Here is a 57,671-nt window from a genome sequence, read left to right on the forward strand (position 1 = left end):
GTAAAGCGATGGCTTCTTTTAGAGTTGCAGTCTCGTTTGGCTTTTTCATATTAACTTTTTTTAAGCATTTTAACAATAATAAAATTACTGATTGGCATTTTTAGCCATTGATCTTTGAAGAAGTAAAGAACAATTGCAACGATGAGATAAAGACTGGATACGATAAAAAAACCATAATATACTTTTCCAAGTAATTCACCAAGCCATAAAGATAAACCAATGTTTGCAAGGAAGGCAAACAGTACAAAAACAATAGAAACGGTTAATCGAGATAATAAAGATGACAGCACATCAGCAGTTTTGTCTACTGCATTTAGTTTAGCCAATTCTACTGTTGTTCTGGTATAATCTTCAGCTCTTTCAAAAAGCATTTCTATTGTTGATGCGTTGTTTTCCATAATGAAATTTTTAGTGTACTAAATAGTGAAATTTTAATATCTGATTAGATATTTGTATTTTTAATTTCATTTTTTGCATCTTGAAATTTTGATTTTCCTTCAGCAATTAAAGATTCACCATCATGTTTAGCATCATAATATTTTGATTTTCCTTCCGATACTAAAGCTTCTCCTTCTTGCCAGATTTTCTCATATTTATTAGTAATTGTACCTAATAATGTATCTAGTTTGTCCTTTAATTCGTCAGCATAATCATTGCTTTTGTCCATGATTTTTCTTCTTGTTTTGTCTCCTTTTTCAGGGGCAAACAATACTCCTAATAATGCTCCTACAGCTACTCCGCCTAAAACTCCTAATATTATTTTATCTGCTTTCATAATTACTTATTTTATTATTATTTTAAATTTGATTTGATTAAATACTTCTACCTGATATCAGTCTGAAAAGTATTGCGATTACGGCAATGACAAGAAGTACGTGAATAATAGATCCTAGACTGAATGCGAAAAAGCCAATTGCCCAAAAGATTACTAAAATTACTGCTATTGTATAAAGAAGATTTCCCATGTTTTTTTATTTTAATGATTAGATAATGATTTGCTACGCTACGTTAGACTTTTCTGCCTGATATTAGTCTAAATAGTATTGCAATTACTGCAATAACAAGAAGAATGTGAATAATAGATCCTGCGCTATAAGCAAAGAATCCTATTGCCCAGAATATTATTAAAATTACCGCGATGGTGTAAAGAAGGTTACTCATGATTTCTAGTTTTTAGTGATTAGTATCTATTTATTAGTTAAGTCTCAATCCTACATAAACGTTTAATACGCTGTTTTTTGCATCAGATGAAATAAAGTTACTTGAGGAATCATCTTTTCCTATTTTTGTAAGTCCATAGTTGTAACGAACTCCAAAGTTTACTGCGTCCAAATCAATTCCAACACCTCCAGAAATACCAGCATCAAACTTGTTAAAATCATTCGTGTCTAATTCTCTTTGAGAAGAAGAAAAATTGGAATCATTGGTTGTTTTTCCGCTAACCATGTAAGCAGCATAAGGACCAACATGTACATTAAAATTTTCAGTGATATTAGCTACTAATAATACAGGTACTTCAATATAATTCACATTGAATTTCGCTGTACCTTGAATAATAGCATTGTTATAAACTAATTCAGCACCTTTTGTAGTATAATTAATTTCCGGCTGAATAGCAATGCTGTTTGTAATAGGGAATTTGGCATAAAGTCCAGCGTTAAAACCAGTAAGTACATTGTTATCGTCTACAGTATCTGTATAAAGATTGGAAAAGTTAAGTCCACCTTTGAAACCATAAGAAGCTATTTTTTCCTGTGCTTGCATCCCTGTGAAAGACATTAGACCTAAAACTAATGAAGTAAAAATTAAATTTTTTGAATTTTTCATTGTATTTATTTTTATTGTTTTTGTATACTACAAATATCCGCATCTTGTGTAGGTAAGTTGTTACATTACTTTTAAATAAATTTACATTATTCACACTTTACGGACTATAAATTCAAATTCTTTTTTTTAAAAATTGCTATCAATCAGGTGATTGCATAAAAAAAGGCAAGTAACTACACTTGCCTTTTTACTTTTCTATTTATTGTCAACAGTCAAGTTTTTGAATGCTCTGCCTAATTCATCCATATCGCGGTTGTACTCATCTTTAAATGATTCCCAGTCACTGCTAGTATCATTTTTGTACATTTCGACTTTGCTTTTAATTTCTCTGTTTTTTTCTTCTAAATCCTCAATTTTTTTTGCATAGGCTTCATCTATCGATTTGCCTCTTTTTTTCAAATCTGCTTTCATTTCAGCAATGCGGATTTCATTTTGTGCAATGGTAGCATTCGTGCTGTCTTTAAAGGCTTGCCATTCTTGCTCCGTTGCTGCTCTTCTCGCATCTGATAATTCTTCTTTAGCATCGTCAAGATCTTCTCTTGCATTTTCTACATTATCTTGTGCTGCAGCTTCTTTTTTTGTAGAGTCCTGACACCCAACTAATACAGTTGTGGCAATAAATGTGGTAAGGGCTAGATTTACAATTGTTTTTTTCATGATCTTAGTTTTTATATTGTTTTTGAAGTGTTTGTGTTTGTTTTGTTGTTCTATTTAAAAATGTTAAGTACTTACTGTGAGTGGTTTAACAATATTAAAGATACTAAAATTATTTTTGTCAAACAAAATTTTTTATTTTGGAGTAAAGAGATGTATGGTAATTAATACGAATAATTTTGTTTAAAGACTTTCAAAGATCTTAAGTAGTTCTTCTCTAGTTTTTCCCAATTTCGATTGGTATTTGTTTAACATTTCCTCCTTTTTCTCCTCTGAAAAAAGAGATTTATTATTGGTTAAAGCGGCAAATTTCTCTTTCAGTTTCTCTTTTTGTTCTTCCCAATTTCCCTCTTGTTCTATTGAATCCATCTTTTTTATATTACATGCAAAATAATTTTTACAATACAAAGTTGGCACTTTTAGAGAATGGTTCAGTTACATAAATTTAGATATTAGTTGTTTTATTCACAGATTATAAAAAAAGTGACTATTCACGGCTAACACAAAAACGGTGCTAGTAGCGAACAGTCAAGTCAATTTTATCTCGAAGAACACTGGAAGAATTTAAATAAGGTACTGTTCCCTTGATTTTCAATTGAACATATTTTGAATTAAAGGAATAGTTACTGTTGGCTTTCTAAATATTTTTTAAGAATGTTTTCTAATGACTCATAATAATCATGAAGTACTTTAGTATTAATTTCTGGATTATTTACATCGGGTATGGTCGCTGGTAACTCTGACAAATATTTATTTAATTCTGGGTATTGATTTTGTATTTTCAAGGTAATTTCTAGAATTGCTTGATTAAGCTCTTTTTCTGTTTTCATAATATAGTGTTGGGATAAGTAAGGGTACTGTTAGTTTAAACAAAATAAAGGTAAAGACTACTTGTAATGTATTTTTTCATTTCAAATTTCGCCTTGTAGCAACCCTTTTAAATTTGCAAATATTGCATAGGATTTATTTTAGAGAATCATTTTCAGTTCCAATTTTTAATTCTTTTTTCATTTCAGCTTCTTCCAAGTCTGAAATCTCATCTTGCTTTTTTTCTTCTTCCTTTTTCTTTTTGTTGAAGTAGCCTCTTAATAAGAAATTATGTTTTGCAGCTTCGATAACTTCATTTAATCCTTTGGTAGCTGTTTTAACATTAGTGAGGGAGGAATCAATAACTTTTCCCATTCTTTCATCACTTACCAGTTTTGATAATGCGCCTTTTCCGTTATTCATATTTACCGTAAATCGCTTAAATTCGGTAGAACTGTTCTCCAGATTAGACACCATATTTTTTATACTGTTTCCAAATTGCTCATCAGAAACCAATCTAGATAAGGCACCATTTCCATTATTCATACTTGAACTGAATTGAGCAAGCTCAGCAGTAATTAAACCAGCATTATCAACACTTTTTTTAACGCTGACCATCAAGTCATCCATTTCTATCGCTTGTTTAGAAGCTATGATATCATTATTCTCAACAATTACATTGGAATTTTTACCGGAGGAAATGATCAGTACTTTATCGCCCATCAAACCATCAGAGCTAATACTTGCAATAGCATCTTTTTTTATGTATTTACGGACCTCCTCTTTTATGATTAGTTTAATAACCACAGAGGTATCGGTTAGAAACTCAATTTCTTCAACCGTTCCAATATTAATTCCTGATAAACGGACATTATTTCCAACCTCGAGCCCATTAACAGAATTAAATTTTGAATTTAATTCAAATGTAGATCCAAATAAATTTTTTTGTTTTCCAACAAAATAAATGGTCCCTACAAAAAGGACTAATCCTATAACTACAAACATTCCCAATTTCCATTGGTATCCAGATTCTTTATTCATTTTTATATTTTTATTGGTTATATGAAAAAAGAACGAACCCATTCATCGTCACTTTTTTCTAATTCATCGTAAGTTCCTTCGGCATGTATGATACCGTCTTTTAAAATCATCAGTCGGTCGCTGGTGTGTTTTGCACAGGCCATATCATGGGTTATGATGATAGATGAAGTTTTATATTTTTTCTGAATTTCTAGCACCAATTCACTAATTTCTCTCGAAGTGATTGTGTCGAGTCCTGTTGTAGGCTCATCGTACAATATAATTTCAGGTTTTAAAATTAGTGTTCTTGCCAGACCAATTCTTTTACGCATACCTCCAGATAATTCTGAGGGCATTTTATCAATAGCTTCACTCAAACCGACACTTTCTAGAATTTCCTTAATTTGATTTTCAACTTCTTCTGCTGTTAAATCTTTAGCATGTCGCTTTAAAGTAAATCCAAGATTCTCACGAACACTCATAGAATCATATAAGGCAGCGTTTTGAAATAAAAATCCAATTCGAACTCTTATTTTGTTAAGCTCCGAATTATCCATCTTCGTAATGTCAGATCCAAACACTTTGATTTCTCCTTTGTCAATACCCATCAATCCAACGATACATTTTATCGTAATTGATTTTCCAGAGCCAGATTTTCCTAAAATAACAAGGTTTTCACCTTTCTTTACGGTAAGATTAACACCTTTTAAAACCTCATTTGTACCAAAGGATTTATACAATTCTTTTATTTCTATTACTGGCTCGTTCACCGTTGAAATAGGGTTAAGTTCCACGTTTGTTTTTTCTTGTGTCATTTTAGAAAAATAAATCGGTTATTTGAACGGCCAACATGTCTATAATGAAGATGGTCAATGAAGCAGTCACCACCGCAGAGTTAGCAGCTTTACCAACGCTCTCTGTTCCATTAGCGGCATTAAAACCTTTATAACATCCTATCATACCAATAAAAAAACCAAAGAAAAAAGTTTTTATCGTTGCCGGAAAAATATCTAAAAAGGTAATTGATTCTAATACTTGAGCTAAATACCGATGAAAATTCACGTCGCTATGAATGTTAATTCCAATATATCCACCGATAACACCTATACCATCTGCATAAATTACTAGTAAGGGAATCATCAAGGTCGTAGCCAAAATTCTGGTAACAACTAAATATTTATAAGGGTTGATAGCTGAAACCTCCATGGCATCAATTTGTTCAGTTACTTTCATGGATCCTAATTCGGCACCAATACCAGAGGAAACTTTACCTGCACAAATCAAAGCAGTTATTACTGGCGCTATTTCTCTAATTAGTGATAGTGCTACCATACTCGGTAACCAAGATTCTGCACCAAACTTCGCTAGAGTTGGTCTTGATTGTAATGTAAGCACTAATCCCATTATGAAACCGGTGATGGTTACTAAAGGCAATGATTTATAGCCTATCACATAACACTGTTTGATGAATTCCTTCATCTCATAAGGAGGCTTAAATACTTCTTTAAAAAAACGCAAAGCAAATAATGTAACAGTACCTACATTATTAAATGTTTCTTTTAAATAGCTAATTATACTTTCTTTTTTTGCTATTAGTGTATTACTCATGTATCGTTACTGTTTTTTTTTGGATTTTTGGGAATATTAGAATTTATGCAAGTTGTTTGGTAGGGTAGTGGATAAAAAATGACACAATTCTTTACTACTTGTTTCTTACTACTTGTACTGCAGCCTATTTTGAGAATACGGGGACTTGTAGTCTTTGTACGTATAGAATCAATAATTTTAAGTTCTTCTTTAGAAAGAGTAGGGGATTTAATAAAAAAACTTGAAAAAAAACAGATCTGCTTACAAAGGTTCATATTAAATCTCGCTGTCTAACGGCCTTAAATCATGCAATAGTTTCCTATTCAATGCAGTAAAGAATAGGAAAAAAACTGCTAGTTTTAATTATTAACGCCCAAAAAGAGGTCGATTAACCGAAAATGATTATTCAATTTTCATTTTATGACAACATTAAATCACCTAATTTTTTGACTTTATCATGGTGCTTTGTCAGCATAATTTGTTGTGATTTAAGCCTAATGTGCAATTCTGCAGTAAGATAATCTAGATTGTTAGACAGCGTGTCTTTGTAACTTTTTATGGCGACAAATTCATTGTATTCTAAAGTGTTTAAAATATCTTCTCTGTTTTTTCCAGCAAGAGTTAATTTAAAATTATTCCAAAATCTTGAAAATAGGCTATTCCGTTTTACAACATTTACTGGAACGCCGCCCATTTTTTGAACTTCTTCTACAAGTTCTAATTTGAAAACGGCACTAGTTTCTTGGAATTCAGCGAACAAATCTTTTAAATCATGCTCCTCTGTTACTTTTTTGGCTGTTTTGTAAATCTCAATTCTTTCCGTATTGATTTCAATAAGGTTATTTAATACTACAATTGATTTTTCTTTATTCATGACCTTAACTATTATAAATTAAACGAACATAGATAGTATCTTAACTAAGAACTACTGGTAATAAAAAGGAGTACTACTCTTTTTGCTTTTTTGATAGGTCAAAAACACATCCTTGATTAAAAAGAGTAGTAACCCTTAAGTTATAAAATCCTAGATCAAACTAAAATCTGTTTGTGGACAGAATAAGTTGCATTCCAGGATATTGTACATCTGGCTGATCCTCAGCGGTAATAAATATTTTTGAAGGCTCAAATGAAGTAACAGTTTCAAAACTAGCTTTGAGTTTTGAGGACATAAACCCACTATCACTTTTTATTTGCCCAATGTTTTTAACAAGCGCTTCTTCTGTTTCCATCCAAACTACGTACACACTTTTTGAAGGCTGTAATCTAGTTACTTCTGCTAAATTTGTTATTTTTACTTTAATAGAATAATTTTTATTACTATCCTTTTTGACGCTTACATTTCCTTTTGCTGCAGGAACTATAGATGAGTTTTGAAAAGCCACATTTTTTCCACAAGAAGAAAATGAAACTATCAAGAGTAAAGCAGCTACCGCTAAGAACAATTTTTTAATATTTGATTTTAATTGAATTGGCATGGGTAATATTTTTAAGTTATTTTATCCTCCAAAATTAATTGAACAGAAAGCAAAATAGGTTATATAAATATTTTTAAATGTTATATTATTCACACGTAATCATGCGATAACTTCTTTTAATTTTATGCTTTTTTGGTAGTGCCAGTCACTAATAAAACAACGCCTCCTACGGCGAGCACAATGCCAATTATTGGTGACCAGGCCATGGGATGATTTACTTCTTTATTAATTTCTATTGGACCTATATCCACTAATTTTTCAGTGGTTGTGAAATTGAAGCTATTGTACAATACCATTATTATTCCTATGATAATCAGGATGATTCCGATACTTTTTGTTTTCATATTGAGTACGATTTATTTTATTTTTTTTTCAAGTGATTGCTGTGTTAAACGCCAGAAAAATATTGTTTGACAAAATTGTGCTGCTGATTCACAGTCATCTTATCTGTGTGTTTAATTTCAAATTTAATTTTTAGAAAACGCTCATCTTCACTTAAGAGATCGAAGAGTTCAATTTTTGCATCAGTTGGACCAAAGAGAATGACCCTTTTGTAATCTTTTATGGTTTCTCCAATTTTTTTATAATAGTCGTATAGTTGTTTTTTTTCTTTGTCCTTCATTAATTTTACGGGCTTTAGCAAATGGCTAGTACTGTCTTTTAATGCAAATTCTGATTCAATAGTTTCAATTTCAAAATGTTTGGAAGTAAATTCCATTAAATGAGCAAAAGAATGATCCATCCAAATACCCAATTTTTTTTTAGTTGTCATCATGATCAGTTTCTTGGATTATTCAATGCTACGTGGTTTAACATTAAATGATAATTAATAAATTATAATTATCTAAAGTTCAGCTATTTGATAGCATTATTTATTATATAAATTTATGCAAAAATTATATAATTCACAGGTTTATTAGAAACCAAAAGTAAATAAAATCTAAAATTTATTAGAAATAGGCGAAAAATAAGGTGGTCGGAGCTGAATTTTAAAGCCTAAGTATAGCTTTCAACTGTAGGAATAGAGTGCAAAATGCTTTTTTATTTTCGAATTATAGTTCAAAGGATCTAAAAATAAAACAAAAAAAGAGGGCTATTGTTTCCAACAGCCCTCAACTAACCAAACCAAAACCCAACCTAGTCTTCTTATTTTTCGTAAGTCATTTTCAACTCTACTCTTCTATTTTTTGCACGTCCAATAGCCGTTGCATTTGTTGCAATAGGTTTGCTTTCTCCGTATCCAACTGCTGTTACTCTTGATCCAGAGATTCCTTTCTCCATCAAATAATTTTTAACAGATTCAGTACGTCTTTGAGATAATTCTAAATTAAAAGCATCACCACCATTACTATCTGCATGTCCTTCAATAACTAAGTTTGAAGCACCGTATTTATTAATTAGACCTACTAATTCATCTAATTGTACTAATGAACCAACTTTTAATTTGTCGCTATTGTTTTCAAAGAATATTTTACTTCCTAAATAAGTAATTCTTTCAACATCTTGTTTTGTAATTTCTGGACACCCTTTGTTTTCCATTGTTCCTTTAACAGTAGGACAACGGTCATCCATATCAGCTACACCGTCTCCATCAGTATCAGGACAACCATTTAAACTTGCTGGACCAGCTGTATCAGGACAACGATCTAAGTCATTTGGTATTCCATCTTTGTCATTATCCATTGGACAACCTGTAGTGTCAACTTTAGTTCCTGGTTTAGTATCAGGACATTTGTCATTAATGTCAGCTACTCCATCATTATCTGAATCAGGACAACCATTTAACATTGCAGTTCCTGCAACATCAGGACAAGTGTCTAAATAATCAGCTACGCCATCTTTATCTCTGTCTAATGGACAACCATTTTCATCCACAACTACACCTGCTGGAGTATCAGGACACATATCTTTACGATCAGCAACACCATCATTGTCAGCATCTTTTTTCTCTCCCAAATTGAAAGTCAAACCAGCCATGTGAGAAAGGTAAGCATCTTTTTTACCATTGTCATCAACACCGTCTCTTCTATCTTTATTAGAAAAGCTGAACGTTTCTTGTAAATTAAGTGTAATTACATCGCTCAATCTAAAATTTAATCCACCACCAGCAGTAGGTAATGCATAATCAATTCTATCTTGATCAAAGTTTACATCATTATCAAATAAAATAGCACCAACTCCTGCAAAAGCATAAGGTCTAATTAGAGATTCTGGACCTGTCATGTTAAATCTTAAATTTAATGCTACAGAATTGAAGTCGCTTTTGAAACTTCTTACTGTACCATCGTTGTAACCAATTGTTCCTTTTGAAGCTAAAAAGTTCAAATCAAAATAACGACCTAAATATCGAGAAACAGAAATACCCCCAAAACCGTAAAATGCTTTATCAGTTTTATAAAAATTATTTCCTAAATCACCTTGATACTGTGTCACACCACTATGAAGACCAATGTTCCATTTCTTGTCCTCAGTTTGCGCTTTTGCGATAAATGTAAATGCTAAGCAGGTACATACTAATAGGATTTTTTTCATTTTATTTATGTTAAATTATTCCCTACAAAGGTCATCAACATTGCGATACTATTTGTTACAGAACTATTGTAATAATTTGTATATTTCCCACATTTATGCTGGATTACCTAGGGTTAAATAGCTATTGATTTTCTTTCTTTTTAGACTTATTTGAATAAAATAAAACCATTTGAAAACATAATTTTCATTTAACAGCTCAGGGAGACAGTTTAGAAAAATGTTTTTAAATGGTTTTAATTGTTTAAAAAAACGAGGTACTTAATTTTGGAAAATAGTAAAACAATAAGAAATCATAAATGTTTTTACTCCTTTTAAGATGTTACTGTTGAGAGTCCGTTTCTGCGATTGTTTTAATTTCTTCAACATCTTTTTTAGCGGTAATTTTACCTACCTTGCAATTACTTCTTGAAACTAAATAAACTTCTGATGCTCTATTTTCCATTTTATTCGTATTTTATCGTTAATAAATTATTCTAAATACCTACGTAATGCCCATGCCATGGTTTCATGATCTTGCATCAAACCCGTAAGGAAATCAGCTGTTCCTGCATCTTTATTTTCATCTGCACATACATCCACATCTTTTCGCAATTGGACGATCACTGTTTCATGATCTTCTAATAATTCTTTAAGCATCTCCTTTTGCGCAGGGTATTGATTTGGAGATTCCTTGATTATCGTTAATTCCGAAAACTCTTTCATTGTTCCAATAGTCTTTCCGCCTAATTTGCTAATTCGCTCAGCAGTTTCGTCAATTGACACTTCGAGCTGTGTATACTGACCTTCAAATAACTTATGGAGTTCCATGAAACTTTGACCGGATACGTTCCAATGAAATTTTCTTAATTTTATGTATAAAGTCATCTCATTTGCTAAAATGGCGGATAAGATTGAAATGCTATTTTTTAAATGTGCTTCTGTAATTCCAATTTGAAGTTTCATATTTTTAAGATTGTGTTGAATAATAAATGTGATTTATAAAATAATTAGCTTTTATTTCTTGTAAGAACGCTGTAACTAAGTTCTTTTTTAGGATATAAACTAGTATACAAAGATGATCGTATTCGCTTCATAAAGTATTATAAAATTACAATAATATGTTACATATTTCACACTTTATTAAATGTAAAATATTGTTTGTCAGTACTATGAAAATTTTTTACCATATTCAATTGCGTACAAATAAATTGTAAACAGATGTTTTACCGTCCGTTACTTTTATCTTAATGTAAAAGGAGTTTAAAAGAAATAGGGGAGAAAATAGTTAGCGGTGGTTAAGGCAATACAGGCTTAATTTGCTAAATAGATTTCTTGTACAGCATGTAGGAGTTCGACACTTTTACCAAAAGGACTTTGAAACGCTTTTTTTCCATAATCATTTCTGCGCCTTCAGCTCGCTTGTTTATTACCGCCGTCTTTATCGCTTCTGAAAAATCCGGTGCTCCTAGTGATTCACCACTAAAATTAATCATGCTGATCCGTCCTGAATAACAATTGAGGACTTGATAACAACAGAGGTCAATGGGATGATCACTGGCTAATTTAGTGTACATTGCTGGATTTCTGTTGACAAATTTTATCGCAATATAACCATTACTAATTGTGGGTATCTTTTGTTTTATGATGTCTGCTTGAATAGTAACTTCTACATGGTTTGCTGAATCTGTACTATCGGCAGCTGTATTGTAATAGAATACTGTCTTTTATAAATGCATCATTTCTGGAATAGCACCAGAGAATGATTGCCATGCCTGCATTATGAGCTTCTTCAAAGGCTTTTGCCACTTCAACAATTTGCCTATCGGATTCTTTTGAGCCAAAATAGACCGTTGCATCAACTGCCACCGCTCCCATATTCCAGGCATCTCGTGCACATCCAAAAAATATTTGATCGTATTTATTGGGATAGGTTAGGAGCTCCTAATGATTAATTTTTACCACAAATGGTCTTTTATGAGCCTATTTTTCTGCATAGCATGGCTAATCCGCCCATGGTTGAGGCGATAGCGTTACAGCCTCCTTCAATAGCTAATTTTACACTGTTTTCAAATTCAAAATAAATAAGATTGGGAGCAAATGAACTTCGTCCTCTATGCTCAATTCCTTGATCTATAGGTAAAATTGAAACATAAATAGTGCCAGAAAGACGGCCATGGTTGTAGCGATGGGCTAAACTTCAAATCGTTTGCCAATTTTGATCACTATATAAAAAATTAGCATCAATATGAAACTGGTTCGATTCATGAAGTTGCTCTTTTTGGTGTTTTTTTTTCAAATATGATTTAATAAAGATCGTTTTAATCACCTACTAAAACAAGTTGCTGCGATATATTTCTCATCGTGATTTTTGTTTAGAGGGAGTTCCTTGAAAATAATATTTTATTGGCCACAATAATCCTAAAATCAAATTTTATAGGATGGATAATCAGTATATCCTTTTGCATCAGCAGTATAAAACAAATCCATATCAAGATTTTGTGATAAAGGCCAATTGTTCTGAAATCTTTCTACTAAATCTGGATTATTGATAAAAGGTCTTCCAAAAGCAACCAGATCGGTAAGTCCGCTTTCTAAGGCTGATTCTGCGCTTTCTTTATCATAACCTCCGCAGTTAATCAAGATATTTTTAAAATTATGGCGAATTAATTTTTTAATTTCAAATGGTACTGCAGGAGCGCCCATAGCAGAATGATCGACAAGATGAATGTAAGCAATATCTAATTTATTAAGTTCTTTAGATAAGTAGTCATAAGTAGCTTCTATTTCAGGATAATGTGGCATGTCGCTAGCTACACCATAAGGAGATAAGCGTATTCCCGTTTTTTCTTTTCCAATAGCCCTGGCAACGGCAGCCGCAACTTCTAACACAAATTTGCAGCGGTTTTCTATACTTCCGCCATATTCATCTGTTCGGATGTTACTTATGGGAGATAGAAACTCTTCAAGTAAATACCCATTGGCAGCATGCAACTCGACACCATCAAAGCCAGCAAATAAAGCATTTTTAGCCGCACTGATGTATTCGGTTTTGGCATGTATTATATCTTGTAATGTCATTTCATTGGGAACAACAAAGTCTTGCAATCCACTGGCATCAGTCCACATTTGCCCCGCAGCTTTTACCTGCGATGGAGCAAGTATTTGAGCACTTTTAGTCATATTAAGCGGATGGCTTATTCTTCCCGAATGCATTAATTGGACGACTATTTTTCCTCCATTTTTATGAACAGCGCCTGTTGTTGCTTTCCAGCCTTCTACTTGTTCAGCGTTAAAAATACCTGGTATCCTAGCATATCCTAATCCATTTTGTGAAGGGGATGTCCCTTCAGTTATGATGAGCCCTGCAGTGGAGCGTTGATTGTAATAGGTGGCCATTAATTCATTGGGAACATTTCCTATCGCTCTGCTTCGTGTCATTGGTGCCATTACGATTCTGTTTTTTAAATCAATAGAACCCACTTTTTTTGGTGTGAATAATTCGTAAGTTTTCATGTTTTTTGTTGTTAGATTGCTGATATAAAGATAATTGCATTAAATGATCTGTTTTTTAAAACTAACAAAATTTAATATAATGCTCTTTTATAAAGCTGATTTTGATTTTAATACCTTCAGAAAACTCGCTACCCTATTTCCTAACGATGAAATTTTGCTCAGAAAACCTCTGGTAAGGAAAAATATTTGAAACGAGATTTCTTAAGTATTGAAGTATGATAGTATAGTTTTATTTAGCACGAACACTGATTATTTATTTCTGTTTTTCAAAAAATTAAGTTAGATAACATGCGTTGAATATTCTGATTAACGGTTATCCAGCTCGTGTACCAATTCGTTGGTCATAGGCGGAAGATTGGAAAACCCCTATGTTCTAGATGCCGTTGCGCCAATCTGGCAAACCAGAAAAGATGCTACCTAACAAAATTTAATGATTCTACTTATTTGAATGAAAGCTACAAAGGATCTGAAAGTCCACTAACACGGATGAGTTTTTTATTGACAAATTCCTGTATTCCTAATTCAGACAATTCTCTTCCGTAACCAGAGCCTTTTGTACCTCCAAATGGTAAATCAGCCTGCGTCCAAGTGGGATGATTGATAAATACCATTCCAGCATCAATTTGATTAGCTATTTTTTCTCCTCGTTTAATGTCTTTGGTAAAAATGGAACAACCAAGTCCAAAATCAGAATCATTTGCTAAAATAATGGCAGTTTCTTCATCTTTCACTCTGTAAAAGGAGGCAACAGGGCCAAATAGTTCTTCGTAATAAGCAGGTATTTCTGGTTTTAAATCGGTTAAAATGGTTGGTTGCACAAAGGCTCCCGGCATATCAGCACGCGTTCCTCCTAACAAAATAGTTGCTCCTGCGTCAACGGATCTTCTTATTTGGTCAATGATAGTGACTGCGGCTTCTTCGCTACTCATGGGTCCTAATTCAGTTTTCGAATCCATTGGATCCCCAACAACTAAGTTTGATAGCTTTTCTTTAAATTTTTCAATAAATTCATCCGCTATAGCTTCTACGGCAATGAATCTTTTGGAAGCAACACAACTTTGACCGTTGTTGTTAATTCTACCTACCACTGCCCATTCCACTGTTTTGTCAATATCAGCATCTTCCAAAATTATGAAAGCATCACTACCACCCAATTCCAAAACTGATTTTTTTAAATAGCGTCCAGCTTCAGCCGCAATACTGGCGCCAGCTGCTTCACTTCCTGTTAGTGAAACTCCTTTAATTCTTTTATCAGAAACCAAAGCTGATGCTCGTTTTCCAGAAATAAACAAATTAGTATAAATTCCATTAGGCGCACCAGCTTCATCAAATAATTCTTCAATTGCAAGTGCGCATTGTGGCACCATGGAGGCATGATTCACCAGAACGGTGTTTCCTACCATCAGGTTGGGAGCCGCAAATCTGGCCACTTGATAGAAGGGGAAATTCCATGGTTCAACACCTAAAATGATACCTATCGGACTCGATTTAATGTAAGCGCTTCCATTTTCAGGTTTTAGAGGCTTATCAGTCAAAAAGGCCTTGGCGTTAGTAGCATAATAATCAAAAATAGCAGCACTTAACAAAATTTCGCCTTCAGCCTGAGCAATTAGTTTACCCATTTCCAATGTTATCAGTGTAGCTAAATGTTCTTTCTTCTCTCGCATTAAAGAAGCTACTTTATGGAGTATTTTAGCTCGTACCTCGTAGTTCGTTTCTTTCCAAGAAGTGAATGCTTTTGCGGATTGAGTAAGTAACAAATCAATAGTTTCTTCAGACATTTCATCAAAGGTACGTTCAACTTTATTGGTATAAGGATTAACAGTTTGAATAGCCATTTTTTTTATGTTTAGAATTACTAATTGTATTTTGTTTGTCCTTTTTGGGGTGAGGATAACCCATACATCGCTTCATATTTCAAAATAATATTTGCTTCACCTATTGAATTAAAAAAATCTTCAAGACGTTTAATATGATCCATTGTAAATTGCAGGTGTACTTTGAGTGCATTAGCTAATTCTTCGGTAGCCGCATTTTTTATCAATATCGGAATGGAGATTATTTGTGCTTTTTCTGAAAAGTAAATTTCTTTTAATTCCTCTACAAAAATATTGCGATATTCTTTTTTAGTTTCCAGAGCGGATTCGTTCAAAATTCCTTTCTCTTTTTGCAAAACTATTTTTTTATCGGCTTTATTGACACTATTTTTCATGTGCTAATGGTTTTAGACAGCAATTCAATTGAATAATGTAAAGTTCGTTTTTACAATCCCAAAATCATTACACAATATTAGAAAGGAGTTGCAATATTCACAGGTAACGATGCAAAAATCAAATTTAGTATTGATGTTTTACTTCATTTTCTAATGGTAATCCATCTTCAAATTCAGTATGATTTTTCAAAGTTGTTATGGCAATTTGGTCTAATACTTTTTTGATAAAAGATTTTAATTTTTACTATTTTTTACACGTAAGGAGTGAAAAATTGCTTAAAACATAAATCCTTTTCGTTTGCCTGGTGCGACTAAAGTTGTTTTTTATAAAAAAATAAATACTTCTTAAGACCTCGATAGAAAGTTGAGTAGTAAAAAAAAGCGGAGGTTATGTTATTTATGGATTAATGAAGGATGTACTAATATAATAAATAAAATAGGAGTGTTATAAAAAAAATCCTCTCTGATTACTAACCAGAGAGGATGTCCTTATTGTAATGAAAGTGGATTCTAAAGCAAATTAATACGTATTAAAAATCCATTTTTCTTGCGAAAAAAACCTATATTGTTCTGTTTTGATACGGATTCATAAAATTAATTGTTTTACTATTTTTTTTCTTAGTAATAATTAAAAAATACTTATCTAAAAGATTCGTTTTATGAGTTCCACGTAAAAAAAGTGTTACTAATATTAGTCAGACAATGGATTTTAATGTAAATCCTAAATTTTTTAGAAAAATATAATTTATGATTCGTCTTTTGTTGTACGAACTAAGCTAATTCCCGATATAAAGAATATAATTCCCAATATGCCATATATGATTAAAGATTTAACATCTCTCGTTTCGCCTGAAGTTCCAGCAAATATTACTGCTGTGTAAATAAGACCACCTATTCCAAGAGCTGTTAATAACGCTCCAAAGATTCTTTTAAGATTCATGATTTTTAATTTTTAAGATTAATACTTTTTTTAAAAATTTGTATAGAAACCGATTGGTTTACAAACAAACATTTAAATTAATTAGTACCGCTTTTCACAGCATACTAATTACATTACAAATGTATTTTGATTGGCTCCTGCAAGTGTTATACAATTGTTAATAAAAGTTATATCTTTCACACTTGACTATGAAAAATAATTATGTAGGAAGGTAAGTATCAATTTTTGAAACTTTTATAGTATTATTCTAAAGTTACTGAATAAAGCACATAGAATTTATTGTATCAGTTCGACAATTTTAGAATACAATAATTTTTCATCAATGGGCTTGGCGATATAATCATTCATTCCCGCACCTTTGCATTTTTCCAAATCTACTGTCGTAACATCAGCCGTAAGCGCAATAATTGGGGTGTCTAATTTCATGATTTCCCGAATGTGTTTTGTAGCTTCAAAACCGTTCATTACTGGCATTTGAAGATCCATTAAAATAATATCGTATGCTTTTTTTTCCAGTTTTTCGATAGCAATTTTTCCATTGTCAGCAATTTCACGATCACAACCAAAATCATCCAAAATTGTTTTCATCAATAATTGATTGAGTGGCATGTCTTCAACCACCAAAACTTTTACGTTTTTTAATAAAGTATTGGATTCAATTAAATTAGTTTGTTTCTCGGTATTGCCTTTTGTCTTTTGAAAAGATAACGTAAAACTAAACGTGGAGCCTTCATTTATTTTACTTTTGACACGAATGCTGCCTCCTTGTGATGTTACTAATTGTTTCGCAATGGCTAATCCTAAACCCGTACCTCCATAATTGCTGGAAGATCCATTACTAACTTGTTGAAAATTTTCAAATATTAAATCTATATTATCCTCAGGAATACCGATGCCACTATCAGCAATTACAAATTCAACTATTACTTTATCAGCATCTTCAAACAATAAGTTAGTACTGACTTTAATAGTGCCTTTAGAAGTAAATTTAACAGCGTTGCTAACGAGATTTAAAATAATCTGGTGCAATCGGATGGAGTCTCCCAAAACGAGTTTGGGTATTTTTTTGTCATAGTGAGTGACCAGTTTTAAATTTTTTTCTTGAATTTTTGTTTCAAATAATTGGAGCATTGAGGCTATTGAAACGGCCATTTCGAATGATTTTTTTGCGAAAACCATTTTTCCAGCATCTACTTTTGCTAAATCAAGAATATCGTTTATCAATGCAATTAACGTGTCACCACTTAATTGTATGGCGTTTAAGTATTCTATTTGCTTAGTGGTTAATTCAGTTTTTAAAAGCACGCTGGTAAATCCTATAATTGCATTCATCGGAGTCCGAATCTCATGGCTCATATTGGATAAGAATTGTTGTTTTGCTTTTACAGCGTCCTCTGCAGCTATTGTCGCTTCTTCGGCTTTAATTTTTGCTTCTTCTGCGGTTAAAGTTGCCAACTCTGCAAATACTTTTGATTCTATTAATTCAGCTTCAATTCTCTTTTGATCCGTTACATCTCTTGCCACAATAACCACTCCTAATACAGTGCCTTGGTCATCTTTATAAACGGAGCCGTTTAATAACACATCAGTAAGTTTCCCGCTCTTGTGACGAAGTTTAATTGGAGAATTAGTGATAAAACCTTTAGCGAAGACTTCTTTATAAATAGCTTGAGCTTTTTCAGGCTCTGTAAAATAGCCAAAGAAATCAGTTCCTTTTAATTTCTCTCGTGACAATCCCGTTATATTTACAGTTGCCCTGTTCATATCAGTAATCTTTCCTTCATTGTTTATTGTTGTCAGAGGATCAAGACTTGCTTCTATAAGACTAAGTGAATATTTTTCTTTGAGATAATATCGAGACCGATCCGTTATGTCTTCAATAGCCAAAAGAATGAGTGGTTTGCTGTTTGTTTTTTGAACAATCAAATGCGCATTAAGTAACATTATTCGTTCTCCAATGCTAGAAAAGGTGTGGGTTACTTCAAAATTTTCGAAACTATTATTTTTAGAAAGGATATCATTTAGTACTTCACGAAGTTTTGCAATGTTCCATTGTTTATCACCTAAATCAAATAATAGTTTTCCTTCGGTTTCCATTTTATCTGCTAGAAATTTTTTGTAAAAAGATTTATTAGCGGATATCACATGAAAATCCTTATTCAAAACAAGCATAGGTTCATGTATGGTGGCAATAATAGCCTCAGAATAGGCATGTGATTCTATTAATAAATCATGGCGCATTTGTAATTCCTGATTGGTAAAAATGAGTTCTTCGTTAGTGGCTTCAATTTCTTCCTTTGAGGTTTCCAATTCTTCATTTAAAGTCTGGAATTCTTCATTTGACGAAACGATTTCCTCATTTGCAGCTTGTAATTCCTCATAAATATTTTCTTGGTCTTTAACAATAGTAATCATTTCAGCGCGAGTAGCAATGAGTTCCTCCGTCAGTTTTTTTATTTTTAAATCTTTGAGTTTGGCATTGCTTGTTCCATCAACGTCAGATTCATTAATTTTTTCTACTAGTTCCTGCGGTTTAAAAACAATCAGAAGTAAGGGTTCGTCCCACTCAATTTTAAGTGGGCGCACCTCAAAAGACATCAACCTTAAAACGGATTCAATTTTGATTTCTATGCCTGATTTAGATACTGTTTTTTTTGTTTCTATTACTTTATTAATCGCATTCCGGAGTTCAAAAGCAAATTCTGGTTTGGCCATTTTAAAAATGTTTAGACTGGCTTTACCGGATGAATGCTCTAAGTAGGAGGAGACCGGTCCTCTAAACTGGAGTATTTCCATGTCTTTGTTCACCACAGCGCAAGCTGGCATGTAATTAGAAAGAAGTTCAGCGTCAATAGCATTTTCTATACTTTCTTGATTGACACTTATGTTTTTAGAGGTAGTGTTTACTTTTTTATTAGACATAGTAGTGCGTGTAAAACGTGGTGTTAATTCAAGTATCTTTCGAACTCCCAAATTATTTTTTCGAGAATAGATTTTAAATTTATTGTTAACTAATGTGAAAAGTTGTGATGTTGTCCCAATGCTTTCGGCTTTGCCAAGTATCAAATATCCAATATCATTCAAAGCAAAATGTAAGGATGCAAAAACTTTCTTTTGCGCGGCAGCATCAAAATAAATTAGAAGATTACAACAACTTACTAGATCCATTCGCGAAAAAGGAGGATCGCGTAGAATATTGTGTGGAGCAAATATGCACATTTCCCTTAGCTCTTTAACAATGCGGTAATTTTCACCTGTTTTTGTGAAAAATCTATTTAAATATTTTTTAGGTATGGATTCGACATCACTTTGAGAATAGTCACCGATACGGGCTTTTCTTATAGCCTCTTCGCTTAAATCAGTGGCAAAAATTTGAACAGCAATTGTATTTGTTTTTTCTTCCTGCAAATCGGCTATAATCATGGCAAAAGAATAGGCTTCCTGACCTGTAGAACATGCTGGAACCCATATTCGTAGCGTATCATCAGCAGTTTTATTCTTTAAAAGTTTTGTTAATAAATTAGTTTTTAAAAATTGGAAAGTTCCTTTTTCCCTGAAAAAACTAGTTACATTTATTAATAAATCCGTGTAGAGAATTTCAATTTCATTGTTTTTTTGAAGTAAAAGTTTTACATATTCTTCTATCGACTTTATTCCATATTGAGTCATTTTATAGTTTATTCTTCTCTTAATGGTGGGCATTTTATAATGACTAAAATCCACTCCCGTTTCTTTGAGTAAAAGTTCAAAAATTGAATTTATATCGTAATTAATATTTTTAAGAGACCCTTCCTCTGCTTTGCTTTCTTTGTCCTGACTCTCTGTTGTAGGTATTCCTTTTTTACTAAGTTGAACTATTTTACGGGCAATTTCTAGAGGTGGTAAAATATAGTCTACCACTCCCGTAGAAATTGCTGCGTTTGGCATACTATTAGCTTGAGCGGTTTCATCTTGCGCAAAAGTGATGCCTCCAGCATCTTTAATGGCTTTGAGGCCCATCATACCATCACTGGCATAACCTGAAAGTATGATTCCAATGACATTTGCTTTATGGGTTTCAGCAAGTGAGGAAAAAAGAAAGTCTATAGAGAGCGTAGGGCTGCTTTTTTTTATGCGTGGGTGCAACTGAATATGCCCATTAACTACTTCGATTACTTTATTGGGTGGAATTACATATACATTGTTTGGTTCCATTTTTTCCATATTATCAATTTCCTGGACTTTCATTTTAGTAATCTTAGAAAGAATTACAGTCAGTAAACTTTTATGGTCAGGACTTAGGTGTTGAACATAGATATAGGCCATGCCAGTATTTACCGATAGATTTTTAAGTAAAATACTAAACGCTTCCAGTCCTCCAGCTGATGCACCGATGGCTACAACGGGAAAAGAATTTTTTTTTCCTTCTTTTTCCGGGTTTAATTTATTTGAAGTGACTTTCTGAGCTAATTTCATAATATTAAATATGTATTGTTATTTTATAGTTATGAGATTGGCTATAAATTTTTTTTATCCAGTAATTCAGGATACCTCACACATTAAAAAGCTTAAAAAATATTCATTAAATATAAGGAAATATGTTTTGTAAAAGGATAAAATAATTATGATTTATAAACCTATAGACCAATAAATATTAAATGTGGATAAGAATTAATAGATTTTAGAGGTTATTTTTGAGTAACAGAAGTTCTTCCTCTAACTCAGCACATGCCTGTAAACAAACGGTTTCCAGTTGTAGTACCAAACTTTGTATTTCCTCATTTTTTTCTTGGTCTTTTGCAAAGTCCTGAATTTTTTTTGCTACCGTTTCAAAATCTGGACTGATTCCCATTATTGAAAAAGAGGGTAGCATTTTGTGGGCGGCAGCATCTAATAAAGTCCAATTTTCCTGCTCTAAACTTTGTACCATTGTATGCAGTAACGGTGGGGTTTGAGCTAAATATAATGAAATCATTTCCATCATTAGTTTTGGATTTGATTTGGTCCGCTGTTTTAAATAGTTCAGGTCAGTGTATTTTCTTTTTACCTCAAAATTCTTATTTTCCTTGCATTTTTTTATAAATTTATCAGGTTGGGCTGTTGTTACAATAGTTACTATTTTACTATATAAAAGTTTTTCATCGACAGGCTTAGCTAGGTAATCATTCATTCCCGAAGCTGCGCATTTTTCAACATCAACAGTAGTAACATCAGCGGTTAATGCAATTATGGGTACAGTAGAATTTAGCGTATTTCTAATGTATTGCGTAGCTTCAAAACCATTCATTTCTGGCATCTGCAGATCCATAAGCACAACATCATACTCTTGTTTTTGTAGCTTTTCAATAGCTACTTTACCATTTTCAGCAATGTCGCTGATAAATCCAAAATCATCTAAAAGTGTTTTCATTAGCAATTGATTCAGTGCAATATCTTCGACCACTAATACTCTTATATTTTTCATCTCTGAATGGATTTCATTTAGTTCGTTTTCAAGTTCTGCATCGGCATTTGTCTTTTGGAAAGGTAACGTGAAACTAAATATTGAACCCTCATTTAAAGTACTTGTTACACGAATACTACCGCCTTGTGGCTCTATTAATTGCTTCACAATTGCTAGACCAAGTCCAGTGCCACCATATAATCTTGAAGTTCCGCTGGTTGCCTGCTGAAAATTTTCAAATATAGTTCCTATTTTTTCTTCGGAGATTCCAATTCCTGTATCTGCTATCGCAAATTTTAGAATTATTTTAGCTTCATCTTCATATAATAAATCTATACTTACCGTAATTTTTCCTTTTTTAGTAAATTTAACAGCATTGCTAACGAGATTTAAAATAATTTGGTGCAAACGAACAGGGTCTCCTATTAAAACAGCGGGAATTTTATTGTCATATTCCTTAACTAATTTTATGTTTTTTTCCACAATCTTAGTCTCAAATAAATGAAGAATTGCTGAAATGGAAGATTTAATTTTGAAAGGAGTTTTTTCGAACGTCATCTTACCTGCATCTACTTTTGCTAAATCCAGAATATCGTTGATAAGTACAATTAATGTATCTCCACTTATTTTAATTGCGTCTAAATATTCTTTTTGTTTACCATTTAAATCTGTTTTTAAGACCACTTTTGTAAATCCTATAATTGCGTTCATAGGAGTCCGAATTTCGTGGCTCATATTAGACAAGAATTGCTGTTTTGCTTTCACTGCATTTTCAGCAATAAGAGTAGCACTTTCTGCTTTTATTTTTGCTTCTTCTGCAATTTCTGTAGCTAATTCGGCAAAAACTCTGGCTTCAACTAGCTCCGTTGCGATTCTTTTTTGATCCGTAACATCACGGCCTACAACTACTACTCCTAGTACTTCCCCTTTGTCATCCTGATACACTGATCCATTGAATAGCGCGTCAATCATCGTTCCTTTCTTATGGCGGAGGATCAACGGATAATCTGTTATGAGTCCTTTTTCAAACACTTTTTGATACACTTCTCGCGCTTTTTGCGGTTCTGTGAAATAATTAAAAAAATCAGTCCCCATTAATTTGTTCCGGGATACTCCTGTTGCTATTACAGAGGCATTGTTCATATCCGTTATTTTTCCTTCAGGGCTAATAGCAAATAGGGGATCATGACTTGCTTCAATAAGACTAAGGGAATATTCTGATAGTAATTTTTCAGCAGTTAGATCTGTATTTAGTTTTTTCAGTTGTTCTGCCTGAACTAATAATTCCTGATTCTTTTCATGTAAATCCACAAAAATAGCCACTTTTGCTTTTAATATTTCTGGCGAAAGTGGTTTAATCATATAATCTACGGCACCTGCTTGATAACCCTTAAAGATTTGTGAAGAATTATCGATACTGGCTGTTAAAAAAATAATGGGTACATGTTTCAGCTTTTCGATTTGTCGAATCAATTCTACTGTTTCAAACCCGTCCATCATTGGCATTTGAACATCGATTAATATGATGGCAAAATCTTGTTGGTGCAACAGAATTTTTAAGGCTTCATTGCCTGAATTTGCTTTGACACATAAATAATTTTCATTAGAAAGAATTACTTCTAGGGCAAATAAGTTTTCAGGTAAATCATCTACCATTAAAATTTTGACTGGGCTGTTTATTTTCATTTTAATTATAAAAAAAAGTTTGAATGTTAAATACTCTAAAACGAATTTTGAAGTTCCAACAAAAAAATGAGCGTGTTATCTTTCGATGCTGTGCCTGCTCGATAGCATTTTATTATTTACTTAACCATACGCGCATCAAGGATAAAAGGCGTTCTACATCAATTGGTTTTGTAATATAATCGTTGGCTCCAGCATCAATGCATTTTTGTTTGTCGTCTTTCATGGCTTTTGCCGTGAGTGCAATTATGGGCAATTTCTTGAACTTCATTTGTGATCGTATTCGTTTCATTGCTTCATAACCATCCATTTCTGGCATCATGATATCCATTAACACTAAGTCAATAGTAGGATGTGCAGCTAGCATCTCTAGGGCATTTTTTCCGTTTTCTGACTTAATGACTTCTATCCCGCGTTCTTGCAATATTTTAGATAATGCAAAAATATTTCTCATATCATCATCTACTAAAAGAATTTTCTTTGATTGAAATATGGCATCTTTATCATGCAAACTATTGATCATTAATTGCTTTGATTTGGGTAAATTACTAATGGTACGGTGAAGAAAAAGAGCAGTTTCATCCAGTAATCGTTCTTCGGATTTTATTCCTTTTATAATAATGCTCTCTGCATATTTATGAAGTAGATTATTTTCTTCTTTGGTAAGTTCTTTTCCTGTATAGACAATAATAGGAGGCATGCTGTGCCCTTTAATAACCTCCAGTTTTTGAATAAGATCAAATCCGCTCATGTCTGGCAAACCAATGTCTAGTATTACACAATCGATTTGATTTTCCTGATAAATTTCCAAGGCTTCCTTACCTGTTTCTGCTTCAAAACATTTTACATCACCATTTCCAATGAGTATTTTCATTGCTTTTCTAGAATTCTCGCTGTCTTCAATAATCAAAAGGTTCTTTATTTTTCTATTGACAAAATTTTCAATTCGGTTGAAAGCTTCTTCTAAACCTTCTTTAGAGATGGGCTTCATTAAATATTCTACGGCACCTTCTCTTATTGGTTCAAGGGAACGATCGTTTGCCGAAATAATATGAACTGGAATATGCCGTACCATAGGATTTGCTTTTAATTCCTGCAAAACTTGTTTCCCATTCATTCCTGGTAAGCCCATATCAAGGATGATAGCTTGTGGTAAGTATTTTGAAGCAAGCATCAAACCATCTTCACCGCTGGCTGCTGATAAGCATTTGAATCCTTTTTTGTTGGCCTGTTTTAAAAGGATTCCTGCAAAATTTCGATCGTCTTCAATAATGAGTACAATTTTATCAGTAGCGTTTATGGTGTCTCTATCATCCTCAATTGTTTTATAATTGAGAAAGTTTACGTTATTTTCAGTACGTGGAATGTAGCGTAAAGGTTGTGTTGCTGTTGAAGAAGTAAGTTCTTGTTCCGGGAGAATTTCTAAAGGGATATAAAGTGTAAAAGTAGAACCTCCTGCCAGAGCACTAGATACTTTAATTTCGCCCTTTAATAGTTTTGCGAGTTCACGCGAAATTGAAAGTCCTAGTCCTGTTCCTCCATATTTTCTTGAAGTACCGCCTTCGGCTTGTTGAAAAGCTTCAAATATTGCAGCTTGTTTGTCTTCTGATATTCCAATACCGGTATCAGTGACCGATATGGTTAATGTGGTCTCGGTTGTCTGGTCAATATATATAGTTACACTTCCTTTTTCTGTAAATTTAATGGCGTTGGATAGCAGGTTTTTTAATATCTGATTCAAACGCTGTAAATCGGTGTGGATGAATTCAGGTATATTTGTAGCTAATTGGCAAGTGAGTTGCAACCCTTTTTGTTCTGCCTGATGTTTAAAATTGAGGAGTAGTTCACTTGTGAAATTTTTCAGAAATACTTTTTCAATATTGATGGACATTTTTCCAGCTTCAATTTTAGAGAGGTCCAGTACTTCATTTATTAATACAAGAAGATCATGACCACTTTTATAAATGATTTCAGCACTTTCAACCTGAACTTCATCTAAGTTTTTCTTTCTATTTTCAGATAAATCTTTGGATAAAATAAGCAAACTATTAAGTGGTGTTCTTAGTTCATGCGACATGTTAGCAAGGAATTCCGACTTATACTTACTGCTAATTTCAAGTTGTTTTGTCTTTTTCTCAATATTTTCTTTAGAAGCCTCTACTTCTTTGTTTCGCTCTTCTAATGATTGCGTTTGCTCTTCCAGTTCTTCATTGGTCATTTGCAATTCCTCCTGTTGCTGCTTAAGATATTGTGCTTGCTGTTCTAATTCTTCATTTAATTGCCTCAGTTCTTCTTGCTGTATTTGAAGTTCTTCAGTTTGATTGGAAAGCTCTTTATTAGCAAAATGCAACTCAACAGCTCGTTTTTCTTTTTCTTCATTTTGATAAGCGAGTTCTTTGTTAGCAACTCCTAATTCCGCAGCTCGTTTTTCTTTTTCTTCATTTTGATAGGCGAGTTCTTTGTTTGCAACTCCTAACTCTGCGGCTCGTTTTTCTTTTTCTTCATTTTGATAAGCAAGTTCAATATTGGCTACAGCCAACTCCGCAGCTCTTTTTTCCTTTTCTTCGGCTTGTTGAATCGTATTCACACTTATTGCTACACTACTCATAGAAACAGCAATAAATTCTTTTTCAGTTTCGGTAAAATCACTAAGCTTGCCAATTTCTATAACTCCTATTGTTTTGCCATCCAATAAAAAAGGAGTAATGAGAACATTTCTTGGTTTGGCATCTAGAACGGTAGAAGTAATGCGAATTTGATCATCAGTTATGTCTGTAAACAAGAGTTGTTTTTGTTCCCAAGCAGCTTGTCCAATCAATCCTTCATTTAATTTAAAATTTTCTTTAGCTTTATTGGCAGGTGTAAAAGCAAATTTTCCGCTAAGTAAAAGAGTATTTTCTTTTTCATCCAATAAATAAACGGCGCCTATATTGGCTTGAAGATAAGAACATAAAAAGCTAATGGTATTGTTTGCCAATTCAATCATACTTTGGTCACCTATTAATTTCTCATTAAGTGCTGAGTTTCCTGTAAGCAACCAGTTTTTGCTAATCGTTTCCAATTCGTAACTTTTCAGGGCTTGTAAATTGGTAGTCACTATAGTATAAACCACAACAAGGATTAAAGTAATGATTAACAGTAAAATGGCAAATACAATGTTAAACCTACTGGCATCTGCTTCACTCGCTTGAATCCTTTCTGTAAGTAAAAGATTTTCAGTTTCCTGAGCTTGATAAACTAAATTTCTGATTTCATCTTGGATTTGTTTTCCTTCACCAGAAGCAACAAATTCTTGGGCTTGTGCAAAATCTTTTTTACGAAGAGCAATACATTTCCTAAAATTATCAAAGCGCATTTGAGTTTGCTTCTTTAACTCTTCAATATTCTTCTGCTGGTTGGGATTGTCTTTTGTTAATTCTTTTACTTTATTGAGTTGAGCAATTATATTGACATTGGCAGAGGTAAAAGGGATTAAAAAATCATCATTTCCAGTAATAATATAGCCTCGAATCCCTGTTTCTGCATCAACAGTTAACATCAAAATTTGCTCGAATTCATACAAAACAGAATTGGAATGATTGACCAAGGTATTAGAGGCGATGAATTTTTCGCTATTTTTATAGGAGAAAATTGCAACTCCTAAAAGTACTATCGCACAAGCTATAAATCCTGTCGCTATTTTTTTACCAAGGGTCATTTTCATTTTGTTAGTTGTAAAATTGATTTTGATTATCTTTTTTGTTGTTCTATTTTTAATAAAAACGTAACGATATCGTCTAATGACCCAATAAAATTTGGTTCAATAGCTGCAATAGCCGCCTTTGGCATATAGGCTGATTCTGCTGTTTTTGGATCCTGAATTATAGTTAGACCACCACATTCTTGTATTCGTGTAATGCCTTTTGCACCGTCACTATTAGCGCCAGTCAGTACGATTCCAATTAATTTGTTTTTGTAGGCTTCAGCAGCTGATTCAAATAACACATCAATGGATGGTCTTGCATAATTTACACGTTCATCTATAGTGAGGGAAAAGGTTTTGTCTTTTTCAATCAACAAATGATAATTAGGAGGAGCAATAAAAATGGTGCCTTTTTTAATTTTTTCTTTTTCATCTGCTTCCTTGATTTCAAGCTGACTTTTATCATTAAAAAGAGTAATCCATTGACCGTCAGATTGAGCACCTACATGTTGCACAATAATCATGGGTATACTAAAATGTGCCGGCATAGCTGCGAATATAATTTTCAAAGCATTCATACCACCAGAAGAAACTCCTATAACAATTGCTTCGTACTGCATTTTTAGTATTTCTTTTTAAATATTCGTTGTTTAAGGTCTAATTCACTATAATGTTCAAAATAATCGGTAAACCGAATACTTTCTTTAGATCCCAGCGATAAAATACCTCCATTTATCAGGCTATTGTAAAAAAGAGTTTGAACTTTATTTTGTAAATTTTGATCAAAATAAATTAAGACATTCCGACATAATATTAAATGTACTTCGGCAAAAACACTATCAGTTACTAAATTATGATTGGCCCAAACAATGTTTTTTTTTAAAGATTGATTCATAATAACATTATCGTAATGCGAAGTATAATAACTTGAAAAAGATTCTTTTCCTCCTGATAATTGATAATTAGAAGTGTACTCTTTTATTAATTTATTCGAAAAAATACCTTCTTTAGCACGATTCAACGCCAGCTGATTAAAATCAGTAGCATATATTGTTGTTCTTTCATACAAGCCTTCTTCTTGCAATAGAATTGCCATCGAATACGCTTCTTCTCCTGTAGCACAGCCGGCGTGCCATATTTTTATAAAAGGATAGGTTTTTAAAATAGGAATCACTTTTTCTCGTAATGATCTATAAAATGCAGGATCGCGAAACATTTCGGTTACCGTTATTGATAAATCTTGTAAGAGTTCAGAAGCGAATGGCATATCATTTAAAACCATAGACTGCATTTGAGCAATATCTTCAAAGCCAGAAAGTGCCATTCTGTTCATTATTCGACGCCTAATATGCGCTTGTGAATACTCTCTGAAATCGTAACCATATTTGCGATAGATGGCTTCTAATAGCAATGAAATCTCCAGATCTGATGTGTCTTTATACCGCATTTTTCTTAAATAATTTTGGTTTTAATAGAACCAAATTTAAGGTAATTTATCTAACTAGTAATGAATTGGGAATGAGCACTTGTATAAATACTTTACATGCGATCCATATACCAATTTAATTCTTTTTCCATTTTTTGGTATTTAAAAATAGCAGTGATTATTTTTTGCAAGCGAACAAAAGCAGTTTCACTTTTCACTACATAATCAAATGCCTTGTGGTGCATGCAGTTAATAGCCACTTCAATTTTATCTTGGGATGAAAGCATAACCACGGGGATTTCTGGATTATAAGTTTTAACTTTATCTAAAGTTTCAAGACCGTTCATCGCATTTTCTACAATACCATCTAGTTGATAATCTAATATTACTACATCTGGATTGTTTGATAAATTGGCGATGCAAAGTTCTCCTGTAGGATACGTTTCTACAATAAAATCAGCATTTTCTAAAAATTCAATTTCTAACGATTTTAAAAATAGGGCATCATCATCTACTAGAAAAATTTTTACTTTCTTGTTGTCGTTCATTTTATGGTATTTTTAATTTTATTTAATTCTTCTTCTAATTCACTACACGCTTGCGCACACACTTCTTCAAGTTGTTGCACTAAGGCTTCAATTTCTTCTGTTTTGTCTAGCACCGTTGCTGTCTCCTGAATTTGTTTTGCTATGTTTTCAAAAACAGGACTTATTCCCACTATTGCAAAGGACGGAATCATTTTGTGTGCCGCAGCGCTTACTAAATGCCAATTTTTGTTAGCTAAACTTTCTTTGATTGTTTTTATTATAGCTGGTGTTTGGGTTAAATAGAGATTGATCATTTCTTCCATTAAAACGGGATTTGATTTTGCTCTTTGTTTCAAATACGCCAGATTGATGTACTTTTCTTTTTTTAGTGTGATTTCTTCTTCGTTTACGCTTTCAATATGTATTGCATTAAGACTGGTTTTTTTTAAAAGCCCAATTATTTTACTATAAAGAAGGCGGTCATCCACGGGTTTCGCAAGATAGTCATTCATTCCCACTGCTTTACATTTAGCTAAATCCACGGTAGTCACATCTGCTGTTAAAGCAATAATCGGTATTTGTGATTTCAGTGTGTGTCGAATGTATTCTGTTGTTTCAAATCCGTTCATTTCTGGCATTTGCAAGTCCATCAAAATGACATCATATTCCTTTTCCTTTAATTTTTCGATTGCTATTTTACCATTTTCGGCAATGTCACGCTCAAATCCAAAATCATCAAGAAGTGTTTTCATTAGCAATTGATTCAATGGAATATCTTCAACGACTAAAATTTTTATGTTTTTTATTTCGGTATCCAATTCAATAAACTCATTTCCCATTTCGGCATCAGAAGTTGTTTTTTGAAAACTTAATGTAAAACTGAATGTAGAACCTGTTCCTACGGTACTTTGCACACGAATGGTTCCTCCTTGTGGTTCGATAAGTTGTTTGACAATGGCTAAACCTAATCCTGTTCCTCCATACAACCTTGAAGTTCGGCTGGATGCTTGTTGGAAATTTTCAAATATTTTTCCCATTCTGTCCTCTGGTATTCCAATACCCGTATCCGTGACAGCAAATTCAATAATTACTGTTTCAACATCTTCATGTATTAAATTGACGCTTACGGTAATTTTTCCTTTGGATGTAAACTTGACTGCGTTACTAACTAAATTTAAAATTATTTGATGCAAACGAACTGGGTCACCAATTAGAACTTGCGGAATTTGAGGATCGTATTCTTTAATTAATTTTAAATTTTTTTCTTGAATTTTAGGTTCAAACAGATGCAGCATGGCAGCTACCGAAGAATTCAATTTGAAAGGGGTTTTTTCAAATGTCATTTTACCGGAATCAACTTTTGCTAAGTCTAATATGTCGTTTATGAGTACGATTAATGCATCTCCACTCATTTTGATTGCATCTAAATATTCTTTTTGTTTTAGTGTCAAATCTGTTTTCAGTACCACTTTGGTAAAACCAATAATTGCATTCATCGGGGTACGAATTTCATGACTCATATTCGACAAAAATTGTTGTTTTGCTTTTACCGCATTTTCAGCTGTAATAGTGGCCCTTTCTGCACGTCTTTTAGCTTCTTCTGCAATTTCTGTGGCAAGTTCTGCAAAAACTCTAGCTTCAATCAATTCGGTAGCAATTCTTTTTTGATCTGTAATATCTCTGGCAACAATCACGACGCCTTGTACATTTCCTACTTCGTTTTTATAAACGGAACCGTTAAACAAGACATCAGTCAATTTGCCGTCCTTATGACGCAGTGTAAGTGGTGAATCAGCAACACAGCCTTTTTCAAATACTTCCTGGTACACTTCACGCGCTTTTTGTTGTTCTGTAAAATAATCGAAAAAATCAGAACCTGTGAGTTCTTCGCGCGTTTTCCCAGTACTGTTTACTAAGGCCTCATTCATGTCCGTAATCTTACCTTTTGTATTTATGGTAACCAAAGGATCCCGACTGGCTTCAATTAAACTAAGTGTATATTGAGAATCTAATTTTGTAGTGTAGTTAAGTTCTTTAAGCTCTTTATTAACAATTTCCCTTTTTTCTTTTTCTTGGTTTTGAAAAATAAGTTCTTTATTAGCAATAATTAATTCGTTGGCTCTTTTCTCTTTTTCATCATTTTGAAACGCCAATTCTTTGTTGGCAATCACTAATTCAGCAGCTCTTTTTTCCTTTTCTAAATTTTGAAAAATAAGTTCTTCATTAGCAATGATTAATTCGTCAGCTCTTTTCTCCTTTTCATTATTTTGAAACGCCAGTTCTTTATTAGCTATCACTAATTCAGCAGCACGTTTCTCTTTTTCATCATTTTGAAATGCTAGTTCTTTGTTAGCTATCACTAGCTCCGAAGCTCTTTTTTCCTTTTCTTGGTTTTGAAAAAGAAGTTCTTTATTGGCAATAATTAATTCGTTAGCCCTTTTCTCTTTCTCCTCATTTTGAAATGCCAATTCTTGATTTGCTATAACTAACTCTGCGGCTCTCTTTTCCTTTTCATCATTTTGATAAGCCAGTTCTTTATTGGCATTTTGTAAATCCAAAGCCCATTTTTGTCCGCCTGTATTTCGCGCCACGATAACAACACCTTGGACCTTGCCAAGATTGTCTTTATAAACAGAGCCATTAAAAAGTACGTCAGTTAATTTGCCGTCCTTATGCCGAAGCGTTAAAGGGTAATCTTCTATGGCATTGTTTTGAAAAACTTGTTGATATACTTTTTGTGCTTTGTGCTTGTCTGTGAAATAATCGAAGAAATTAGAACCAGTAAGTTCGTTTCGACTAACACCAGTAATATGAACTAATGCTTCATTCATATCCGTGATCTTTCCCTCTCTATTTATCGTAATTAGAGGGTCAAGACTGGCTTCAATTAAACTTTTTGAATATTGTGCTGCTAATTTTTGAGCGGTACTGTTCGTTGCTTCGGTAAAAAAACCATGGATAACTCCTTCAGAATCTTCATAGATGGATGCATTGTAGACCACATCCGTTAATTCTCCATTTTGATGCTTTACCGTTAACGAATAGTCGTCAATAAACCCTTTCTCAAAAACGTGCTGCCATCTTTTCTTTACTTCTTGGTGATGCGTAAAATAATCAGAAAAGTCACTTCCTATCAGTACATCTCTTGCAATTCCTATATTTTTTATTGACGCTTCATTAATATCAGTTATTTTTCCTTCGGCACTAATAGTAACAAAGGCACCTACACTGGTTTCAATTGAATCGGGGGAATTGAGCATACTGATACTTTTCATTTAGTCATTTACATTTCCAATTTCCTCAATTGGATTCCGTCTTTTATCTTTTAACTGTTTAAAATGAGAAGGGGACAGGCCGGTTACTTTTTTAAACTGACTTGATAAATGAGCTACACTACTGTAATTCATTTTCCATGCAATTTCAGTGATATTTAATTCACCATAGATAATCAACTCTTTTATACGTTCCGTTTTATGGGAAATTATAAATTGTTCTATTGTCGTTCCTTGAACCTCTGAAAACAAGTTGGATAGGTAAGTATAGTCGTGACTCAATTTTTGACTTAAATAGTCCGAAAAATTGACTTTTATGGGTTCAGTAGAGTGATGAACCATCTCGATAATTACATTCTTTATTTTCTCTATCAACATGGATTTTTTATCATCCATCAATTCAAGCCCTGAATCTAAAAGTGCTGCTTTCAATAGTTGTCTTTGATCCATAGAAATATTTTCCATTATTTCTACTTCTCCTAAATCGACAACCATGAAGTGAAGTTTAAGCTTTTTCAATTCTTCTTTTACCGCCATTTTGCAGCGGTTGCTTACCATGTATTTTATGTATAGTTTCAAATATTTTCAATTTACAGTTTGCACAAATGTAACTTTTCGGAATAAAGATACATTATAAAATTTTACAAATAGGTTATAACATAATTCGCAATCAAGAATAACTCCTTTAATTCGCACAAATAACCAAAGGAAGACCCGCTTTGATATAAAATTAGTCAGATAAACGGTTGGTCTTTACTGCCTTTTTTATAAGGCAACTAATGTATCAGTCATTTCAATTTAGTGAACACAATTACTTGCTTTTTGCAATATAGTCTTGGGTTCAATACTTGAAGCTGTTTTTTACTGGCGTTAAAATTAGTTCGACTTTAGCTACTGATTTAATTCTTAAGGACATCGTTTTGTTATTACTTAATTTAGAGGTGTTTTATTTAATTTCTAAATTTAGAGTCTCAAAATTTATTTTTGTTATATAATTATATAAAATACTTGTTAAATTATCACTTTGTTTTTGTGAGGCCAATTGTATTCTAAAAATGAGAATCACTAGTTAACCTTTAATTAAATTTATTTTTAGTAAACAGTTTTTGACCATTACAATTAGATGCGAATAGTGACTAATTTTCCAAAGGCATAATCTAAAGAAACGGCAAGTATGAAATTAGCATTGCACTTCTTTGGATTGAAAGTTTAAAAATTTGGTGATGGACTAAAATGAATTAATCGAAGGTCAGAAAATAAATAAATATTGCTGCAGATTATAGACTGTAGCTATACGTACAATCAAAATCCGAGGTAAATAGCCACAGTTTTCCAAACAATAGCATTTACAAATACCTACTTTTAAACGGTAAAATTGGATACAAAAGAGAAAATTGCTTTTCCTATTAATTCATAGGAAAAGCATTTACCCAATCCAGCGACTTTATGGAGGATACTTTATTTTCTGCGTCCATGGTAACCCGAAGCTCCTTGTTAGCAACTTTTTTTGAATACGACGCTTTATAGCGAAAAACGACAGATTGATCAAAGTTATTTTTAAAAGCTTCAATTAATTCGAGATCAATAAAAGTACCGTAATATTGACGAAAGCGAGTACATGTTTTTGTTAATCTTGCCTCGGTCGTGTTTTTAATGACCGATGGAGTAGCTTCACTAAGTGTAAATGGTTTGAATTTAGATGTGTTGCAAGTCATTAATACTCTTTTTCCTAATTCGTATGCTTTACTTTTTTGGCTTCCACTAACTTCTGACAAACTCAACTTTACGGTTTTTACTACTTCAGGCTCAGGTATGGCAACCACTTTTTTTGATTTACATCCAATGAGTAAAAGGATACTTAAGACTAGAATTAATTTTTTCATGATTTATTTAATTTTTAATAAGATATTGGGATCAGGACAGTTTTCTAAATAGTGAGTCAGATTCTTTTTACTGCAAACACCAGGATAATCTCCAAAACTACTTGTGATTTCTTTTATAATTTGAAAATGCAAATGGGGTGCATAATCACCATTTACGGATGCATCGCCCAAAGTGGCTAATTGCTGCCCTTTTTCATAAAAATCTCCAATTGCAATGTCACTAATACTTTCTAATGATAAATGACCATACAAAGTATAAAATTTTTGTTCTTCTATTTTATGTTCTAAAATTATGGTTGGACCATAATCACCTACGCCCGTATTGTAATTAAAGCTATGAACAAAACCATCAACGGCTGCTAGAACGGGAGTTCCTGCTTTAATCCATAAATCTAAACCAATGTGGATGTTGCGTTCTTCTGTGTTTGTGTCATTAAAAATTTCACTTCTTTTATACAGGCTTCTAATTTCATTGTACCCTCCATAAGCTACTTTTGCATTATTTTTAGCTAAGTAATTTTCGATATAATCTTCAAAATCTAGTGCATTATCAATTTTAAGTGATTTAAAAGCTTCATTTGCAATTGATAAATCCAAGGGAATATACTGTTTATAGTCAATTTTTGCATCTATTACTTTAACGTTTTCAATGGCTTGTAAGAGGGTTTCTAATTGTTTCATTTAGTGTAAATTTTATAAAACACTAAATTTAATTAAAAAATGCCAACATAAAAATTTTTCGCTGGCATTATAACTTTTAATTTACATTAGCACATTTACATTTCCCCAATAAAAGATGAGTGTGAGCAAAGTATATTCATTCTTTGTATTGCAGTTTGACCTTAGAGCACTTTTATTTTACAGCTAATAATTCAAAAAATTCAATAACAGGACCTTTAGACAGTAATGCTACGGCATTTGCCATCAGAGCTTCCGCAATTCTTCCGGCAAGATGCGCTTTTCGAACTTCCTCGGTTTCAAAAGTATCAAAAATTCCAAATGTGGAGGCGCCTATTTGCCATCCGTACCAGTTTACGGTATCCGGTTCATCTAATACTAACGGTAATGCGCTTTTTAAAAATGCGGCAACTTCTTCTTCTTTTCCAGACTTAGCTTCTAATCGAGCTAATAAGGCATATTTTTCGATAATCGTAATTTATAGAAGTTAAAAGCAATGATTTTAGTTTTTAGATTTATATAGTTTAACTTTTGTATACCGCTGTAATTTAGTAAAACGTTTTTTTTAATTGATATTGAAAAAAAAATCCTAACCGTTACCGATTAGGATTTGTATGCACAAGGCTTTAATTTTTAATACAAACTTGGATACTTAGAAGGATTTACTTCATTCATCATTTCGTAAACTTTCTCAAAAATATCTTCGGTAGATGGTTTAGAGAAATAATCTCCATCCGTGCCATAAGCTGGTCGGTGCGCTTTAGCAGTAAGCGTTTGAGGTTTACTGTCTAAATAGGTATACCCATCTTGTTGCTCTATAATTTGTTGCAAAATATAAGCCGAAGCTCCACCAGGAACATCTTCATCAATCACTAGAAGACGATTTGTTTTGGCAATACTTTTCACTACGTCTTGTTTTGTATCAAATGGAAGTAAAGACTGTAAATCAATAATTTCGCAATCAATACCTACTTCAAGCAATTCTTTTGCCGCTTGTTGTATTAATCGCAAAGTAGATCCGTATGAAACCAGTGTGATATCTGATCCTTCTTTCAAAGTTTCCACCACACCAATTGGAGTTTTGAATTCGCCATAATTTAAAGGCATTTTTTCTTTCAATCGATAGCCATTCAAGCATTCAATAACCAGCGCGGGTTCGTCGCATTCTAACAAACTGTTATAAAAACCAGCTGCTTGTGTCATGTTTCTGGGAACCAAAACGTGGATTCCTCTGATAGCATTTATAATCATACCCATAGGAGATCCTGAATGCCAAATACCCTCTAACCGATGACCGCGAGTACGGATAATCAGCGGTGCTTTTTGTTTCCCGACCGTTCTGTATCGTAGGGTGGCCAAATCATCACTCATGATTTGGATTGCATATAATAAATAATCTAAATATTGAATTTCGGCAATAGGACGTAACCCCCTAAGTGCCATTCCTATTCCTTGACCCAAGATGGTAGCTTCACGAATTCCAACATCAGCAACTCGCAATTCACCGTATTTTTCCTGCATTCCTTCCAGCCCTTGATTCACATCACCAATAGTTCCTGCATCTTCACCAAAGATTAAAGCCTCAGGATATTTAGTAAATATGGCATCAAAATTATCGCGTAAAATCATGCGTCCATCGGTATCTTCCTTAGCATCTTCAGCATAAACTGGTAGGACTTTTTCGACAGAAAACACATTTAAATCTGTTTCTGAGAATAAGTTACTGCTAAAATTCTTCTGCGTTTTTGCGGTATAAGCTACAATCCATTCAGAAAGTACTTCTTTCCCATTTTCATTAAGTACTAAACGCAGTACTTTTCGTGCTGTAACTAGAATTTCCTTTTTTATAGGGGATTTAATGCTACTTAAATCAGTAGAGAATTTTAAGATGGCCTCTTTGTTTTTGCTGGTTTCCGCAATTGTCTGTAATAGTGAAACCAACTCCTTTTGCTCTTCAGCAATGGGTTCTATAAATGCATTCCAAGCGGCTTTTTTACCTTCTAAAACCTCTTTTTTTGCTTGCGCATCAATCGCCTCAATTTCTTCTGGAGAAGCTATATTTATAGCAATCATCCATAATTTCATTTGACGAACGCAATCAAAGTCTCTTTCCCAAGCCAAGCGATCCGCATCTTTATAACGTTCATGCGAACCAGAACTAGAATGTCCTTGTGGTTGCGTCAATTCATTAACATGGATTAAAACAGGAACGTGATTCTTTCGAGCCATAGCGGCAGCTTTCTCATAAGTTGCAATTAAGTCAGCATAATCCCAACCTTTGACTCTCAGAATTTCATATCCATTAGTGTCGTGTTCCTTTTGGTATCCTTTTAAAATTTCGGATATGTTTTCTTTTGTCGTTTGGTGTTTTGCATGCACAGAAATTCCGTATTCATCATCCCAAACACTCATCACCATGGGTACTTGTAAAACCCCAGCGGCATTTATAGTTTCAAAGAACAATCCTTCGGACGTACTTGCATTTCCAATGGTTCCCCATGCTATCTCATTTCCTTCGTTAGAAAAATTTGCAGCATTTGGAATTCCAGTAACCTGTCTGTATATTTTTGATGCTTGCGCCAGTCCTAATAATCTCGGCATTTGCCCAGCTGTAGGAGAAATATCAGCACTTGAATTTTTTTGTTTTGTTAAGTCTTTCCAAGAACCATCTTCATTTAAACTATGGGTAGCAAAGTGTCCTCCCATTTGTCTTCCTGCTGACATGGGCTCTTGTTCAATATCAGTATGACCATACAAACCTGCAAAAAATTGTTGTATTGTCAATTCGCCAATAGCCATCATAAAAGTTTGATCGCGATAATAGCCAGAGCGGAAATCTCCATTTTGAAATGCTTTAGCCATGGCCAGTTGTGGCACTTCTTTTCCATCTCCAAAGATACCAAATTTGGCTTTTCCTGTCAATACTTCCTTGCGTCCTAATAGGCTACATTCTCTGCTTATTATGGCTGTGGTGTAGTCCTTTAAAACTTCGATTTTGAAATCTTCAAATGTCAATGTAGTATTGGTTTTTTCTTTTATCATAATTGAAAAGTATAACTTTATGAAGCAAATTTACTTAAAAACAACCTATTTTCATAGCACATTGAAAAAAATAGAATTTAATTATTGCAATTAATTCTAATAAAAAGAACTTTATTTTTTTATTATGTGTAATTTAAACCGTCTTTTATTAATAATAACTTAATAAATAATCACAATTATATTGGATTAGAACCATTTTCGATTAAAAAGATTGATTAATGTTTTAGGAGAAAAAGTAACAATAAAACGTATTTTTTCGTTGTAATTATCTTGTGCTATTTCCCATCCATTATTAGAATAGATTGGAAAATACAATTCAAAGTAGTCTGTAACTAAATTAAGACGGATGCCACTATCGTAAACAAACCGTCCTTTTGTGTCTTCATTTTTGATTAAACCAATGTCGCCGTACGCTTCAATCCAATTCCAAATACTGTAACTTGCATTTAAGCTAGTAATCCAGCGATTGGCAAAAGGTGTGGCAATTTTAGATTTAAATCCACCTTCTGCTATTATATACTGTTGACTAAAAAGGCCTGTGCTTTCGGATCTTCCAAAATAATTGTAATCAAAAAGATAATCTGTTGGTCTATCTAATGCAAAGCTGAAGAAATCCGATTGGGTTTTGTTGTACAAAAAAGTCCCAGCATAAAAGCGCAAATTAATCTGGCGATTGTTCTCAAATAGTTTTCGATATTCTATTTCACCAGTAATTTTCCCGAATTTTCCCGAAATTTGCAAATCAGTCATAAAATTGAAATGATTCGTAACTTCTGTTTTTGTATTGATGTACCTTGCATCAAAAACCGAATAATTTTCGGGAGAGTTATCAATCACTAAAGCACTTTTCTCTTTGTTTACAATCACTTGTCGGAATAAGAACAACTGTTTTCTATTGTCTCTAAAATTGGGCTCTCGAATGCGCAATTGCAAAGATGGATTTAATCTGAGGTAGGCGGCATCTTCTGCATAATGAAAATAGGAACCGCTAATAGAATATCTAGCATTATAAAGAGTACTGTTTCTCAAATTTTGATTGACTACAAAAACGGCTGAACCTGATAAATTTTTCGATTTTGTAGAGTAGGAAGGATTTACATCAAATATAAATGGTTTTTCCAAGATAGTTTTGTTGTGCAACCTGATTCCTGGCGTTACGCCATCATATAAATTATAATAAATCGATGGAACATAGAGGACTTGATTGTAATACGGATCCTCTAAATCTTTCATGAAAACAAATTTTACAGGCCGATTATTAGGAAAAAAACCTTCTAATTTTTTCCAATTGTTTCTTAAATTGTATTCTGGAACCTCATTTTTTAGATTTAAAATAATTTTATCAATGGTGTTTCTGGGAATCGTGAAGGTACTGTCGCATTCTTCAATATCCAGCCATTGCTTGAACACGATTTCTCCTTTTTTTGTTCCATAAATAGGAATGGGGATTGGTGCTCCTGTTCTGTTTTTAACAGAAAAAGTAATGCTGTCTTTTGTTTTTACAACGGTTGAGAATTTAAAATCGATAATGTCTCTTGAATCAATGATGGTATTAAAAAACCAACTAATATCTTTAGTAGTATTTGATTTTAATACATGTTCAAAATCAGATCGCGCTACTTGTTGGGTCTCATTTAATACGTAAAATTGTTTAATGCTATTGGGTACAGTGTTATTTTGAAGATAATCATCCAAAAATCGGATACTTAATCCAGCGCGGTATTTACTTGCAATTTGCTCGTTAAACTTAATTAAAGTATTCTTTGGTGCTCCCAATGGCTGATCTAAATTTTTACGCGCCATCAACATATAAAAATAGCTGTATTGCTCATTAAAGTCAATATTGGTAAGATTAAAGCTTTTTAATAATCGAATGTTGGATGCACTTCCCATCATTTTAATATTAGGATGATTTTCATCCATGTATTTCATCATGGTATAAACTTGAATTCCGTCATAAATCCAATTGTCTTTTCTAGGATCTAAATGCAAACTAGTTTTTAAATATTCATTTAGATAAGTTTTCAAAAATTTTATTTCGAAAATAAATTCATCTGGAAATGGGCTTAAAAAGGAAGGTAATTGATTTAGTCCGTAAAATGGATTTCTATCATAATTCGTTTGGGTCACCAGAATTTTATCATAAGGATATTTCCCTATCAAATTATTGACATAAGCTACGATTCGGTCAATTACAATTGCTTTTTGAATGCCATCTACTTTATTGTTTTTTAAATCAGTAAGAACCTCAACGGAAGCGTTTTTAAAACTCTCAAAATTAGATTTAGGCTCTAAAATCAGATTAAAATCCGTTCTGTTTCGTCCCGATAATTTGTAATTTTTTAATTCCTTCTCGACAATAGCCTTAGAGACGTTTAAATCCGATGTTACTTCTAAAACTGAAGGCGTTGTTAGCTCTATTTCAAAGTCAGAAATGGCATTGGCAATATCATCTAAGTTGTTGTTACTGTTGGTTACAAAAGCATGATTTTCGTAGCGTGCAGGAGTCAAGTACCAGTTTTTTAGGTTTAAAATTCCATTGTAATTGTAGCCATATTTAGTAAATTTATCGCTCGGAATTTTAGAGAGATAGGAAAGATGGAAGGTGCTTTTTTGATAAGGAAGCAAGGGCTCTTGTAAGTGTAGAACCACATAATCAGAGTTTTCTTCGGTTCTATTCCACGATAAAAATTGTTGATCGGTAGTAGTAATAATTAAATTGATCGTGCTACCGCGTTCTTCCTCTTTTGCAAGGTGAAAACCTCTATAAAATTCATCCGAAAATCGCTTGGCCAATGGAGTATTTTTATTGGAATACGCATTATTCCAATCATTCAAAACAATTGATTTTAAAGTGTCCTTTGACTGATTAAAAAAAGTGATTTCTTGCTTTATGAGCAATGTTTTATTTTCCGTATTGAGCGCAACAGTCATCTTAGAATGGTGTTGTGCTTGTTGTTCTACTGACGTCAATAAAACAAGAATAAAAAGGAAAATTTTATAAATTGATTTCAAGTATTTGATTTAAATGTAAAGAAATGAAAGTAGTTGTCCGTTTATCCAACGATTTATTTACCGCAAATTAGCAAATTTTTCAATATAAATTTCAAACAATTATAATGATGATTGGCGAATTTGGGGTAAATTTTTTCTAAATCCTACAGTTTAAAGTCATGTCTAATAAATTTCTGTTTTTCTAGTCCAAAAATAGCAGATATTATATCAGAATAATAACAAATTAGCACATAAAATCAACCTTTTACGTAGGGAATTATATGTAGTAAAATCGCATAAAAAAGCCTTTGAAAATTGGATCAAACTGCTTGTTTTTAAAAATTTGGAGACAAATCGTATTTTTTATAGAATTTGTTCAGCACATCAACCACTTCATCCTCGGTATCAACAATTTTAAAAAGTTCCAAATCTTCCATATGAACGGTTTTTTCTTTCTCAACTAAGACTGTTTTTATCCAATCAATCAATCCTGACCAAAAACTTGTACCTACTAATATTATTGGGAATTTTGCTATTTTTTTTGTTTGAATTAAAGTCATCGCTTCAAACAATTCGTCCATTGTACCAAAACCTCCTGGCATTACGACAAAACCCTGAGAATATTTGACAAACATTACCTTTCGAACAAAGAAATAATCAAAGTTTAAGTTTTTATCGTTGTCAATATAGGGGTTAAAATGTTGTTCGAAAGGCAGCTCAATATTAAGCCCCACTGATGTCCCACCTCCAAGATGTGCGCCTTTATTACCTGCTTCCATAATGCCTGGACCACCGCCAGTAATGACACCGTAACCGGCTTTGCTTATTTTATAGGCAATTTTTTCGGCCAGTAAATAATAAGGATCTTCCGGTTTTGTTCTAGCCGATCCAAAAATGCTCACACATGGGCCTATTCGCCCCATACTTTCATAACCGTTCACGAACTCGGCCATAATTTTAAAAATGGCCCAACTATCATTGGTTCTAATCTCATTCCAAGTCTTTTTTTTCAATCGGTCTTGGATTACTTTATCCTCGTCATTGTCAAAATCTTCTAATCTCATCTTCTAAAATATAATTTAATATCTAATTTTTTTTGTAGCCATCCTGCCTTTTACCAAATACACCGATTTCTTTTCACTCTTTTTGTTTTACTGCCTCTGCAAGCGTATAAGGAATAATAAAAAGGAATTCCGATTCGATTTGGTAGAGCACTCCAATCGACTAAAGTAATTCTTTTTTAAAGAATGGCGCAATATCGCTTTTTTTATTTTTTTTATTTTTTAAAAATTTATTTTTTTCGATATGAGATGACAATTAGTACTGTCTTATACAAGTCTGAATAAATAATAAATCACCTAAATGTGGAATTATAAAGTTAAAAAGGGATATTCATTTTTTCTTCATTTGTGATGATTCCAGTTTCGCAGTTGAATTTAAGACTTAAGATATAATTAAAATAACAGTTGTCCTTTTCTTATTAGAGGACCTTTGCCTAAGTCTGTTTTTTGGATAAAGCCATCTACTTTTGGACGAATTTCTACATTTTGATAGCCTTCCTGGTTGGCTGTATATTCTTGAAATACTGCGGCATCTTGCAATGTAATGGTTTGAACTGGAAATGCAGCTGCAGCAGGAACTGGCATTTCTTGTTCTTCTTTTTTGCCACACGCTGCTGCAATCAGCAAAACAAATAGGGAAAATATTGAATTTTTTTCATTTTTATAATTGGGTTTAGTATTTATATTCAGGAATTGTTTGTCTCTATTTCTTTAAATTTGTCAGTAGTTTTGATTAATAGCTCTTCGACTTCACAAAGGTGGGATTTATAAGTCTTGACATTTTTCCTGTTATATTGTTCTTTAGCACAAGAAATAGTTTGTGTTCAGTAGGTGATTAATTTATCTATTATTTTTTTTTCAAAATCAAGGATTTCAATATAATGGGTTAATCTTTCAGCGAAAGGCGAAGGTTTAAAATATTTTTTTCGGTCCTTAGATAGTGTGTACTAATTAATTTGTCCATTTTTCAAAGCAGATTCAAATTGGTCGAAATGGAACTTTTACTCGCTGCTATTTTTTAACTATTTATTCAAAAGTTAATACAGTCTTACAGCCATCCACATTTAGTAGTCCTGGTATTCAGGAATCTAAAAGGTGTAAATTAAATACTAATTCAAAAGGAATTCTGTACGTTTCGATAATCTCCTCTCGTTCTTTTTGTATTGCTTTCATTATTTTTTTTATAAAGTAGCGTTAGTTCGTATTTTATGAACTAAAAGAACTTAAATTTATGATAATTTTTAACTATTTTTATCTTGTGTTTATAAACTGGAGGGTTATTTCCTCGTTTATAGTTCTATAGTTTAATAATCAATTCGTTATAATTAAATGAAAAGGAAGTTGTTCAGAAAAAAAATGCTTAATATTGAAAATAGAATCTTTAAATCTAATCAATCCATTTTCTATTCAACCAAATGCATTCCATTATGAAATCTAAAAACTTGAAGAATTCTTTCTTACTGATTGCCTTATTTTCTGCAACGGTAGCTATGGCACAACACAAATATGTGACTACGCCACCAGAAGTTTCCCCAATGCCAATGAAACCCGAAATGACTGAAATTTGGGAACCAGAAGTACAAGTAATTACGCCCGCTAAAATGCTTGGAAATGCACCTTCGGATGCGATTATTCTATTTGACGGCAAAAACTTAGATCAGTGGGTGAATCAAAAAGATATAAATAAACCTGCAGGATGGAAAATTATTGCTAACGATTATATGGAAGTGGTGCCAGGTTCAGGAGGTATTCAAACCAAGATGCAGTTTGGAGATTGCCAATTGCACTTGGAATGGAGTGCGCCAGACGTTGTTTTAGATGGAGGACAAGCCAGAGGAAATAGTGGCGTGTTTTTTCAAAATAGGTACGAATTGCAAATTTTGGATTCTTATAACAATAGAACTTACAGTAACGGTCAAGCGGGAAGTATTTATAAAGATCATCCACCTTTAGTAAACGCTGTAAAAACGCCATTAGAATGGAATGCATACGACGTAATCTATACGGCGCCTCGATTCAAGACCGATGGCGTGATTGATGCTCCTGCCAAAATCACTGTGTTTTTGAATGGTGTTTTGGTGCAAAACAACACCACTATAAATGGGTTGACACTTTACATTGGTTTACATAAGTATTCTTCGTCTCATGGCGACGATGTTATCTCACTTCAAGATCATGATTCTAAAAATCAATTCAGAAATATCTGGATTAGAAAATTATAAAATTAACTTTAAAAGAACGTTTAAATCAGTATTTCTTTTCGGACTGTTACACAGTTTAGTGAAGGTTTCTAATTTAAAATCTATTTTACTTATATTTGTTGACCTAAAAAAAAACGTGTAGTGAGTCAAATCAATAAGCTTAAAATATTCAATGATCCCATTTATGGGTTTATCACCATCCCCAATGCTTTAATTTACGATCTAATTCAGCATCCTTACTTTCAGCGTTTGCGCCGCATATCGCAAATGGGATTGTCTTACCTAGTTTATCCAGGAGCAAATCATACCCGTTTTCATCATGCTTTGGGATGTCTGCATTTGATGCAAAAAGCAGTTGACGTACTCCGTTTTAAAGGAGTCTTTATTTCACCCGAAGAAGAAAATGCACTGTATATAGCTATTTTATTGCATGATATAGGCCATGGCCCTTTTTCGCATGCAATGGAAAAAAGCATTGTTGAAAATGTACATCATGAAGAAATTTCCTTGTTATTCATGAACCAATTAAATTTGGAATTTAACGGACAGTTAAGTTTGGCAATTCAGGTTTTTATGGGAGAATATCATCGGAAATTTATGCTTCAATTAATTTCCAGTCAGTTGGACATGGACCGAATGGATTATTTGAAGCGGGATAGTTTTTACTCAGGTGTAGCAGAAGGCAATGTCAACTCCGAGCGTTTGATTCAAATGATGACCGTAGTTGAGGACTATTTAGTTATTGAAGAAAAGGGAATTTATTCTGTAGAGAAGTTTTTGATGTCCCGTCGTTTAATGTATTGGCAAGCCTACCTGCACAAAACGAGTTTGGTAGCAGAATTAATTTTGATGAAAATTTTGAAACGAGCTAAAGAGTTAACGTTAAAAGGAGTGCAGTTGCCTTGTAGCGAGCCATTATTATTTTTCATGCAAAACAAAGTCACAATTGCTACGTTTAATGCTGAAACTTTGGATTTATTTGCTCAACTAGATGATTTTGATATCATTGGAGCTTTAAAATCTTGGCAAAAGCATGATGATTTTATTTTATCGTCGTTAAGCAAAATGATTGTAAACCGAGATTTATTGAAAATAAAACTGACCAGCGAAAAAGTAGCAATTGAGGATTTACAGCCACTAAAAGAGCGTTTTGCGGTAGAAAATAACATTTCGTTATTAGAAACTAATTATTTTATTTTTAAAGGGAAAATAAAAAATCAAGCGTATAGCAAAGAAGCGGAGCCCATACGAATTTTGAAAAAAGATAGCACAATTGAGGACGTCATTGAATCATCTGATCAGCTGAATTTAAAATCATTATCTAAATTAGTGACCAAGTATTATATCTGTTTCCCAAAACAACTGTTATAAAAACACCATTTAAAATCTATTTTTTTATATTTTTGTCGCAATGAAACGAGTCAATACATTTTTTTTGAAAACCATCAGGACTTTATATAGTGAGTTCCATCTTATTCCTATAAGAAATACAATCAGATAAGATGAAATTTACAGCAGAACAAATAGCAGGGATTCTAGAAGGAGAAGTGGTTGGGAATTCTATGGTGGAAGTGTTTAGATTGTCAAAAATTGAGGAGGGTGTTGAAGGTTCTCTGACTTTTTTGTCAAATCCTAAATACCTCAATTATATTTATTCTACAAAAGCGTCAATAACAATCGTTAATGATACTTTTGTGCCTGAATCGCCTTTAACCACCACATTGATTAAAGTGCCAGATGCATACGGAGCATTTTCTAAACTATTGGAATTTTACAATCAGGTTAAGCTAAATAAAAGTGGAATTGAGCAGCCTTCCTTTATTTCGCAAAGTGCAAAATATGGCGATAACTTATATTTAGGTAGTTTTAGTTACATAGGGCAAAACGTAGTTTTAGGAGAAAACGTCAAAATCTACCCCAATTGTTTTCTGGGAGACAATGTTACAGTTGGTAATAATGTAGTTTTATTCGCTGGTGCAAAAATTTATTCGGAAACTGTAATTGGTAACAATTGCACGATTCATTCAGGAGCTATTATTGGTTCGGACGGTTTTGGCTTTGCGCCAAATCCAGACGGAACGTATACAAAGATTCCGCAAATTGGTAATGTAATTATTGAAGACAATGTTGATATAGGCTCTTGTACCACAATTGACAGAGCTACGATGGGTTCCACTATTATTAGAAAAGGAGTAAAACTTGATAATCAAATTCAGATAGCCCATAATGTTGAAATAGGGGAGAATACAGTGATCGCTGCTCAAACAGGCGTTGCAGGTTCTACTAAAATTGGAAAAAATGGCTTGATTGGTGGACAAGTGGGAATTTCAGGACATCTGACTGTAGGGGATAATGTACGAATTCAGGCGCAAGCTGGTGTCGGAAGAAATATAAAAGACAATGAAATTTTGCAAGGAAGTCCTGCATTTGGATACAATGATTTTAGCAAATCGTATGTTCATTTTAAGAATTTACCCAAAATTGTTGCAGAAATAAAAGAATTAAAGAAACAAATATTAAACCAAAAAAATGGAAACAATGGTTAAACAGAAGACCATCACGACAGAAATCTCACTAACTGGAGTTGGACTGCATACCGGTAAAGAAGTGAAAATGACTTTCAAACCTGCTCCGGTGAATAATGGTTTTACTTTTGTTCGAGTAGATCTGGAAGGACATCCTATTATCGAAGCAGATGCAAATTATGTAGTAAACACCCAAAGAGGGACTAATTTAGAAAAACTGGGTGTTAAAATTCAAACGCCAGAACATGTTTTAGCAGCACTTATTGGTTGTGATTTAGATAACATAATTATCGAATTGAACGCTTCGGAACTTCCTATTATGGATGGTTCTTCTAAATATTTTGTTGAAGCTCTTGAAAAAGCAGGATTTGAAGAACAAAATGCCAAAAGAAAAGTTTATGTGGTGAAAGAGGTTATTTCATTCACTGACGAAGCTTCAGGAAGTGAAATTTTAGTGATGCCAAGTGATCATTATTGTGTAACTGCCATGGTTGATTTTGGAACTAAAATTTTAGGTACCCAAAATGCAAATATGAAAAGCATTGCTGATTTCAAAACTGAAATATCCGAATCCAGAACCTTTAGTTTTTTGCATGAATTAGAATCTCTATTAGAAAACGGATTGATAAAAGGCGGCGATTTGAACAATGCAATTGTTTATGTTGATAAAGAAATTTCAGAAGCAACAATGGAGAATTTGAAAGTTGCGTTTGGAAAAGAAACTATTAATGTGAAACCTAATGGAATTTTAGACAATCTTACTTTGCATTATCCAAATGAAGCAGCAAGACACAAACTGCTTGATGTAGTTGGTGATTTAGCTTTAATAGGTACTAAAATACAAGGAAAAGTTATTGCTAATAAACCGGGACATTTTGTAAATACACAATTTGCCAAAAAAATGGCGAAAATTATAAAAATAGAACAGAGAAATTACGTTCCCGTTTATGATTTGAATCAAGAGCCATTAATGGATATTCATAAAATTATGGCGGTTTTACCTCACAGACCACCCTTTTTATTGATTGATAGAATCATTGAAATGTCTGAAAGCCATGTTGTAGGGATGAAAAATGTAACCATGAATGAAAATTTCTTTGTGGGTCATTTTCCTGAAGCACCAGTTATGCCAGGCGTTTTAATAGTAGAAGCTATGGCACAAACAGGAGGGATTTTAGTTTTAAGTACAGTTCCAGATCCCGAAAATTATTTGACTTATTTTATGAAAATTGATAATGTTAAATTCAAACATAAAGTATTACCTGGTGACACCTTAATTTTTAAGTGTGATTTAATAACGCCTATCAGAAGAGGAATTTGTCACATGCAAGCCAATGCTTATGCAAATGGCAAACTCGTTGCTGAAGCGGAATTAATGGCTCAGATTGCAAGAAAACAATAATTTTTGTTGATTTGATTAATCGATCATTCGATCAATCGCTTAAACAGTTAAACGGTTAAACAAAATAAAATGAATCAACCATTAGCGTATGTTCATCCCGGTGCTAAAATCGCCAAAAATGTAGTTATAGAACCTTTTACAACCATACACAACAATGTTGTTATTGGAGACGGTACTTGGATAGGATCCAATGTTACAATTATGGAAGGTGCAAGAATTGGAAAAAATTGTAATATATTCCCAGGAGCTGTTATCTCAGCTGTTCCGCAAGATTTAAAGTTTGGAGGAGAAGATTCGCTTGTTATCATTGGAGACAATTGTACAATTAGAGAGTGTGTCACCATCAATAGAGGTACAGTTGCCTCTGGACAAACTGTTATTGGCGACAACTGTTTGATTATGGCTACGGTGCACATAGCGCATGATTGTCATGTAGGAAATAATGCTATTATTGTTAATGGGGTTCTTCTAGGAGGACACGTAACTATAGGTAATTATGCCATTGTTGGAGGATTGTCAGCAGTTCATCAATTTATTAGTGTAGGAGACCATGCCATGATTTCAGGAGGGTCTTTGCTAAGAAAAGATGTTCCACCTTATACAAAAGCAGCAAAAGAACCACTATCCTATGTTGGAATTAATTCGGTTGGATTGAGAAGGAGAGGCTTTACATCTGAAAAAATCAGAGAAATTCAAGATATTTATAGAATTTTATATCAAAAAAATTATAATGTTACGCAAGCTTTGGGGATTATTGAAGCAGAAATGGAAGCAACACCTGAACGAGATGAAATTATTGATTTTATCAGAAATTCATCAAGAGGAGTAATGAAAGGATATTCTGGGAATTATTAATTGTAGAATTTAGTTTTCTGATTTTAGAATTCAGATTCGCACTATTATAATTTATCAGTCTCACAAAATTAAAATATATAACATACAACAAATTTAGAAGGCAGGTTGTTTTGATACCTAAATTCATTAATCTAAAATCATAAATTACAATGGCATCTACATCAGATATTAAAAACGGATTGTGTATCAAATACAATAATGACATTTACAAAATTATTGAATTTCTTCATGTTAAACCTGGAAAAGGACCCGCATTCGTTAGAACCAAATTGAGAAGTTTAACTAATGGGAAAGTATTAGACAATACCTTTTCTGCTGGACATAAAATAGAAGAAGTTAGAGTAGAAAATCATAAATTTCAATTTTTGTATCCAGAAGGTGATGATTTTCATTTTATGAATACAGAGACTTTCGAACAAATCACATTAAACAAGAATATTTTAGACTCACCAGATTTACTAAAAGAAGGAGAAAACGTAATGGTAAGTATCAATACAGAGACTGATTTACCGCTTTCTGTAGATATGCCTGCATCAGTTATTCTAGAAGTAACGTATGCTGAACCGGGAATCAAAGGAAATACAGCTACAAACGCAACAAAATCAGCTACTGTTGAAACCGGTGCAAGTGTAAACGTTCCTTTGTTTATTAATGAAGGAGATAAAATTAAAATTGATACTGCGTCAGGTTCTTACATGGAACGCGTAAAAGAGTAGATAATTTGATAGTTAGAAAATGTAACACGTATCTAAGTGCTACATTTTCTAATTTTTCACAATTTCTCATTTTCCAATTAAAATTATGAAATTCCAAAAAGCGTATACCTTAGAAGAAATTGCAAGTATCATTGACTGCGAATATGTAGGTAATGCCAATTTTCCTATTTTAGGAATGAATGAAATTCATGTTGTTGAATTTGGCGATATTGTTTTTGTGGATCATCCTAAATATTATGATAAAGCATTAAATTCTGCTGCGTCCGTAGTTTTGATAAATAAAAATGTTGCATGTCCGGAAGGAAAAGCACTACTGATATCAGAAGATCCTTTTAGGGATTTTAATAAATTGACCAATTATTTCAGGCCTTTTCAATTTTCAAATATTTCAATAGCAACTTCAGCTTCAATAGGCGAAGGAACTGTGATACAGCCGAATACATTTATTGGCAATCATGTTGTTATTGGTAAGAATTGCTTAATTCATTCTAATGTTTCCATTTATGATTATACCGTAATTGGCGATAATGTTAGAATACATGCAGGAACGATTCTAGGCGCAGATGCCTTTTACTATAAAAAGCGGCCTGAGGGGTATGATCAATTACTTTCGGGTGGTCGCGTGGTAATAAAAGATAATGTGGGCATTGGAGCGCTTTGTACTATAGATAAAGGTGTATCTGGTGACACAACGATTGGCGAGGGTACAAAAATTGACAATCAAGTACATGTTGGTCATGATACCGTCATTGGTAAAAAATGTTTAATCGCCTCTCAAACTGGAATAGCAGGTTGTGTGATTATTGAAGATGAAGTAACGATTTGGGGACAAGTAGGAACTACTAGCGGAATAACAATAGGTGCTAAGGCAGTTATTCTAGGACAAACCGGAGTTACTAAATCAGTGGAAGGCGGTAAATCCTATTTTGGTACACCAATAGAAGAATCAAGAGAAAAATTAAAACAACTGGCTAATATCAAAAAGATACCCGAAATTCTAAATAAACTAAAATAATATGTCTGCTAAAGAAATTGTTCAGAAATTTTATAAATCGGATGCTTTAATTGATCGTGAAGTTATCAAAGATTTTTTGCATCCAGACATAATCGTTGAATGGAACAGTAGTACAGGATTTATGGAACTTAATTATGATTCGTTATTAAATTTGTCCAATGATTTAAGCAAAGCTTATGTGCGTTCTAAGGTTCGTATAAGCCATCTTATTGGTGAAAATGATTTGATTTCGGTACGTTATTCTCATTTTGTGAAAACGATTGAGAACCCAAGAGAAGAAATGTTATTGGCACATTTTATAGTTATATGGCAAATAAAAGACAATAAATTATTTCGAGGCTATCAAATGAGCCAATTATCCTAATTTAGTGTCAAAAAACTGAATACTGAATACGGATTAGTGCTTACTATTTTATACTTTTGCATAACCATTTTAAAAACTACATAAAAAATATATCATGAGTGTTTTAGTTAATAAAGATTCCAAAATAATTGTTCAAGGTTTTACAGGAAGTGAAGGAACTTTCCATGCTTCTCAAATGATTGAGTACGGTACTAACGTTGTTGGTGGTGTAACTCCAGGAAAAGGAGGGACTACGCACTTAGATAGACCCGTTTTTAATACTGTAAAAGATGCTGTAGAACAAGCAGGAGCTGATACGACTATCATTTTTGTACCGCCAGCTTTTGCTGCAGATGCAATAATGGAAGCTGCTGACGCGGGAATAAAAGTAATTATTGCAATTACTGAAGGAATTCCTGTGGCAGACATGATCAAAGCCAATAGTTATGTTAAAGAAAGAAATGCAAGATTAATAGGTCCAAACTGCCCAGGTATAATTACTCCAGGCGAAGCTAAAGTTGGTATCATGCCAGGTTTTGTTTTCAAAAAAGGAACTGTAGGTATTGTGTCTAAATCTGGAACATTAACGTACGAAGCGGCTGATCAAGTAGTAAAACAAGGTTTGGGAATCACTACCGCAATTGGAATTGGTGGAGATCCAATCATCGGAACGACTACAAAAGAAGCTGTTGAATTATTGATGAACGACCCAGAAACAGAATGTATCGTAATGATTGGTGAAATTGGTGGACAATTAGAAGCAGATGCTGCTCATTGGATCAAAGCTGACGGTAATCGTAAACCAGTTGTAGGATTTATTGCAGGAGTTACCGCTCCTCCTGGACGTACAATGGGACATGCAGGTGCAATTGTTGGTGGTTCAGATGACACTGCAGAGGCTAAAAAACAAATCATGAGAGAATGTGGAATTCACGTAGTGGATTCACCAGCAGAAATTGGTAAAAAAGTTAAAGAAGTTTTGGGTTAATCTAATACTCAAATTAAATATTTTAAAAGCCTCGCAATTTGTGGGGCTTTTTTAATTATAAATTGAATTAAAAAAATATCTTTGCACTTTATTAAATGGATTTGTTTTAAGCAGATTCAATGCTAATAAAAGCAAATACAAACGAATGGTTTCTACTGTTCCTCACGATTTTGTGGGGTATTTTTTTGTCGAAGTCAGTTCAAATAAAAATAAATTAATATGTACAAAGAATTAAAAAAATTCAAAGTTACCAATCAGTTTTCATTTACTGCAGAAGATAGTCTTGCAGAAGTATGCAATGCTTCAGAAGGATCTGGCGTGTTTTTGGTATACTCAGTAGGGGATGAAAAAGAGTTAATAATGGTTGGTTCTACCGGAACCGTTCAAAATAACGGAACTTTGAAAATTAAAAACGGTGGTCTTCAAGAAAAAATTGTGGAAGGACACCAATTTGCAAAAACAGGAAGAAAGTATTCTTGGCCAGCGCAAATGAAAATTGAAGATATTAGCACACTAGAAGTAGTATGGTATGAAACATTTAATGACAAGACCAAAGTAATTCCAACTTTTGTAGAAGGACAAGTTTTACAAAACTTCTTAGACGAAAACGGAAGATTGCCTAAATGGAATGTCGCTTTTTAAGACATTTCAAATTACATAGTATTAAAAGCTCCAAAACTGAAGGTTCAGAATTGGAGCTTTTTCAGTATTATTTAAAAGGTGTAGACCATTTTGTATCAGTATGCTATTAGTTGCCGATAAGATTTTAGGGAAAGCGACAAAAGAAGTAACCTCTGGAGCAGTTAATTTTAATTTATTACCAAAATTGAGGTGTTTTCAGGCTAGTGGTCAATCTTTAACCTCTATTGAATTGAACGGGACAAGTAACATTGAAAAAGTACATGTAGATTTTAATACTGTATCAGCTTTATAGTTTAGACCTCTCTCTATACATAATTTTGAACTCTGTAAGCAGTCGTTTCAATAATAAACTTACTGCAATTTTTGCCAAAAACGGAATGTCTCACGACATAGATTTTTACAGATAACAAGCTTTGAAATATATTTGTGCTGATGATAGTCAATTTAAAAACACACAAAATACAATTAATTGATATCAAGATAAGAATGTCAATTTAATCCAGTTACTGCTGATGAATAAATAGTTGATAATTCTTCGGCTTTGCGCCAAAGTGTTGTTGGCTTTTTTGATCCTAATGATAAAAGATGCTTGGAAGGAGCTTTTATCACTCCAGATTTGATAGGAAAATATGTAAATTATTTAATTCGTTTTGAAAACACTCGCACCTAACCAACAGAAAATAGTGTAGGAAAAGATTCAATTTATTTGTCAAAATTTTACATTTCAACTCTGTTTCCCATAAAAGCGAGTTACTCCTACAAGACTTAAATTTCTGATGGTAACAAAGTTGAATTCATCTTCGAAAAAATCAATCTTCCTTTTGATAATACCAACAATGATGGAAATCTCGCTTTGAAAATAAAAACTTTACCAACATTAGTAGGTGGTGCTTCTTTTGCAAATGGCGCTACTATTTATCTTGATTAAAACTTTCCAATATTGACCAAAAAAGCTACATCAACCCTCCAATAATTAGCGGTAAAAGATTTTGATTTTTCTACTTATTTTAAAATTTATTCTAATCCAGTAGGTGCCGAATTACACAGTATTACGTAAAATAAAATTGAGGTTCAAGCAATAGCAATATATGATGTTTTGGGTCAAATAATACTCGCAGTGCCCACCGCTCAGAATAGTTCTACCATTGATGTTTCGGAATTGACAACTGGTCCCTATTTTTTAAAAATGAAAACAGATAAAGGGTTCTCTAATTCAAAATTCCTTAAAAAATAAATAGCAGACATCATAATAAAGAGCATCTAACCGAATTGAATTCCATTATAAAACGAGCGTAACCGCTTATTTTCAAAACTGTAAATTCAATTGCCATACCTCTTTAAGCAGCACCTTTTCCTGATTTATTACTTTTTTGGATAAAAATTTTATTTTTTCATAAATTATTAATTACTTTTGCATCCGTTATCACGAATCCTGTAATAGGATAGCAACCTGCAACAACAAGCAAGGTGCTAAAACGATAAGCCAAATCCTTTGGAAAAAATGTTGTTTTACATTCCCATTTTTAGCTTCGTTTTCGTCATAATTTTAATTTTTAATTCTTTTTATGACTACATTTTCAAAAGAAACCGGAAATCCCTTTGCGTTGATTCCGTTGTTTGTATTTATTTTTACTTTTTTAGGAGCAGGAATTGTCTTGAATGATTTTTATGCTTTTCCTTCGCCAGTAGCTGTTCTTGTTGGAATCATAGCTGCTTTTTTATTGTACAAATCATCAACTGAAGATAAAGTCGAGACCTTGATAGCAGGTTGTGGCGAAAGCAAAATTATGACCATGTGCTTAATTTATTTATTGGCGGGTGCTTTTGCAGTGGTAAGTAAAGCTATGGGTGGCGTTGATGCTGTAGTGAATCTGGGTATCAATACAATTGACGTGGCTTATTTTCCACTAGGAATTTTCTTGATCGCTGCTTTTTTATCTACAGCAACAGGAACTTCAGTAGGTGCTATTGTAGCCATTGGACCAATAGCGGTTTCACTGGCCGATAAAAGTGGTGCTTCTTTACCTCTAATCTCGGGTGCTTTATTAGGCGGTTCGATGCTCGGGGATAATCTATCCATGATTTCTGACACCACTATTGCAGCGACTCAATCATTAGGATGTGAATTAAAAGATAAATTCAAGGTGAATTTGTTCATTGCTTTTCCAGCGGCACTACTGACTATTTTAGTTTTCTTTTACTTGGGGTTAAATTCTGATATTGTTGCTGTAGCGATTGCAAAAAATGATTTTTCATGGATTGCAATTGTACCTTATTTATTAGTTATAGTTTTAGCTGTTATAGGCGTGAATGTTTTTTCTACATTGATTATAGGTACGTTATTAGCGGGTAGTATTGGGTATGTTGGAGGTTCGTTTACGATAATGGAATTCACTCAAAAGATCTATGAAGGTTTTACGAGTATGACCGATATCTTTTTACTATCGATGCTTACTGGCGGACTCGCTGCAATGGTTGACAAAGCAGGTGGAATTACCTATCTGTTGGTCCAAATCAAAAAACGAATCAAAAATAAAAAATCAGCACAAGCTGGAATTGGGGCTTTGGTAGGCTTTGCTAATTTGGCTATAGCCAATAACACCGTTTCCATTGTAATTACAGGACCAATTGCAAAAGAAATTAATGATGAGTATGAGTTGAGTTCGAAAAAAACAGCAGCGATTTTGGATATTTTTTCGTGTATTGTACAAGGGATTTTGCCTTATGGTGCACAAGTATTATTAATATTAAGTTTTGCAAATGGCAAATTAGATTTTTTTGATTTGATTAGTAATGCTTGGTATCATTTGTTTTTACTCGCCTTTACGTTAGTCGCTATTTATAGTTCGTTTTGGGATAAACTGGTCAAACGATTTTTTCACATCTAAAAAGGAAATTTTATGAGTGTTATTGAAAGTGAAATTTTTTTTAAGAAAGGAAAAAGTATATATTTGGCAAGTCGTTTTTAGCCCTGATAGCAATGGAAATCCTTTTCTATTTTTTCTTTAAAAATAGAAAAGATTGCAATGAATAGCAGGAATAGCTCAAAATAAAAAATAAATTAATTTTTGATTATGAAATTATTAGAAGGAAAAGTTGCCATTATCACAGGAGCAAGTCGCGGAATTGGGAAGGGAATTGCAGAAGTTTTTGCAAAACAGGGTGCAAATGTTGCATTTACTTATAGTTCATCAGTAGAATCAGCAATGGCTTTAGAGAATGAATTGAACGCTCTTGGGATTAAAGCCAAAGGATACCAATCAAATGCTGCTGATTTTAATGAAGCGCAAACGCTTGTAGATGCCGTTATAGCTGAATTTGGAACAGTTGATATTTTGATAAATAACGCTGGAATTACTAAAGACAATCTATTGATGCGCATGTCAGAAGACGATTTTGATAAAGTAATAGATGTAAATTTGAAATCGGTTTTTAACATGACTAAAGCCATTCAACGTACTTTTTTAAAACAAAGGTCTGGTTCGATTATCAATATGAGCTCTGTTGTGGGTGTTAAAGGAAATGCAGGTCAAACCAATTATGCTGCTTCTAAAGCAGGAGTTATAGGTTTTTCTAAATCAGTTGCTTTAGAATTGGGTTCTCGTAACATTCGTTGCAATGTTATTGCTCCAGGATTTATTGAAACTGAAATGACGGCAAAATTAAACGAAGATGTGGTCAAAGGATGGAGAGACGGGATTCCATTGAAACGCGGTGGAACGACGGAAGATGTTGCTAATGCCTGCCTTTTCTTTGCTTCAGATATGAGTGCCTATGTGACGGGACAAGTTATGAACGTTTGTGGCGGAATGCTTACCTAAAATAGGAATCGGTATTTAGTTTTCAGGATGTCGTTCTGAGAACCTACATTGATTATTGAAATCAACCAAAATATGACTACAACCAACATACTACTATTACTTTTTTCTTTATTAATAGCGGGTGGTTTGTCCTATTTTCAATATTTCTATAAAGCCAAAAACAAATCGAAAATCGGTTGGTTTTTGGCTTTTTTACGTTTTTTATCCATTTTTGGAATTTTACTGTTGTTGATTAATCCAATACTAACTAAAAATACACTTGAAACGGTAAAAACACCGCTACCAATTGTGGTAGATAACTCCAGTTCTATTTCGTTTTTAAATGCGAATGAAAAAGCATTGGAATTGTATAAAAAAATAGAATCAAATTCGGCGTTACAAGAGAAATTTGAGGTGCAATTGTATCGATTTTCAGACGATTTTGAACCTGCAACAACACTTGACTTTAAAGGAGTACAGACCAATATTGATGCTGTGTCCAAAAATTTAAAAAGTATTTATAAAAACACTATTTATCCAACGGTTTTAATTTCAGATGGGAACCAAACTTCAGGTACTGATTATGTGTATAGTTTTGATGCTACAAATAAAGTATATCCCTTAGCAGTAGGCGATACAACTACTTTTTTAGATTTCAAAATCAATCAATTGAATGTGAATAAATATGCTTTTCATAAGAACAAGTTTCCTGTAGAAGCTTTTTTACACTATTCAGGAACTAAAAGCATAACTGCCACTTTTATTATTTCGCAAGGAAAAACAGTTTACAGTCAACAATCGATTGCTTTTTCAGCTTCTAAAAAAACGGCAACAGTTAGCTTACTACTGCCCGCTGATAAAATTGGATTACAGCTTTTTAAAGCTACTATTTCATCCAAAGAAAAGGAAAAAAATCAATACAATAATACGAAGAATTTTGCCGTTGAAGTACTGGATCAAAAGACTAA

General features: G+C 33.1%; 56 protein-coding genes, 1 pseudogene and 1 riboswitch (2 of these 58 cut by a window edge). Of the genes and pseudogenes, 17 read left to right on the top strand and 40 right to left on the bottom strand.

The genetic code is table 11. From position 1 onward, the window contains the following. The 36 genes from BUA03_RS10205 to BUA03_RS10365 all read right to left on the bottom strand — a co-directional run. On the bottom strand, positions 1–49 hold the beginning of the coding sequence (locus BUA03_RS10205; RefSeq protein ID WP_066077401.1) for a hypothetical protein. 308 nt of this gene lie to the left of the window's left edge; the window shows 49 of its 357 coding nt (coding positions 1–49); it begins with the start codon at positions 47–49; its stop codon lies off the left edge, out of view. Position 50: 1 nt separating this feature from the next. Next, entirely contained in the window at positions 51–398 is a 348-nt protein-coding gene (locus BUA03_RS10210; protein ID WP_066077403.1) for a hypothetical protein, read from the bottom strand. Between the two features lie 44 nt (positions 399–442). After that, positions 443–775, bottom strand: coding sequence for a YtxH domain-containing protein (locus BUA03_RS10215; protein ID WP_066077404.1), 333 nt, complete (start codon positions 773–775; stop codon positions 443–445). Positions 776–812: 37 nt separating this feature from the next. Next, complete coding sequence (locus tag BUA03_RS16515; RefSeq protein ID WP_139171392.1) at positions 813–965, bottom strand: lmo0937 family membrane protein; 153 nt, start codon at positions 963–965, stop codon at positions 813–815. A gap of 43 nt (positions 966–1,008) precedes the next feature. After that, positions 1,009–1,161: a lmo0937 family membrane protein gene (locus tag BUA03_RS16520; protein ID WP_139255646.1), complete on the bottom strand. Its 153-nt coding sequence runs from the start codon at positions 1,159–1,161 to the stop codon at positions 1,009–1,011. A gap of 33 nt (positions 1,162–1,194) precedes the next feature. Beyond that, positions 1,195–1,827: a porin family protein gene (locus BUA03_RS10220; RefSeq protein ID WP_245792611.1), complete on the bottom strand. Its 633-nt coding sequence runs from the start codon at positions 1,825–1,827 to the stop codon at positions 1,195–1,197. Positions 1,828–2,022: 195 nt separating this feature from the next. Next, the gene (locus BUA03_RS10225; RefSeq protein WP_066077406.1) at positions 2,023–2,484 is read right to left on the bottom strand and encodes a sll1863 family stress response protein; all 462 of its coding nucleotides are present in this window, start codon (positions 2,482–2,484) and stop codon (positions 2,023–2,025) included. Between the two features lie 180 nt (positions 2,485–2,664). Next, positions 2,665–2,850, bottom strand: a complete 186-nt coding sequence (locus BUA03_RS10230) for a general stress protein CsbD (protein WP_066077407.1) — start codon at positions 2,848–2,850, stop codon at positions 2,665–2,667. Positions 2,851–3,104: 254 nt separating this feature from the next. Next, positions 3,105–3,311 (bottom strand): hypothetical protein, encoded by a 207-nt coding sequence (locus BUA03_RS10235; protein WP_066077409.1) that lies wholly within the window; start codon positions 3,309–3,311, stop codon positions 3,105–3,107. Between the two features lie 133 nt (positions 3,312–3,444). After that, positions 3,445–4,329, bottom strand: a complete 885-nt coding sequence (locus BUA03_RS10240) for an MlaD family protein (protein ID WP_066077412.1) — start codon at positions 4,327–4,329, stop codon at positions 3,445–3,447. Positions 4,330–4,346: 17 nt separating this feature from the next. Next, positions 4,347–5,123: an ABC transporter ATP-binding protein gene (locus BUA03_RS10245; RefSeq protein WP_066077414.1), complete on the bottom strand. Its 777-nt coding sequence runs from the start codon at positions 5,121–5,123 to the stop codon at positions 4,347–4,349. Position 5,124: 1 nt separating this feature from the next. After that, on the bottom strand, positions 5,125–5,883 hold the full coding sequence (locus tag BUA03_RS10250; RefSeq protein WP_066077650.1) for an MlaE family ABC transporter permease: 759 nt from the start codon (positions 5,881–5,883) through the stop codon (positions 5,125–5,127). Between the two features lie 430 nt (positions 5,884–6,313). Then, positions 6,314–6,769, bottom strand: a complete 456-nt coding sequence (locus BUA03_RS10255; RefSeq protein WP_066077415.1) for a PA2169 family four-helix-bundle protein — start codon at positions 6,767–6,769, stop codon at positions 6,314–6,316. 160 nt (positions 6,770–6,929) lie between these two features. After that, positions 6,930–7,370, bottom strand: coding sequence for a hypothetical protein (locus BUA03_RS10260; RefSeq protein ID WP_066077417.1), 441 nt, complete (start codon positions 7,368–7,370; stop codon positions 6,930–6,932). A gap of 122 nt (positions 7,371–7,492) precedes the next feature. Continuing rightward, on the bottom strand, positions 7,493–7,714 hold the full coding sequence (locus tag BUA03_RS10265; protein WP_066077420.1) for a hypothetical protein: 222 nt from the start codon (positions 7,712–7,714) through the stop codon (positions 7,493–7,495). 44 nt (positions 7,715–7,758) lie between these two features. Further along, complete coding sequence (locus tag BUA03_RS10270) at positions 7,759–8,145, bottom strand: hypothetical protein (protein ID WP_245792612.1); 387 nt, start codon at positions 8,143–8,145, stop codon at positions 7,759–7,761. Between the two features lie 371 nt (positions 8,146–8,516). Next, positions 8,517–9,902, bottom strand: a complete 1,386-nt coding sequence (locus tag BUA03_RS17135; RefSeq protein WP_066077424.1) for an OmpA family protein — start codon at positions 9,900–9,902, stop codon at positions 8,517–8,519. Between the two features lie 319 nt (positions 9,903–10,221). Beyond that, a complete protein-coding gene (locus BUA03_RS17070) occupies positions 10,222–10,344 on the bottom strand; it encodes a hypothetical protein (RefSeq protein ID WP_262489214.1) in 123 nt (40 codons plus the stop codon). A 26-nt stretch (positions 10,345–10,370) separates the two neighbouring features. Beyond that, positions 10,371–10,844, bottom strand: a complete 474-nt coding sequence (locus BUA03_RS10280) for a Dps family protein (protein ID WP_066077425.1) — start codon at positions 10,842–10,844, stop codon at positions 10,371–10,373. 356 nt (positions 10,845–11,200) lie between these two features. Further along, on the bottom strand, positions 11,201–11,539 hold the full coding sequence (locus BUA03_RS17075; protein ID WP_317041101.1) for a beta/alpha barrel domain-containing protein: 339 nt from the start codon (positions 11,537–11,539) through the stop codon (positions 11,201–11,203). A 31-nt stretch (positions 11,540–11,570) separates the two neighbouring features. Next, positions 11,571–11,756: a hypothetical protein gene (locus tag BUA03_RS17080; protein WP_262489215.1), complete on the bottom strand. Its 186-nt coding sequence runs from the start codon at positions 11,754–11,756 to the stop codon at positions 11,571–11,573. A 97-nt stretch (positions 11,757–11,853) separates the two neighbouring features. Next, positions 11,854–12,036 carry a hypothetical protein gene (locus BUA03_RS17085; RefSeq protein ID WP_317041102.1) on the bottom strand — a complete coding sequence of 61 codons (183 nt, stop codon included), beginning with the start codon at positions 12,034–12,036 and terminating at the stop codon, positions 11,854–11,856. A gap of 269 nt (positions 12,037–12,305) precedes the next feature. Continuing rightward, entirely contained in the window at positions 12,306–13,394 is a 1,089-nt protein-coding gene (locus tag BUA03_RS10290; RefSeq protein WP_066077426.1) for an alkene reductase, read from the bottom strand. Positions 13,395–13,849: 455 nt separating this feature from the next. Next, a complete protein-coding gene (locus BUA03_RS10295; RefSeq protein ID WP_066077428.1) occupies positions 13,850–15,232 on the bottom strand; it encodes an NAD-dependent succinate-semialdehyde dehydrogenase in 1,383 nt (460 codons plus the stop codon). 20 nt (positions 15,233–15,252) lie between these two features. Beyond that, a complete protein-coding gene (locus BUA03_RS10300) occupies positions 15,253–15,606 on the bottom strand; it encodes a DUF892 family protein (RefSeq protein ID WP_066077430.1) in 354 nt (117 codons plus the stop codon). Positions 15,607–16,351: 745 nt separating this feature from the next. Next, positions 16,352–16,546 carry a hypothetical protein gene (locus BUA03_RS10305; RefSeq protein WP_066077433.1) on the bottom strand — a complete coding sequence of 65 codons (195 nt, stop codon included), beginning with the start codon at positions 16,544–16,546 and terminating at the stop codon, positions 16,352–16,354. A gap of 276 nt (positions 16,547–16,822) precedes the next feature. Next, the gene (locus BUA03_RS10310) at positions 16,823–21,001 is read right to left on the bottom strand and encodes a CheR family methyltransferase (RefSeq protein WP_066077437.1); all 4,179 of its coding nucleotides are present in this window, start codon (positions 20,999–21,001) and stop codon (positions 16,823–16,825) included. Positions 21,002–21,206: 205 nt separating this feature from the next. Further along, positions 21,207–23,654, bottom strand: a complete 2,448-nt coding sequence (locus tag BUA03_RS10315) for a response regulator (protein ID WP_072675735.1) — start codon at positions 23,652–23,654, stop codon at positions 21,207–21,209. A gap of 112 nt (positions 23,655–23,766) precedes the next feature. Continuing rightward, complete coding sequence (locus BUA03_RS10320; protein ID WP_066077439.1) at positions 23,767–27,354, bottom strand: response regulator; 3,588 nt, start codon at positions 27,352–27,354, stop codon at positions 23,767–23,769. Positions 27,355–27,380: 26 nt separating this feature from the next. Then, positions 27,381–27,953: a chemotaxis protein CheB gene (locus tag BUA03_RS10325; RefSeq protein ID WP_066077441.1), complete on the bottom strand. Its 573-nt coding sequence runs from the start codon at positions 27,951–27,953 to the stop codon at positions 27,381–27,383. Positions 27,954–27,955: 2 nt separating this feature from the next. Further along, positions 27,956–28,780: a CheR family methyltransferase gene (locus BUA03_RS10330; protein ID WP_066077444.1), complete on the bottom strand. Its 825-nt coding sequence runs from the start codon at positions 28,778–28,780 to the stop codon at positions 27,956–27,958. A gap of 92 nt (positions 28,781–28,872) precedes the next feature. Beyond that, positions 28,873–29,307 (bottom strand): response regulator, encoded by a 435-nt coding sequence (locus BUA03_RS10335; RefSeq protein WP_066077446.1) that lies wholly within the window; start codon positions 29,305–29,307, stop codon positions 28,873–28,875. After that, positions 29,304–32,546, bottom strand: a complete 3,243-nt coding sequence (locus tag BUA03_RS10340; RefSeq protein ID WP_169807433.1) for a PAS domain-containing hybrid sensor histidine kinase/response regulator — start codon at positions 32,544–32,546, stop codon at positions 29,304–29,306. Before BUA03_RS10340 ends, BUA03_RS10335 begins: the two co-directional genes overlap by 4 nt. A 15-nt stretch (positions 32,547–32,561) precedes the next feature. After that, the gene (locus BUA03_RS10355) at positions 32,562–33,116 is read right to left on the bottom strand and encodes a helix-turn-helix domain-containing protein (protein ID WP_066077447.1); all 555 of its coding nucleotides are present in this window, start codon (positions 33,114–33,116) and stop codon (positions 32,562–32,564) included. Between the two features lie 848 nt (positions 33,117–33,964). Next, positions 33,965–34,441 carry a hypothetical protein gene (locus tag BUA03_RS10360; RefSeq protein ID WP_066077449.1) on the bottom strand — a complete coding sequence of 159 codons (477 nt, stop codon included), beginning with the start codon at positions 34,439–34,441 and terminating at the stop codon, positions 33,965–33,967. 3 nt (positions 34,442–34,444) lie between these two features. Continuing rightward, positions 34,445–35,122 carry a peptidoglycan DD-metalloendopeptidase family protein gene (locus BUA03_RS10365; RefSeq protein WP_066077450.1) on the bottom strand — a complete coding sequence of 226 codons (678 nt, stop codon included), beginning with the start codon at positions 35,120–35,122 and terminating at the stop codon, positions 34,445–34,447. A gap of 155 nt (positions 35,123–35,277) precedes the next feature. On the opposite strand from BUA03_RS10365, the gene BUA03_RS17220 reads away from it, so the two are divergent. Further along, on the top strand, positions 35,278–35,610 hold the full coding sequence (locus tag BUA03_RS17220) for a hypothetical protein (protein ID WP_066077452.1): 333 nt from the start codon (positions 35,278–35,280) through the stop codon (positions 35,608–35,610). 142 nt (positions 35,611–35,752) lie between these two features. Here the strand turns inward: BUA03_RS17220 and BUA03_RS10375 are convergent, their stop codons facing one another. The 4 genes from BUA03_RS10375 to BUA03_RS10390 form a co-directional block, all read right to left on the bottom strand. After that, positions 35,753–38,161: an alpha-ketoacid dehydrogenase subunit alpha/beta gene (locus BUA03_RS10375; protein ID WP_066077453.1), complete on the bottom strand. Its 2,409-nt coding sequence runs from the start codon at positions 38,159–38,161 to the stop codon at positions 35,753–35,755. A gap of 186 nt (positions 38,162–38,347) precedes the next feature. Beyond that, complete coding sequence (locus BUA03_RS10380; protein WP_066077652.1) at positions 38,348–41,095, bottom strand: gluzincin family metallopeptidase; 2,748 nt, start codon at positions 41,093–41,095, stop codon at positions 38,348–38,350. 395 nt (positions 41,096–41,490) lie between these two features. Next, on the bottom strand, positions 41,491–42,219 hold the full coding sequence (locus tag BUA03_RS10385; RefSeq protein WP_066077456.1) for an LOG family protein: 729 nt from the start codon (positions 42,217–42,219) through the stop codon (positions 41,491–41,493). A gap of 390 nt (positions 42,220–42,609) precedes the next feature. Beyond that, a complete protein-coding gene (locus BUA03_RS10390) occupies positions 42,610–42,843 on the bottom strand; it encodes a hypothetical protein (protein ID WP_066077457.1) in 234 nt (77 codons plus the stop codon). An 800-nt stretch (positions 42,844–43,643) separates the two neighbouring features. Between BUA03_RS10390 and BUA03_RS10395 the strand changes: the two genes are divergently transcribed. The 16 genes and pseudogenes from BUA03_RS10395 to BUA03_RS10465 form a co-directional block, all read left to right on the top strand. Next, positions 43,644–44,438 carry a 3-keto-disaccharide hydrolase gene (locus BUA03_RS10395; RefSeq protein WP_066077459.1) on the top strand — a complete coding sequence of 265 codons (795 nt, stop codon included), beginning with the start codon at positions 43,644–43,646 and terminating at the stop codon, positions 44,436–44,438. Positions 44,439–44,558: 120 nt separating this feature from the next. Beyond that, positions 44,559–45,788 (top strand): HD domain-containing protein, encoded by a 1,230-nt coding sequence (locus BUA03_RS10400; RefSeq protein WP_066077461.1) that lies wholly within the window; start codon positions 44,559–44,561, stop codon positions 45,786–45,788. Positions 45,789–45,919: 131 nt separating this feature from the next. Further along, a complete protein-coding gene (gene lpxD / locus BUA03_RS10405; protein WP_066077462.1) occupies positions 45,920–46,963 on the top strand; it encodes a UDP-3-O-(3-hydroxymyristoyl)glucosamine N-acyltransferase in 1,044 nt (347 codons plus the stop codon). Beyond that, on the top strand, positions 46,956–48,344 hold the full coding sequence (locus BUA03_RS10410; RefSeq protein WP_066077655.1) for a bifunctional UDP-3-O-[3-hydroxymyristoyl] N-acetylglucosamine deacetylase/3-hydroxyacyl-ACP dehydratase: 1,389 nt from the start codon (positions 46,956–46,958) through the stop codon (positions 48,342–48,344). The genes lpxD and BUA03_RS10410 overlap by 8 nt, the downstream gene beginning before the upstream one ends. Before the next feature lie 69 nt (positions 48,345–48,413). Then, complete coding sequence (lpxA, locus tag BUA03_RS10415; protein WP_066077466.1) at positions 48,414–49,199, top strand: acyl-ACP--UDP-N-acetylglucosamine O-acyltransferase; 786 nt, start codon at positions 48,414–48,416, stop codon at positions 49,197–49,199. A gap of 149 nt (positions 49,200–49,348) precedes the next feature. Then, positions 49,349–49,915: an elongation factor P gene (gene efp / locus BUA03_RS10420; RefSeq protein WP_066077467.1), complete on the top strand. Its 567-nt coding sequence runs from the start codon at positions 49,349–49,351 to the stop codon at positions 49,913–49,915. 85 nt (positions 49,916–50,000) lie between these two features. Then, positions 50,001–50,930 carry a UDP-3-O-(3-hydroxymyristoyl)glucosamine N-acyltransferase gene (locus BUA03_RS10425; protein WP_066077468.1) on the top strand — a complete coding sequence of 310 codons (930 nt, stop codon included), beginning with the start codon at positions 50,001–50,003 and terminating at the stop codon, positions 50,928–50,930. A gap of 1 nt (position 50,931) precedes the next feature. Beyond that, complete coding sequence (locus BUA03_RS10430) at positions 50,932–51,294, top strand: hypothetical protein (RefSeq protein ID WP_066077470.1); 363 nt, start codon at positions 50,932–50,934, stop codon at positions 51,292–51,294. Positions 51,295–51,388: 94 nt separating this feature from the next. Beyond that, the gene (gene sucD / locus BUA03_RS10435) at positions 51,389–52,261 is read left to right on the top strand and encodes a succinate--CoA ligase subunit alpha (RefSeq protein WP_035672307.1); all 873 of its coding nucleotides are present in this window, start codon (positions 51,389–51,391) and stop codon (positions 52,259–52,261) included. Positions 52,262–52,480: 219 nt separating this feature from the next. Then, positions 52,481–52,903, top strand: a complete 423-nt coding sequence (locus BUA03_RS10440) for a hypothetical protein (protein WP_066077472.1) — start codon at positions 52,481–52,483, stop codon at positions 52,901–52,903. A gap of 100 nt (positions 52,904–53,003) precedes the next feature. Continuing rightward, the gene (locus BUA03_RS10445) at positions 53,004–53,195 is read left to right on the top strand and encodes a hypothetical protein (RefSeq protein WP_066077474.1); all 192 of its coding nucleotides are present in this window, start codon (positions 53,004–53,006) and stop codon (positions 53,193–53,195) included. A gap of 249 nt (positions 53,196–53,444) precedes the next feature. Beyond that, positions 53,445–53,831: pseudogene (locus BUA03_RS17225) on the top strand (DUF7619 domain-containing protein). Between the two features lie 150 nt (positions 53,832–53,981). Next, on the top strand, positions 53,982–54,137 hold the full coding sequence (locus BUA03_RS16935) for a T9SS type A sorting domain-containing protein (protein WP_317041103.1): 156 nt from the start codon (positions 53,982–53,984) through the stop codon (positions 54,135–54,137). A gap of 181 nt (positions 54,138–54,318) precedes the next feature. Further along, positions 54,319–54,415, top strand: a riboswitch (SAM-I-IV-variant riboswitch). A 53-nt stretch (positions 54,416–54,468) separates the two neighbouring features. After that, complete coding sequence (locus BUA03_RS10455; RefSeq protein ID WP_066077475.1) at positions 54,469–55,791, top strand: Na+/H+ antiporter NhaC family protein; 1,323 nt, start codon at positions 54,469–54,471, stop codon at positions 55,789–55,791. A 186-nt stretch (positions 55,792–55,977) separates the two neighbouring features. Further along, positions 55,978–56,724 (top strand): 3-oxoacyl-[acyl-carrier-protein] reductase, encoded by a 747-nt coding sequence (gene fabG, locus BUA03_RS10460; protein ID WP_066077477.1) that lies wholly within the window; start codon positions 55,978–55,980, stop codon positions 56,722–56,724. 72 nt (positions 56,725–56,796) lie between these two features. Beyond that, positions 56,797–57,671: the 5' end (the start) of a hypothetical protein gene (locus BUA03_RS10465; RefSeq protein ID WP_066077657.1), read on the top strand. Its footprint extends 1,153 nt past the window's final position; 875 of the gene's 2,028 nt are visible here — the first part of the coding sequence; its start codon is at positions 56,797–56,799; its stop codon lies off the right edge, out of view.

The organism is Flavobacterium fryxellicola, from assembly GCF_900143245.1.
Taxonomy (GTDB): Bacteria; Bacteroidota; Bacteroidia; order Flavobacteriales; family Flavobacteriaceae; genus Flavobacterium; species Flavobacterium fryxellicola.

What these genes read in the sequence shown, in the direction of transcription:
- BUA03_RS10210 (WP_066077403.1), bottom strand. Translation starts at nt 398, where the DNA reads ATGGAAAACAACGCATCAACAATAGAAATGCTTTTTGAAAGAGCTGAA.
- BUA03_RS10215 (WP_066077404.1), bottom strand. Translation starts at nt 775, where the DNA reads ATGAAAGCAGATAAAATAATATTAGGAGTTTTAGGCGGAGTAGCTGTA.
- BUA03_RS16515 (WP_139171392.1), bottom strand. Translation starts at nt 965, where the DNA reads ATGGGAAATCTTCTTTATACAATAGCAGTAATTTTAGTAATCTTTTGG.
- BUA03_RS16520 (WP_139255646.1), bottom strand. Translation starts at nt 1,161, where the DNA reads ATGAGTAACCTTCTTTACACCATCGCGGTAATTTTAATAATATTCTGG.
- BUA03_RS10220 (WP_245792611.1), bottom strand. Translation starts at nt 1,827, where the DNA reads ATGAAAAATTCAAAAAATTTAATTTTTACTTCATTAGTTTTAGGTCTA.
- BUA03_RS10225 (WP_066077406.1), bottom strand. Translation starts at nt 2,484, where the DNA reads ATGAAAAAAACAATTGTAAATCTAGCCCTTACCACATTTATTGCCACA.
- BUA03_RS10230 (WP_066077407.1), bottom strand. Translation starts at nt 2,850, where the DNA reads ATGGATTCAATAGAACAAGAGGGAAATTGGGAAGAACAAAAAGAGAAA.
- BUA03_RS10235 (WP_066077409.1), bottom strand. Translation starts at nt 3,311, where the DNA reads ATGAAAACAGAAAAAGAGCTTAATCAAGCAATTCTAGAAATTACCTTG.
- BUA03_RS10240 (WP_066077412.1), bottom strand. Translation starts at nt 4,329, where the DNA reads ATGAATAAAGAATCTGGATACCAATGGAAATTGGGAATGTTTGTAGTT.
- BUA03_RS10245 (WP_066077414.1), bottom strand. Translation starts at nt 5,123, where the DNA reads ATGACACAAGAAAAAACAAACGTGGAACTTAACCCTATTTCAACGGTG.
- BUA03_RS10255 (WP_066077415.1), bottom strand. Translation starts at nt 6,769, where the DNA reads ATGAATAAAGAAAAATCAATTGTAGTATTAAATAACCTTATTGAAATC.
- BUA03_RS10260 (WP_066077417.1), bottom strand. Translation starts at nt 7,370, where the DNA reads ATGCCAATTCAATTAAAATCAAATATTAAAAAATTGTTCTTAGCGGTA.
- BUA03_RS10265 (WP_066077420.1), bottom strand. Translation starts at nt 7,714, where the DNA reads ATGAAAACAAAAAGTATCGGAATCATCCTGATTATCATAGGAATAATA.
- BUA03_RS10270 (WP_245792612.1), bottom strand. Translation starts at nt 8,145, where the DNA reads ATGATGACAACTAAAAAAAAATTGGGTATTTGGATGGATCATTCTTTT.
- BUA03_RS17135 (WP_066077424.1), bottom strand. Translation starts at nt 9,902, where the DNA reads ATGAAAAAAATCCTATTAGTATGTACCTGCTTAGCATTTACATTTATC.
- BUA03_RS17070 (WP_262489214.1), bottom strand. Translation starts at nt 10,344, where the DNA reads ATGGAAAATAGAGCATCAGAAGTTTATTTAGTTTCAAGAAGTAATTGC.
- BUA03_RS10280 (WP_066077425.1), bottom strand. Translation starts at nt 10,844, where the DNA reads ATGAAACTTCAAATTGGAATTACAGAAGCACATTTAAAAAATAGCATT.
- BUA03_RS17080 (WP_262489215.1), bottom strand. Translation starts at nt 11,756, where the DNA reads ATGGGAGCGGTGGCAGTTGATGCAACGGTCTATTTTGGCTCAAAAGAA.
- BUA03_RS10290 (WP_066077426.1), bottom strand. Translation starts at nt 13,394, where the DNA reads ATGAAAACTTACGAATTATTCACACCAAAAAAAGTGGGTTCTATTGAT.
- BUA03_RS10295 (WP_066077428.1), bottom strand. Translation starts at nt 15,232, where the DNA reads ATGGCTATTCAAACTGTTAATCCTTATACCAATAAAGTTGAACGTACC.
- BUA03_RS10300 (WP_066077430.1), bottom strand. Translation starts at nt 15,606, where the DNA reads ATGAAAAATAGTGTCAATAAAGCCGATAAAAAAATAGTTTTGCAAAAA.
- BUA03_RS10305 (WP_066077433.1), bottom strand. Translation starts at nt 16,546, where the DNA reads ATGAATCTTAAAAGAATCTTTGGAGCGTTATTAACAGCTCTTGGAATA.
- BUA03_RS10310 (WP_066077437.1), bottom strand. Translation starts at nt 21,001, where the DNA reads ATGAAATTAGCTCAGAAAGTCACTTCAAATAAATTAAACCCGGAAAAA.
- BUA03_RS10315 (WP_072675735.1), bottom strand. Translation starts at nt 23,654, where the DNA reads ATGAAAATAAACAGCCCAGTCAAAATTTTAATGGTAGATGATTTACCT.
- BUA03_RS10320 (WP_066077439.1), bottom strand. Translation starts at nt 27,354, where the DNA reads ATGAAAATGACCCTTGGTAAAAAAATAGCGACAGGATTTATAGCTTGT.
- BUA03_RS10325 (WP_066077441.1), bottom strand. Translation starts at nt 27,953, where the DNA reads ATGCAGTACGAAGCAATTGTTATAGGAGTTTCTTCTGGTGGTATGAAT.
- BUA03_RS10330 (WP_066077444.1), bottom strand. Translation starts at nt 28,780, where the DNA reads ATGCGGTATAAAGACACATCAGATCTGGAGATTTCATTGCTATTAGAA.
- BUA03_RS10335 (WP_066077446.1), bottom strand. Translation starts at nt 29,307, where the DNA reads ATGAACGACAACAAGAAAGTAAAAATTTTTCTAGTAGATGATGATGCC.
- BUA03_RS10340 (WP_169807433.1), bottom strand. Translation starts at nt 32,546, where the DNA reads ATGCTCAATTCCCCCGATTCAATTGAAACCAGTGTAGGTGCCTTTGTT.
- BUA03_RS10355 (WP_066077447.1), bottom strand. Translation starts at nt 33,116, where the DNA reads ATGGTAAGCAACCGCTGCAAAATGGCGGTAAAAGAAGAATTGAAAAAG.
- BUA03_RS10360 (WP_066077449.1), bottom strand. Translation starts at nt 34,441, where the DNA reads ATGAAAAAATTAATTCTAGTCTTAAGTATCCTTTTACTCATTGGATGT.
- BUA03_RS10365 (WP_066077450.1), bottom strand. Translation starts at nt 35,122, where the DNA reads ATGAAACAATTAGAAACCCTCTTACAAGCCATTGAAAACGTTAAAGTA.
- BUA03_RS10375 (WP_066077453.1), bottom strand. Translation starts at nt 38,161, where the DNA reads ATGATAAAAGAAAAAACCAATACTACATTGACATTTGAAGATTTCAAA.
- BUA03_RS10380 (WP_066077652.1), bottom strand. Translation starts at nt 41,095, where the DNA reads ATGACTGTTGCGCTCAATACGGAAAATAAAACATTGCTCATAAAGCAA.
- BUA03_RS10385 (WP_066077456.1), bottom strand. Translation starts at nt 42,219, where the DNA reads ATGAGATTAGAAGATTTTGACAATGACGAGGATAAAGTAATCCAAGAC.
- BUA03_RS10395 (WP_066077459.1), top strand. Translation starts at nt 43,644, where the DNA reads ATGAAATCTAAAAACTTGAAGAATTCTTTCTTACTGATTGCCTTATTT.
- lpxD (WP_066077462.1), top strand. Translation starts at nt 45,920, where the DNA reads ATGAAATTTACAGCAGAACAAATAGCAGGGATTCTAGAAGGAGAAGTG.
- BUA03_RS10410 (WP_066077655.1), top strand. Translation starts at nt 46,956, where the DNA reads ATGGTTAAACAGAAGACCATCACGACAGAAATCTCACTAACTGGAGTT.
- lpxA (WP_066077466.1), top strand. Translation starts at nt 48,414, where the DNA reads ATGAATCAACCATTAGCGTATGTTCATCCCGGTGCTAAAATCGCCAAA.
- efp (WP_066077467.1), top strand. Translation starts at nt 49,349, where the DNA reads ATGGCATCTACATCAGATATTAAAAACGGATTGTGTATCAAATACAAT.
- BUA03_RS10425 (WP_066077468.1), top strand. Translation starts at nt 50,001, where the DNA reads ATGAAATTCCAAAAAGCGTATACCTTAGAAGAAATTGCAAGTATCATT.
- BUA03_RS10430 (WP_066077470.1), top strand. Translation starts at nt 50,932, where the DNA reads ATGTCTGCTAAAGAAATTGTTCAGAAATTTTATAAATCGGATGCTTTA.
- sucD (WP_035672307.1), top strand. Translation starts at nt 51,389, where the DNA reads ATGAGTGTTTTAGTTAATAAAGATTCCAAAATAATTGTTCAAGGTTTT.
- BUA03_RS10440 (WP_066077472.1), top strand. Translation starts at nt 52,481, where the DNA reads ATGTACAAAGAATTAAAAAAATTCAAAGTTACCAATCAGTTTTCATTT.
- BUA03_RS10445 (WP_066077474.1), top strand. Translation starts at nt 53,004, where the DNA reads ATGCTATTAGTTGCCGATAAGATTTTAGGGAAAGCGACAAAAGAAGTA.
- BUA03_RS10455 (WP_066077475.1), top strand. Translation starts at nt 54,469, where the DNA reads ATGACTACATTTTCAAAAGAAACCGGAAATCCCTTTGCGTTGATTCCG.
- fabG (WP_066077477.1), top strand. Translation starts at nt 55,978, where the DNA reads ATGAAATTATTAGAAGGAAAAGTTGCCATTATCACAGGAGCAAGTCGC.